This is a genomic window from Streptomyces sp. 130, assembly GCF_007096885.1.
Classification (GTDB): Bacteria; Actinomycetota; Actinomycetes; order Streptomycetales; family Streptomycetaceae; genus Streptomyces.
In genome coordinates this window covers 114529-170140 of sequence record NZ_VJNO01000013.1, presented here as the reverse complement: position 1 = coordinate 170140, position 55612 = coordinate 114529, and the positions used below count along the sequence as shown (strand labels likewise).

Here is a 55612-nt window from a genome sequence, read left to right as displayed (position 1 = left end):
TTCGGACACCGGTGCGGCGGCCCGGCCCCCGAGATGCGTACGCGCGGATGCGCTGGTTCGCTGGAATGGACGGCTCTCCACCGAGAACCTGGAGTGATCATGAGCGTTGCGGACGAGACCGGCGGCCGGGCCGAACGCATCCGGGCGAAGGCCGAGGAGATGCGGGAGACCGCCGAACGCACATCGGACCCCCGGGAGCGGCAGCGCCTCCAGGACAAGGCCCGCCGGCTCCAGGAGCGGAGCGACCAGGTGAGCACCAAGGGCGACCACGGGACCAACGCGCTCTGACCTCCCGGCGCCGCGGGCCTCGCGTGCTACTGGGTGAAGCGGGGCAGCCACTTCACCAGGTAGTCGGGGTGGCCCGCGTGCTCGGCGGCCAGCTGCCGGACCACGAAGCCCAGGCCGAAGGCGCGGCCGGACGCGAAGTCGCGCTGCGGGCGGTCGACGTCGAGCGCGGCGACCTCGGCGTACTCGTCCAGGAGGACCCGGCTGGTCTCGATGCGCTGAAGCGTCCGGGCCGGGTCCTGCCGGACGATGTGCCGGTCGTAGGCGTGGCCGTGCGTCCGCAGGGTGAAGGCGATCGCGCCGCCCCGGTCGTGGATCTCGCCGGGCGTCCCGGCCGGGCACCGCCACGCCTCGCCGCCGGCCGCCCGCGCCAGGTCCTCTTCCTCATCGAGGCGCGCCCTGACGAAGGCGACGAGGTCGGAGTTGTCTGTCGTCATCGGGTTTCGCATCCTTCCGCTCGGCCCCACCCCCTGGGGGCCGAGCTGGACACTATCCCGAGACGCCTCAGTGGTTCCCGTCCACCGGCTCCAGTACGAACACGGGGATCTGCCGGTCCGTCTTCTTCTGGTAGTCCGCGTAGTCGGGGAACGCCTCCACCGCGCGCTCCCACCACTGCTCCTTCTCCGCGCCGGTGACCTCACGTGCCGTCATGTCGCGGCGCTCGGGGCCGTCCTGGAGCTCGGCGCGCGGGTCGGCCTTGAGGTTGTGGTACCAGACGGGGTGGGAGGGGGCGCCGCCCTGGGAGGCGACCACCGCGTACCGGCCACCGTGCTCGACGCGCATCAGGGGCGTCTTGCGGATCTTGCCCGTCTTGGCGCCCACGGTCGTCAGGACGATGACGGGCATGCCGCGCATCGTCGTCCCTTCCGTGCCGCCCGAGCTCTCGTACTGCTCGACCTGGTCGCGAACCCACTGGGAGGGGCTCGGCTCGTACTCGCCCTGGAGAGGCATGCGTTCTTTCCCGTCGTCGGTCTGTCCGGCCGCGGCGCCTCGCCGGCCGCGGCATCTCATCATGGCTTCAACGACTTCCGCCGCCGGGCTAATCCGCCCCGGCCGTCGTGTCGCGGTCAGGAGGGGCCGGCGGCCCGGGTGCCGTAGCGGACCGTCACCTTCTCGAAGCCCAGGGACCCGAGCAGGCCCTTGAGCATCGCGGTGGTGTTCCTCTCGGCGCGCCGCGCCAGACCGCTCTCCTCGGCCGCGTCACCGATGTGGCGCGCGGCCAGCTTGTTGACGGCCTGTTCGCTGCCGGGGTTGTCGGAGAAGAAGTCGCCGAGCCGGTCGAGGAGGCCGCGCTGCTTGGAGACCGCGTAGGAGCGGTCGGGATCGAGCGCCGGCTTGCCGAGGACCGCGTGCGGGAGCCGGAGTTCGGCGGTGGTGCGGTCGTCGTCGACGACCACTCCCCCGCTCGTCACCCGTCCGAGGTCGACGTACGCGGAGACGGTGCCGGCGCCGACGTACAGCGTGCGGCTGCCCCGGATCACGTCGGGGACGTACTTGGTGTCCTTCTCCAGGTCGACCACGACCTGGAAGTCGCCGGCCGCGGCCTCGTACCTGCTCATGTCCTGGATCGACTTGAGCACCGCGGGGCCCGAGCGGTCGTGGGTCTCCTCGCCGAAGACGTCTCCCAGGCCGGGCAGCAGGCTGATGCGGGTGCCGAGGAGCAGCAGGGCGAGCGCGACCGCGCACAGGGCGGCGGCGCGTCCCCAGCGGCGGCGGTGACGGCGGCGCCGGCCGTCGTCGGCCGGGCCGGGCTTCGTGGACGGTTCTGTCGCCGGGTCGGTGGAGGTCATACGGTCCGTATGACCCCGCCCGCCGGGTTCACGCGGCCCAGACCGCCCCGGGGCCGGCCGCACACGCCCCTCAGTCCCCGGTGACCCCGTCCAGTCGCTCGCGCACCAGATCGGCGTGGCCGATGTGGCGCGCGTACTCCCCGATCATGTGGACGTGGACCAGGCGCAGTGAGTACACCTCCCCGTTGTGGGTGAAGGTGTCGTCCAGCGAGGCGCCGGCGACGATCTCGTCCGCGAGCCGGCACTCCTCGACCAGCCGGGCGTGGTCCTCGGCCGCCGTGGCGGGGTCCAGGTCCTCGAAGTCGGCGTCCTTGCCCTTGCCCGGGTCGTACATCGGCTCCAGGTCCTGCCCGGCGAACCGCTGCCGGAACCAGGTGCGTTCGACCTTGGCCATGTGGCGTACGAGCCCCAGCAGGGACAGGTTCGAGGGCGGCACCGTCCGTTCGGCGAGCTGTTCACCGGTGAGTCCGGCGCACTTCTGGAGGAGCGTCGAGCGGAACCAGCCGAGATAGCCGGTCAGCATCTCCCGTTCGGCGGCGACGAGCGAGCCGGGCGTACGGGCAACTGCGGGTGCGGTCCAGGTCATCGGGCGATCATGCACCCGAACAGCCCTTCCCGCGAGCCGTTTTACGCCCGCGTGCCGGCGGCGTCGCCGTCCGGGAGGGAGCGGGCCACGGGGGTCGTGGCACCGCCGACGAGCCCGAGGACCAGGAAGAGGACCACCAGCGCCTTGCCCGCACCGCTCATGACCAGCGGCCGGGTGGCGGAGCGCGGCTGCCCCCGCGTCACGGAGAGGCCGTCGTCGCCGAAGAGCCCCTTGGGGTAGGCCGGGCTGAGCAGGGAGAAGTAGGCGGAGACCCGCATCTCGTAGCGCAGGGTGGCCGCCGTCGCCTCGAACAGCGGACCGGGCACGCGTCCCAGGACCAGCGTGATGAGCCACCACAGCACGGCCAGGACGGACCAGCCCGATGTGGCCAGGCCCTGCACGATGGCGGCGGGGATGACCAGGATCAGACGGAAGAAGACGGCGAGCCGGTTCAGCCGCGTCGGGCGGACCTCGATGCGGACCGGGTAGTCCGGCGGCTGGGACAGGCTGAAGGGCGGGTAGCGGTCCACGAGGAGCATGGCGCTCGCGCCGACCCGTGTCCGGTAGGCCAGGACGTGGGCGAGGTAGCGGTAGACGGGACCGGGCAGCCGGCCGAGCGCCAGGGCGGCGAACCAGCCGAACACGACGGTGAAGAAGGCCCCGATCTCCAGGAAGAACAGCACGACGAAGTGCGGGATGAGCAGGAGCAGCCGGAGGAACACGGTGAGCCGCCGCCGGCGGACGGGTGCCACGACGTCCAGCACGGGCCGGAACTCGTCCCCGGCGCGCGGCCCCGGGCTCCACTGGGCGTCGGTCATGTCGCTCCTCTTCGGCGGTGACCGCGCGCCGGGCCCGCGATCCTGGACCCCGGGAGCCGGTGCGCGGCACTCCCGGTGGCCTTCCACCGTCGGCCGCCCGGATACCGCCCGCAATCGGCCACGGGCCGATCGGGTAGCCGTACCGCCGCAGGTCAGCGCTTGCGGAGCCGGCCGCGCGCGGCCTTCGTGCGGGGCTGCGGGTCCGTGCCTGGCGCGGCCGGCGGCTTCTCGGCGAGCACGTGGTAACGGTGGCTCAGGCGCCGCCCCACCAGCAGGTAGGCCAGGAGGGCTCCCGCCGTGTTGAGGATGACGTCGTCCACGTCGAAGGCGCGGCCCTGTACGACCGCTCCCTGCACCAGTTCCACGAGGACGATGACCGCCACGGTCAGCAGGAACATGCGGAGCATCCGGAGCCGTCGCGGGACGAGGACGGGCAGCAGCACGCCGAAGGGCATGCCGAGCACCAGATTGCCCCCGGCCTGCTTGCACGCCGCGAGGAACGTGTAGTCCTCGGCGTACTGCCGCAGCGAGCGGCCCGGATGCAGGTTCGACTTCACGAGTTCCGCGGAGGCGGGCGACGGGGTGAGCGTCACCTTCGCCAGCACCACCGAGAATCCGACCATGGCCACGAAGGCCAGTACCAGGATGGAGACGCGCAGCAGGAGCCGCCCCCATCCCTTCCGCCGGGACGGGTCGCGCTGGGGTCCTGCCGCCGCTGCGTCCATGGGCGACGGATGCCCCGCGAGCGCCGGACCACACCCCCTGCCTGCCGTGCGGGGCATGCGCCCCGGCGTCAGACTGGTCGCGACGGGCCGATCGTGCGCGGTCCGGTGCGTTCGGACCGATGCGGAGGTCTCATGACGAACGGCCACCCCGGGGCACCCCTGAACTGCCTGGTCACCGGTGCCAGCGGCTACATCGGCGGCCGCCTGGTCCCGGAGCTGCTGGCGGCCGGGCACCGGGTGCGGTGCCTGGCCCGCACCCCGGAGAAGCTGCGCGACCACCCATGGGCCGGCGAGGTGGAGACCGTACGGGGCGATGTCACGGACGCGGCTTCGCTCGCCCCGGCGATGGACGGCATCGACGTGGCGTACTACCTGGTGCACGCGCTGACGACCGGGGCCGGTTTCGAGGAGACCGACCGGCGGGCCGCCGCGGCCTTCGCCGAGCGGGCGCGGGCCGCCGGTGTCGGCCGCATCGTCTATCTCGGCGGCCTCACCCCCGAAGACGTACCCGAGCGGGAGCTGTCGCCGCATCTGCGCTCCCGGGCCGAGGTGGGGCGCATCCTGCTGGAGTCCGGCGTGCCGACGACCGCGCTGCGGGCGGCCGTCATCATCGGATCGGGCTCCGCGTCGTTCGAGATGCTGCGCTATCTCACGGAGCGGCTGCCGGTGATGGTGACGCCGAGCTGGGTGTCGACGCGCATCCAGCCGATCGCCGTCCGCGACGTGCTGCGCTATCTGGTGGGCAGTGCCCGCATGCCCCGGGACGTGAACCGCGCGTTCGACATCGGCGGGCCCGACGTCCTCACGTACCGGGACATGATGCAGCGCTACGCGGAGGTGGCGGAGCTGCCGCACCGGCTGATCCTGCCCGTGCCGATGCTGTCCCCGGGCCTCTCCAGCCACTGGGTCGGTCTCATCACGCCCGTGCCCGCGGCGATCGCCCGGCCGCTCGCCGAGTCCCTGCGGTACGAGGTGGTGTGCCGGGAGCACGACATCGCGGGGTACGTCCCCGACGGCGCGGGGCAGCCGTTCGCCTTCGACACGGCGCTGCGCCTGGCCCTGCAACGCGTCCGGGAGGCCCGGGTCACCACCCGCTGGTCGTCCGCCTCGGTGCCGGGCGTGCCCAGCGACCCGCTGCCCACGGACCCGGACTGGGCGGGCGGCAGCCTGTACACGGACGAGCGGGAGCGCGAGGTGAACGCGTCGCCCGAGGCCCTGTGGCGGGTGGTGGAGGGCATCGGCGGGGAGCACGGCTGGTACTCGTTCCCGCTGGCCTGGGCGGTGCGCGGCTGGCTGGACCGGCTGGTGGGCGGGGTCGGCCTGCGGCGCGGACGGCGTGACACGGACCGGCTGCGGGTGGGCGACTCGCTGGACTTCTGGCGGGTCGAGGAGATCGAACCGGGACACCTGCTGCGGCTGCGTGCGGAGATGCGGCTGCCGGGCCCGGCCTGGCTGGAGATGTACGTCGAGCGGGACGGGGAGGGCCGGTCGCGCTACCGGCAGCGGGCGCTGTTCCATCCGCGCGGGCTGCTCGGGCACGCGTACTGGTGGAGTGTCTCGCCGTTCCACGCCGTGGTGTTCGGCGGGATGGCGCGCAACATCGCGCGGGCGGCGGAGCACCGGACGTCACCCGGACGGGCGGTACCGGCGGTGTCGCCCTGAGCGGTGCGTCCCGGGGCGGCGGGGTGACGGCAGCATGGCTGTCCCCGCCCCTTCTGGAGTTGCGCCATGACCGTTGCGGTCGTCCTGTTCACCGCCGACCTCCGGCTGCACGACCATCCGCCGCTGCGCGCGGCGCTCGCGTCGGCCGACGAGATCGTGCCTCTGTTCGTCCGGGACAGCGCGATCGGGGCGGCGGGTTTCGACGCCCCGAACCGGCGCGCGTTCCTCGCGGACTGTCTGCGCGATCTGGACGCCGGACTGCGTGACCGGGGCGGCCGGCTGGTCATCCGGTCCGGGGACGTGGCCGAGGAGGTGGGCGCGGTCGCCTCGGAGACCGGCGCCGGCGAGGTGCACGTGGCCGCGGGCGTCAGCGCGTACGCCCGCAGCCGTGAGGAACGGCTGCGGGAGGCGCTGGAGGCGGACGGACGCCGGCTGCGGGTCCACGACGGGGTGGTCACCGCGGTGGCGCCCGGCGCGGTGACGCCCGCCTCGTCGGACCACTTCGCCGTGTTCACCCCATATTTCAGGCGCTGGTCGCAGGAGCGGCTGCGCGATGTGTTCGGTGCGCCGCGGACGGTCCGGGTGCCCGGGGGGCCGCGCTCCGAGAAGGTGCCGGCCCGCGGCGACGTCGAGGGCGTGTCGGAAGGGCTCGCGGAGGGCGGCGAGCAGGCGGGGCGCAGGGCGTTCGCGGCCTGGCGGCGGCGCGGGCTCGCCGCGTACGAGGACCGGCACGACGACCTGGCGGCCGACGGCACCTCGCGGCTCTCGCCGCATCTGCACTTCGGCACCCTGTCCCCCGTCGAGCTGGTGCGCCGGTGCCGGGACGCGGGCGGCGCGGGGGCCGAGGCGTTCGTACGGCAGCTGTGCTGGCGGGAGTTCCACCACCAGGTCCTCGCGGCCCGGCCCGCCTCGTCGCACCGGAACTACCGTGACAAGCACGACCGCTGGCGGTCCGAGGCGGACGCCGCCGACGAGGTCGAGGCGTGGCGGCGGGGGCGCACCGGCTATCCGATGGTCGACGCCGCGATGCGCCAGCTCCGCCACGAGGGCTGGATGCACAACCGGGGCCGGCTGCTCACCGCCTCCTTCCTGACCAAGACGCTGTACGTGGACTGGCGCGTCGGGGCCCGCCACTTCCTGGATCTGCTGGTGGACGGCGACATCCCCAACAACCAGATGAACTGGCAGTGGATGGCCGGCACCGGCACCGACAGCCGCCCCAACCGGGTGCTCAACCCCGTCGTACAGGGCAAGCGGCTCGACCCGGACGGGGAGTACGTCCGGCGCTGGGTGCCGGAGCTGTCGGCGCTGTCCGGGGCGGCCGTGCACGAGCCGTGGAAGCTGCCGGACGAGGAGCGGGAGCGGCTGGACTATCCGGAGCCCGTGGTGGAACTGGCCGAGGGCCTGGCCCGGTTCCGGCAGGCGCGCGGGCTGGAGTGAGGGCGCCGGCGCGCGGTGCGGCGGCGGGCGGCGGCCGGTCCGGGAAGGGGAACGCCCCGGCCGGATCGGGGGAATCCAGCCGGGGCGGCTCGAATGTGGGCGCTCAGGGCGTCGTCCACATATAGGTGAACGATAAACCATCGCCGCCTGTTCCCGGCAATCCCCGCCCCGGACTGTGATCCAGGGCACGGACACCGGAAGACGGGCCGGACAGGCGGCTCCACGAGGCGCCCCACACCGCAACTTGCACCAACCACCGCCAACAGCAAGGCTGTTCGAAAGAGAATGGGCTACAGTCAGCCGCTGGCATATGCCGCGTGCAAGAACGCATCGAGTGTTGCCAAACCACTTACGGGCCTCTTCCGGCTGTGCGAAAGTCGTATGCGGTCCACCCTTCGTCACTGGTTGTGCCGCCCTGTATCGGAGTACGACATGCCGTCCCCCCTCTCCGCGGACCGCTCCGCCCCGCAGCCGCCCGAGCGCGGTGCCGTCGACGCGTTGATCCACCGCACGCGCCGGCTGCGCGGCGATGTGGACGCGGTGCGGCGCGACGCCGTGCGCGTGGACGAGGACGATCCGCGGACGCGCTGGCAGCGGGCGCTGTGCGAGCTGGCGGTGCACCACCTGGACGACCTGGGCGCACATCTGGGACAGCTCCGGGACGGCCTGCCCGCCGAGCCCTCCGCACAGCCCGCGGACGGGGCCGGCGAGCCCGCCGGCTCCCTGATCGGCCGGGTCGGCAGCGCCGAATGGAATCTGCTCACCGACGAGGTCAGCTGGTCCGACGAACTGTTCCGGATCTTCGGCCTGGACCCGGCGGCGGGCGGGCTCTCGCTCGACGCCCTGCCCTCCCGGCTGCTCCCCGAGGACCAGCCGTTACTCACCGCGCTCGTCACGGACTGCCTGGTGGACGGCAAGCCGATAGACGGCGAGTTCCGCATCCGGCACACCGACGGACGCGTCCGGACCCTGCACATGCTGGGCGAGCCCGTGCTCGACACGGACGGCTGCACCGCCTCCATGTGGGCCGTGCTGCGCGACGTCAGCGCGCTGCGGCGCAGCCAGCAGGTGGTGCGCCGCAGCCATGACTCCCTGCGCCGCGCACGGCCCGGCGCCGGCGCCCTGCGCCGGACGGCGGCGGAGCCGGAGGCGGCCGTCCTCCCGCCGTGGCAGACCTCCCTCCGGCTTCCCGGCGACGACGGGCCCGGCGCCCTGGACATCGCCGCGCACTACCTGCCGTCCGAGACGAGCGCCCTGATCGGCGGCGGCTGGTACGACGCCATGGAGCTGCCGGACGGCAGGACGATGCTCACCGTCGGCGATCTCACCGGCCACGGCGTCCAGGCCACCTCCGCCATGGCGGTGGTGATGGGCGCGGTGCGCGGCATGGCGATGGCCGGCATCGAGCCCGGCGCCCTCCTCGGGCACCTCAACCAGTTGCTGGAGACCTCCATTCAGCCGGCGCTGGGCAGCGCCGTGTGCGGCAGGTTCGACCCGGCCACGCACACCCTGGACTGGGCGCAGGCCGGCCACCCCGCGCCGCTGCTCTTCCGCGACGGCACCGGACGCCCGCTGCCCCTGCCGGACGGGATGCTGCTCGGAGCGTCCTCCGGGACCGCCTACGAGCAGGTCGAGGCGCACCTGCTGCCCGGCGACGTGCTGGTGCTGCACACCGACGGGCTGGCCCGCGACGACGCCGCCGGGAACGGTGGTGCGCGCCCGGGCACGGAGGCGCTGCTGGGGCTGGCCCCGCGCTTCGCCGAGGCCCGTTCGGCTCAGGAGTGCGTACGGATCGTCGTCGAGGCGTTCGGCGCGACCGAGCGGCTGGACGACGCGTGCGTGCTGATCGCCCGCGTCGGGGCGTAGGGAAGCGGCAGCCGCCCTCGGCGGGGCCCGCTGCTCATCGCGTCCCGGGACTCCTCAGATCTCGGCGCTCCTCGACTTCTTGCGCTGGTTCGGCGGCACGGCGACCTGGATCTCCTCGCGCAGGTCCTCGATCTTCGCGTAGCCGGAGAACTGCCCGGTCAGCCGGTACATCTCGCGCAGCCGGTCCCAGGTCCGGTGGGAGGACGTCTCCCCCATCGTGACCAGCGCGAGCCGGGCGTAGCGGTCGGCCTGTTCCGGGTCGTCGGCGATGAAGCACGCCGAGGCGAGCGAGATGTAGTCGAAGATCTTGGACCTCTCGCGGCCGTTGTCCCGCAGCTCCAGGGCCTGCTTCGCGTGCCGTTGAGCGATGACCGCCGCCGAGGGGTCGTGTTCGGCGAGCGTGCGGAAGGCCAGGGCCTGCATACCGTGCATGTCGGCCTCGTCGAACATCTGCATCCAGCTGGGCGCGGGCACGTCGGCCTTGTCCGAGACGAAGAGCTCCTCGGCCCGGCCCAGCGTGCGCCGCATGGCCTGGCCCCGGCCCAGGGACGCCTGCGCCCACGCCTCGATGGTGCAGAGCATCGCCTGGGTGCGCGGCAGGACGCTGTCGCCCGAGCCCGACTTCGCGAGCTTCATCAGGTCCAGCGCGTCGTCGGGGCGGCCCAGGTGGATCATCTGGCGGGCCGCCCGGGACAGCGCCTCGCCGGCGCGCGGGCGGTCGCCGCCCTCGCGGGCCGCGTGCGCGGCGATGACGAAGTACTTCTGCGCGGTGGGTTCGAGGCCCACGTCGTGCGACATCCACCCCGCCAGGACGGCGAGGTTGGCGGCGACGCCCCACAACCGCTTCTGGAGGTGGGCGGGGTGGTGGTACGAGAGCATCCCGCCCACCTCGTTGAGCTGGCCCACCACGGCCTTGCGCTGGAGGCCGCCGCCGCGGGAGGCGTCCCAGGCGCGGAAGACCTCGACGGACCGCTCCAGGGCCTCGATCTCCTCGGAGCCGATGGGGGCGGCCTCGTACAGGTCGAAGCCTGCCGGATCCGCGTGTACCGGGCCGCCGGTACTCGGGGCGTCGGCCGCCAGTACGGGGTCGGTGTGCAGCCAGTCGTGCATGGGGCCGGCGATGGCGGAGCCGGCGGCGAGCGCGGCGCCCGCGCTCATCAAGCCGCGTCGGTTGAGCATGAGGTCCATTCCCGTGAATTCGGTGAGGACCGCTGCCGTCCGTTCGGGCGCCCACGGGAGTTGCTCGGGATTGTCCTGCGTCCCGGCCTCTCGCCGCTTCCCACCACGCCCGCGCCGGCCGAACCCGAGGTCCTCGATGGTCACGACACGACCGAGCCGCTCGGTGAACAGAGCCGCCAGCACCTTCGGCACGGGGTCGCGGGGGGATTCCCCCATGTCGATCCAGCGCCTCACCCGCGAGGTGTCGGTGGCCAGTTGGGGGTGGCCCATGGCCGCCGCCTTCCGGTTCACCAGTCTCGCGAGTTCGCCCTTGGACCAGCCGGCCAGGCCGAACAGGTCCGACAGGCGGGTGTTGGGTTCTCCGGTCACGTCAAGCCCCCAGGTTCTCGGCTGTGTTGACACTAACCCCGTGTCAGATGCCTCGCGACTATTCGCCAGGGTTCGCCAGGGTGCGCTATGTCGAGAGACACCCGCGAACCGGTGTCAGGTAGGAAAGCGCCACCCCGCCCGGCAGCCCTAGGTACTCCCCAGGGTGCCGAACGGCCGCCGGCCGGGGCGGCGCACGCAACTTGTCGGCGCACGAAGGGATCTGTATCGCCCATGTACACAGCATCGTCCTCCGTGTCCGCCCCGCCCCGGCCGCTGCGTCCTCTCCAGACGGGCGGCGGACCGTATCTCGATCCCCGCGCCACCGTCCCGGCCCCCGGCATCGGACGGCCCCGGCGGCCGGGAGGGCCCGGTGCCCCCTCGCTCGGCGGCCGGCTCGACCTGTCGGGCCCCCAGGGCGCCCAGCTGAGGATGGTGATCGCGTCCGTGCACCGGATCTGCCCGGAGTTCAATCCGGTGCAGGTGCTCCGGCGCAGCGGACGTTCGGTGCTGCTGGTCGGCTCCACGGGGCGCGCGACGGCGGTGGCGAAGTGTTTACTGGACCACTCCCCCGCGTGGGCGGAGCGGTTCCGGCACGAGATAGCGGCATACCGGGCGTTCGTCCGGCACCGCCCGCCGGTACGGGTGCCCCGGCTCATCGCCGCCGACCCGGAGAACTGCACGCTGGTCATCGAGCGGATGCCGGGCCGGGTGGCCGCCCTGACGCGCCACCCGGCCGAGGCGCCGCCGCGCGCGGACCTGCGGGCCGTGCTCGGGGCGGTGGCCCGGGTGAACGCCTGGCGTCCGCCGGCGGGTCTGTTCGAGGCGCCGCTGGACTACGCGGCACGGATCAGCCGCTACCACGAGCTGGGGCTCTTCACCGACCGGGACCTGGGCGACCTGCAGAAGCTGCTGCACGGGATCGCCCACTCCGGCGGGCGCCAGGGGATGGGGCAGTTCTGCCACGGGGACGCGCTGCTCTCCAACATCCTGCTCTCGCCCACCGGGCCGGTGCTGGTGGACTGGGAGCACGCGGGCTGGTATCTGCCCGGGTACGACCTGGCGACGCTGTGGACCGTGCTGGGCGACGCCCCGGTGGCCCGGCGCGAGATCAGCAAGCTGGCGCAGGTCGCGGGCCCCGCGGCACGCGACGCGTTCCTGGTCAACCTGATGCTCGTACTGACGCGTGAGATCCGCCGGTACGAGACGGCCGTCCAGCGGGCCATGCGGGAGGCCGGGCCCGCCCGGGCAGTGCCGGAGCGGCCGGGCACGCTCGCGCCGGGCGAGGAGCAGCGGCTGCTGCTGCGCCGGCTGCACGACGACTGTGCGATGGCCCGGAACGCCGTGCGGGCGGCGGTCGGCACACGCTGACCGGTCGGCCCCATGGGGCGCGCCGCGGGTCCGGTGCCGACACACCGGGCCCGCGGCGCGCTGTTGCGTGCGTGCCGGTACGGGGCTTCAGCGGGCGCGCACGACGTCCACGTCGGACGCCTTGACGAAGGCGACCCGGTGGCCGATCTGGACCGTCAGGTACTTCTCCCCGCCCTTGAAGTACGCGTGGTCCAGCGGGTAGGAGGCGTCGATCGTCGGTGCGTAGAAGAAGCCGGTGGGCGCTTCGCCGCCGCCGGGGTAGGACTGGCCCGCCTTGATCGTGTACGGGAGGGGCGTGCCGACCCGCTGGTCCGCGAAGCCGGCCGGGTACTCCGACTTGTCCGGGTAGGCGACCCCGTAGACCGGCACCTCGGTCCTGCCGGCCTTCGGGCGGACGATGGAGCCGGAGGTGGGGACGGTGGTGCGGGTGTGGGCGGGTGTGCGGAACCACGCCTTCTCGCCGTACCACCAGATGGCAGTCCAGCCCGGGGCGTGACCGGCGACGACGGCCTGCTGGGTGGCGCTGATCTTGCTGCCCCAGTCGGCCGCGCAGTTGGTGCCGGGCGAGCCGTCGGTGTGGATGCCGGGGTCGGAGAAGAGGGGCGCGTCGTCGGAGGGCGCGGTGTGCAGCGGGACGGCGCTGGAGCCCTGGACGGGCAGGTCCACGTTCTTCTCGCAGTCGCGGAACGCCTGCTTGTTGTCCTTGAACCGGGGGCTGACGGTGACCAGTTGGCTGCCCGGGCGGGCGGTGGGCACGGTGGGCTCGCCGAGCAGCGTCATGAAGTGGTTCCAGTCCCAGTAGGTGCCCGGGTCCCAGTGCATGTTCTTGGTGCCGGCGGCGCTGGTGGGCGGGACGCCGTCGTGCCCGATGATGTGCTGGCGGTCGAGGGGGATGTCGTACTTGGCGGCGAGGTAGCGCACCAGGGCGGCGGTCGAGCGGTACATCTCGGGGGTGTACCACCGGGCGCCGTCTGCGGCGAAACCTTCCTGCTCGATGCCGATGGAGTGGCTGTTGACGTACCAGTTGCCGGCCTGCCAGGCCACGTCCTTGTTCTTGACCATCTGGGTGACGTGGCCGTCCGCGGAGCGTACGACGTAGTGGGCCGAGGTCTGCTTCAGCGGGTTCTGGAAGATCTTCAGCGTGGTGTCGAAGTCCTCCTCGGTGTCGTGCAGCACGATGAATTTGATCTTGTTGGTGTGCGGCCGGTCGGCGGTGTCGTAATTGCCGTACGTCTCCTTGTCGGCCGGGTCGCCGGTCTGCTGGTAGGCGGCCGGGACCCAGTCACAGGCGAGGCCACGCGGGCACTCGGGCCGGACCCCGTCGGCGCCGGCCCGGGCGGCCGGGCTGAGCAGCGCGAGGCTCAGTGCCCCGGCGGTGGTGAAGGCGAGTGCGAGCCTGGTCCTCTGCTTGGACGTCATGACAACCCTTCGTAGAGCCGGGTGGAGCCGTTGCGGACGTGCGCGCACACTCTGTGACCCGAGGTGAGGGGGCGTCAAGAGCGCTGGGAGCACCGCGCGTTGAGCCACTGGACCAGACCACTGACAGGGCCCGCGACCTGCGAAGGGCGGAGAACGGCGGGGGTGTGGCGATGGCGCGTTACCAGGGTTTTACGAGCCCGGACCGGCACGGGTGTCCCTCGAACGGGCGCTCTCCGGTGTGACTAATCGCCGCTGTGCGTGCCCCGAACGGACCAAGGGTAGTGCTGGCGCCGACAGGACCGATGCGCGTGGCAGTCACGCGATGGCTCTCGGAAAGGCCGGACGCACATGGCTCAGCCGTTCACCCTGCCGGATTTCTATGTTCCGTATCCGGCGCGTCTCAACCCCCACGTGGAGGAGGCCCGGCGGCACACGAAGACGTGGGCGCGGGCCATGGGGATGCTGGAGGGGTCCGGGATCTGGGAGGAGAAGGACCTCGACGCGCACGACTACGCGCTGCTGTGCGCGTACACCCATCCCGACTGCTCGGCGGAGGCGCTGTCGCTCGTCACCGACTGGTACGTGTGGGTCTTCTTCTTCGACGACCACTTCCTGGAGCTGTTCAAACGGACCCCGGACCGCGAGGGCGGCAAACGGTATCTGGACCGGCTGCCGGCGTTCATGCCGATGGAGCGCGGCGCGCCGGTGCCCGAGCCGGAGAACCCGGTGGAGGCGGGGCTGGCGGATCTGTGGGCGCGTACGGTGCCCGCGATGTCCGACGCGTGGCGGGTGCGGTTCGCGGAGTCGACGCGCAACCTGCTCAACGAGTCGCTGTGGGAGCTCGCCAACATCAACGAGGGCCGCATCGCGAACCCGGTCGAGTACATCGAGATGCGCCGCAAGGTGGGCGGGGCCCCCTGGTCGGCCGGTCTGGTGGAGTACGCGGCCGGGGCCGAGGTGCCGGAGGCGGTCGCCGGTGAGCGGGCGCTGCGGGTGCTGCGCGACGCGTTCTCGGACGGGGTGCATCTGCGCAACGACCTCTTCTCCTACCAGCGGGAGGTGGAGGACGAGGGCGAGAACAGCAACGGGGTGCTGGTCCTCGAACGCTTCCTCGGCTGCTCGACGCAGGAGGCGGCCGAGGCGGTGAACGACCTGCTGACGTCCAGGCTCCAGCAGTTCGAGAACACCGCGCTGACCGAGGTGGGGCCGCTCTGCGCGGCCAAGGGGCTGGACGCGGCGCAGACGGCCGCGGTCGGCGCGTATGTGAAGGGGCTGCAGGACTGGCAGTCCGGCGGCCACGAGTGGCACATGCGCTCCAGCCGCTACATGAACGACGGCGGGGCCGGCGAGGCCGAACCGGGCTTCGGGATGTCCGCCGCTTCGATCCGGTTCACCCGGCGCTCCGAGTCGGCCCGGCTGCGCAGCCACAGCCATGTGCTCTTCCAGCACGTGGGCCCGTCGTTGCTGCCCGACTTCGACCTGCCGTTCGACACCACACTGAGCCCGCACTTGGAGGGCGCCCGCGAGCGGATGGTGGAGTGGGCCGACCGGATGGGCATCCTGGGGCCGCAGCCCGGGGTGCCGGGTTCGCACATCTGGGACGAGGAGCGGTTGCGGGCGATCGACCTGCCGCTGTGCGCGGCCGGCATCCATCCGGACGCGACACCGGACGGGCTCGACCTGTCCTCGGGATGGCTGGCGTGGGGGACGTACGGCGACGACTGGTTCCCGGTGGTGCACGGCCGGTCGCGCGATCTGGCGGGCGCCCGGCTGGCCAACGAGCGCCTGTCGCTGTTCATGCCGCTGGACGGGAGCCCCGCGCCGGAGCCGGTCAACGCGCTGGAACGGGGGCTCGGCGACCTCTGGGAGCGTACGGCGGGGCCGATGGACGACGCCGGGCGGCGCGCGTTCCGCAAGGCCGTCGAGGACATGACGGCGAGCTGGCTGTGGGAGCTGGCGAACCAGGCGCAGCACCGGATTCCCGATCCGGTGGACTACGTCGAGATGCGGCGCATGACGTTCGGCTCGGACCTGACGATGAGCCTGTGCCGGATCGGGCACGGCCGGAAGGTGCCGCGCGAGATCTACGAGAGCGGCCCGCTGCGCTCCCTGGAGAACGCGGCCGCCGACTACGCGGCGCTGCTCAACGACCTGTTCTCGTACCAGAAGGAGATCGAGTACGAGGGTGAGGTGCACAACGGGGTCCTGGTCGTGCAGAACTTCTTCGGGGTGGACTACCCGACGGGGATGGCGATCCTCCACGACCTGATGAAGTCGCGGCTGCGGCAGTTCCTCCATGTCGCCGAGAACGAACTGCCCGTGCTGTACGACGACTTCGGCCTGGACGCCGAGGCGCGGGAGACCCTCGCGGGCTACGTGCAGGAGCTGAAGCACTGGCTCGCGGGCATCCTGATCTGGCACCGGGGCTGCCGGCGCTACCGGGAGGAGGACCTGCGGCGCGGCACCGGCGCCCCGTGGCACCTCAACGGGCCGACGGGACTGGGCACTTCGGCGGCGAAGGTGGCGGCCCTGTTCGGCCGGCCGACGGCGGCGGCGGCGGTGAACGGGTAGCGCCGGCGGGTAGGGCCCGCCGGGTGGCGGGCCCTACCCGGCCACGGGTCAGCCCTGCTGGAAGAGCTCGGCGGGAAGCGGCTTGAGGAGGGCGTACAGATCGTCGGTGATGGGCCGGTCCCAGCTGGCGATGGTGACGAGCACACCGTCGCTGCGGTCGAACTGCACGCACGAGATGCGGCTCTCGGAGAGCTTCACCCGGCGCACGATCATGAGGTTGTCGCCCTGCATGACCGGCATGTCCTCGGTGCCGGTGACCTCGACCGGCTCGTCGTTCTCCAGCGCCAGCAGCAACTGGGCCACCTCGAAGGGGACCTGCCCCTCCTCGGTCTCACGCGCGGGCGACCCCTCCGGCAGGTTGCCGATGATCATCGCGGGGCCGCGCCCGCCGAACAGGTCGTACCGGAGGAACACACCCTGGCAGCTGCCGTCGGGGGCGGGGAGCAGACCGGCGCCGAGGTTGCCGGGCCAGTCACCGGGGTCCATGGCCAGGACATCGAAGTCGGGGCCCGCGGGTGTGGCGGCGCTGCGGCGGCGGAGGAAGGACATGCACACATGTTACGTGTCCTGGCTCACCTCGCCGAGCCGGGCCCGGACCGGCATATGCGCAGGCCCCGAGGCACACCTCGCGCCCACTCCCGTGCGCACACCTGTCAACCGGTGCGCGACTCGGCGGCCAGCCGTTCCAGCACGGCTACGGCGTCGTCCACCCGCCCGTGCGGCACGAAGAGGTGGTCGTGGTGGAACCCCGCCACCACGTTGCAGCTGATCCCCGCGTCGGTCAGGGCGAGCGACACCGCGGCGGTCAGCCCCACCGCCTCCAGCGCCGAGTGCACCCGCAGGGTGATCCAGCCGGCGACATAGGTGTACGTCAGCCCGGCCGCCGCGGCCTCGGCCTCGGGGAGCACCAGGGTGAGCCCTTCGCTCTCGCGGACCGTGACGACGGGGGCGACGGCGGCGGGCAGGGCGCCGTCGGGCACGGTGACGTACACGTACCGGCCGGGGTGCGGCTCGGGACTCAGTTCGCTCAGCAGGACGCGCAGATCGCTCTCGGCTGTCACGGGCACCACGCTACCGAGAGGGCGCGGGCATGAGCCATTCGGGCACGTCCCGCGTCCAACCGGTCACCGTGCGTGGCACCGGGCCGGGATCGCCCATAGCTTCGGCTCATGAGGAAACGACACATCACACGTCTTGTGGGCATCGCAGCCGCATCCGCCGCCGGACTGGCCGCGGCGGTGCCGTCCGTACCCGCCGCCGCGGCCGGCGCGCGCGTGGTGTCACCGGGGCAGTCCATCCAGGCGGCGGTGGACGCCGCACGGCCCGGGGACACCGTCGTCGTCCGGCCCGGGACCTACCGCGAGAGCGTCCGGATCAGCACGCCGGGACTGACCCTGCGCGGCTCCGGGGACGACACGGTCATCATGCCCGCGGCCGGCCGGGCCGCCGCCGGCGACGACTGCGCCGGTGCGGGCAACGGGATCTGCGTCCTGGGGACCAGGGACGATACCGTGGACGGGGTGACCGTCAGGTCCCTGCGCGTCACCGGGTTCGCCCGCAGCGGCCTGTGGGCGTCCTGGACGGACCGGCTCTCCGTCCGCTCGGTGACCGCCGAGGCCAACGGTGTCTGGGGCATCGCGCAGCAGCGGTCCACCCGCTCCGACATCCGGGACAGCGTCGCCCGCTCCAACGGGGACGCGGGCGTGTTCGTCGCCAACAGCGTCGACGAGGAGGGCGGCGCCACCGACACCGGCGGCACCCGGGTCCGGGGCAACACGCTGACCGGCAACCGGATCGGCTTCACCGCGCGGCGGGTGCGCAACCTGTCGGTGCGCGACAACACCTTCACCGCCAACTGCAGCGGGGTGTTCGTCGTGGGCGACGAGGGCACGCCGCGGGCCGGTGCCCTGTCGGTCCGCGCCAACCGGATCACCGGCAACAACAAATTCTGCGCGGCCACCGACCGGCTGCCCGCGATCCAGGGTTCCGGGATCGTGCTGACCGGCACCGAGTCCACCGAGGTGCGCGACAACGTGATCCGCGACAACGTGGGCGCGACCCCGCTGTCGGGCGGCGTCGTGCTGTTCAAGAGCTTCGTGGGCGCGAAGAACACCGACAACACCGTCAGCGGCAACATCGTCCTCGGCAATCAGCCCGCGGACCTGGCGAACCGGGACACCGGCACGGGCAACCGGTTCGCCGGCAATGTCTGCACGACCTCCGCACCGGCCGGGATGTGCTGACCGGTGACCCCCCGCACGAGGAGAAGCGAGACGGCATGACCACCGTGAGCACCACCCCCGGCACCACTCCCGTCCAGCCCCTTCCCACCCCGCAGCCGGCGATGCGGCTGCGCGAGCTGGTGTTCGGCGCGGCCCGTTCCGCCGCCGTGCGCGCCGTCGCCCGGCTGGGGGTCGCCGACGCGCTCGGCGACACCCCCGAGACCCCGGAGCGGCTCGCGGCTGCGGTGGGGACCGAGCCCGGGCCGCTGCGGCGGCTGCTGCGGGCGCTGGCCTGCTACGGCGTCTTCACGGAGAACGCCGACGGCACCTTCGCGCACACCGACATGTCCCGGCTGCTGAGGGAGGACGCCCCGGACAGCCTGCGGGCGATCTCGCTGTGGTGCACGGAGCCGTGGACCTGGCAGGTGTGGCCCCGCCTGGAGGACGCGGTGCGCTCCGGCGGCAACGTCTTCGAGGACGTCTTCGGCAAGGAGTTCTTCGACTACCTCCACCAGGACGCCCACGAGTCGGCGCAGGTGTTCAACGCGGCCATGACCACCTCCAGCGTGCAGTCGGCGCTGGACGTGGCCGCCCTGCTCGACCTCGGCGGTGTCGCGTCGGTGGCGGACATCGGCGGCGGCCAGGGGCACGTGCTGGCGAGCCTGCTGGAGAAGCACCCGTCGGTGAGCGGCACCCTGATGGACCTGCCCGGGGTCGTCGCCCGGGCCGACGAGCGGCTGCGGGACGGCGGCGCGCTGGCCGGGCGGGCGTCCATCGTGGCCGGGGACTGCCGGGAGGGCATTCCGGTCGCCGCCGACCTCTACATCATCAAGAACATCCTGGAGTGGGACGACGAGTCGACCCGCCGGGCGCTCGCCGCGGTCGTCCGGGCGGCGCGCCCCGGTGCCCGGGTCGTCGTCATCGAGAACCTGGTGGACGACACCCCGTCCATGCGGTTCACGACCGCCATGGACCTGCTGCTGCTCCTGAACGTGGGCGGCGCCAAGCACACCCGGCAGAGCCTGGTGGACCGGCTCTCCGGGGCGGGGCTGCGGATCGACGGGGTCCGGCAGGTCAACGCGTATCTGCACGCCTTCGAGTGCGTGGTGCCGGACTGATTTCGGGGCGTACGCGAAACCGCCCCGGTCCGGGCCTTGGTGGCCCGGACCGGGGCGGTGGTCGTCGCTCACGCGGGAGCGCCGCGCTCCCAGCGGTAGAACTCCTGGGCCATCGCGTCCTTGGGCCCGCGCCAGGTCTCGGGGTCGTACGGGCTGACGAAGGCGGTGAGCCGTTCGCTGATGGCCCGGAACTCCGGGTGCTCGGTCACCTTGGCGATCTCCGGGCCGGGCGGGCGCTCGGACTCGATCATGTGCAGGTAGACGTCGCCGAACTGGAAGAGCTTGCGGCGCGTGACGCCGACCAGGTGCGGCAGTTCGCTGTTGTCGGACGCGGCGAACAGCTTCGCGATGTCCGGGGCGGAACCCGGCGCCATCCGGGCGACGATCAGTGCGTGGTGCATGGGTGGTGCCCTTCTGCCGGTCAGTTGGCCGGGACGGTGGCGGAGCGGCGCTCGCGGTCGCGCTGCTCGATCCTGTCCCGGATCAGCGCCATCTGGACCTTGGAGTTCCGGTTGATGTTGTCGGTCATCCAGGCGTCGTCCACCGGTGCGTCGGGGCGCATCGCGAAGTCCTGCTGCCAGCGCATCCGGGTACCGCCGGGGGTCTCGGAGTACTCCCACCGGATGTCCATGTGCTGGAACGGTCCGGGCTCGACGCGGCGGGCCCGCACGGTGCGGCCGGGGCGGTCGGTGGTGCGCTCGGAGACCCAGCTCCACACCTTGCCGTTCTCGTCGGGGTGCATGGTCAGGCGGAAGGTGGTGCGCTCGCCGTCCCGTTCCAGGATCTCGACGGCCGCGTACTCGCTGAAGAGCTGGGGCCAGTTCTCCAGGTCGTTCGTCATGTCCCAGACGAGGTCCAGGGGGGCGGCGATGACGATCTCGTTCTCGGTGTGTCCGGACACGTCAGGCTCCTGTCATGAGGCTGTTGTTGACGAGGTCGAGGAACTCGCGGGGCGTCTTGCACCGGTCCGCGTCGGCCGGCAGCGGCTGCCCGTGCCGGTTCTCGAGTACGCCGACGATGCCGAGCAGGCCGAGGGAGTCGAGGCCGTACTCCTCGAAGGCGGCGTCGGAGCGGTTCTCCATCTCCTTGGGGTCGACGGAGAGGCCGGCGCCCTTCTTCATGAGGGCGGCGAGTTCTTCGTACGTCAGTCGTTCGGTCATGAGGGACTGCTCCTTCTCACGTGGGGTGGACGGGCTCACGCGGGGCGCCGGAGCACCAGGGCCGCGTTCGAGCCCATGAGGCCGCGGCTGAGCACGAGCGCGGTGCGCAGTTCGGCGGGGCGGGCCCGCTCGGTGACGACGTCGAGGTCGTGGCAGACGTCGAACACGTTGGGCGTGGGCGGGACCAGGCCGTTCTCCATGGCCAGGACGGCCGCCGCCGCGTCCAGGACCGGTCCCCCGCAGTAGGCCCGGCCGGTGCCGGTCTTGGGGGCGGTCACCGGGACGCGCCGGCTGTGCGGGCCGAGCGCGTCGGCCAGGGCCAGCGCCTCGGCCCGGTCGGCGGCCGGCGAGCCGAGCGCGTCCGCGAAGACGACGTCGATCTCGTCGGGGGCGCAGCCGGCTTCCCGCAGCGCGCCCTCGATGGCGTGGGCGAGGCCCTCGCGGGATTCCTCCCAGTGGGCGGCCGTGGTGAAGGTGGCGGCGTGGCCCGCGATCTCCGCCCGGGCCCGGGCGCCGCGCTCGCGGGCCGACTCCTCCTCCTCGACCACGAACATCGCGCCGCCCTCGGCGGGCACGAAGCCGCAGGCGTCCGAGGTGAAGGGGCGGTAGGCGCGCGTCGGGTCCTCGGCTGTGCTCAGGTCGCGGTAGCCGAGCTGGCAGACCACGGAGTACGGCGCGAGCGGGGCCTCCGCGGCGCCGACCACGACCGCGTCGGTGCCGCGCCGCACGGAGCGGTCGGCGTGCGCGAGCGCGTCCAGGCCGCCCGCCTCGTCACTGGCCACCACCGCGCAGGGGCCCTTGAAGCCGCCGCGGATGGAGATCTGGCCGGTGCTCGCAGCGTAGAACCAGGCGATCGACTGGTAGGGGCCGACATACGTGGAGCCCTGGCCCCAGAGCCGTTGCAGTTCGCGCTGGCCGAACTCGCCGCCGCCGGAGCCGGCCGCGGTGACCACGCCGACGCCGAACGGCCGGTCCTCGTAGTCGGCGCGGCCGAGCCGGGCGTCGTCCAGCGCCATGTCGGCGGCGGCCATCGCGAAGTGCGTGAACCGGTCGGTCTGGACCAGGTAGCGCTCCTCGATGAGCGCGACCGGGTCGAAGCCGCGGACCTCGCCGGCGACGCGCAGCGGCAGGTCCTCGCACCCTTCGCGGGTGACCCGGTCCAGGACGCTCATGCCCTCCTGGGTGCGCTTCCAGAAGGCTTCGGTGCTGGTGCCGTTGGGGGCGACGACGCCGATGCCGGTGACAACGGTGCGCCGGGCCTTTCGGGTGCTCATCATGTCCTCCCTCGGGTCAGGGCCACCGCGGACTGGAAGCCGCCGAAGCCGCTGCCGACCGAGAGGACGCTGCGCAGCTTCAGGGGGCGGGCGGTGCGCGGCACGTAGTCGAGGTCGCACTCCGGGTCCGGGGACTCGTAGTTGGCCGTCGGCGGGACCGTCTGGTTGACCAGGGCCAGGACGCAGGCGGCGATCTCTATCGCCCCGATCGCGCCGAGGGAGTGGCCCACCATCGACTTGATGGAGCTCATCGGCACCTTGTGGGCGTGCGCGCCGAGGGCCCGTTTGACGGCGGCGGTCTCGTGCCGGTCGTTCTGCTTGGTGCCCGAGCCGTGCGCGTTGACGTAGTCGATGTCCTGCGGGGAGATCCGGGCGTGGCCGAGCGCCCGCTCGATGGCCTCGGCCATCTCCAGCCCCTCGGGGGTGAGCCCGGTCATGTGGTACGCGTTGCCGAAGGTGGCGTAGCCGGCGATCTCGCAGTACACCGTCGCCCCGCGGGCCCGGGCGTGCTCCAGTTCCTCCAGGACGAGTACGGCTCCGCCCTCGCCCATGACGAAGCCGTCGCGGCGGGCGTCGAAGGGGCGGGAGGCGTGTTCCGCGTCGTCGTTGTTGGGGGAGGTCGCCTTGATCGCGTCGAAGCAGGCCACGGTGATCGGGGTGATCGGCGAGTCCGACGCACCGGCTACGCAGACGTCGACCCGGCCCTCCTCGATGGAGTGGAAGGCGTAGCCGATGGCGTCCAGGCCCGAGGTGCAGCCGGTCGAGACGGTCTGCACGGGGCCGTGGGCGCCGACCTGCTCGGCGACGGCGGAGGCCAGTGAGCTGGGCGAGAAGGCGCGTTCCAGGTGGTGCCCGGCCCTGCGGTGGTCGACGTCCCAGCGCGTGCCCTTCTCGCTGACGGCGACGTAGTCGTGTTCGAGGCGGGTGGTTCCGCCGACCGCGGTGCCGAGGGAGACGCCCATCCGCCAGGGGTCGGTGTGCTCCGGGTCCAGACCGGCGTCGGCCAGCGCCTCGCGGGCGGCGACCATCGCGAACTGCACATAGCGGTCCGCGCGTGCGGTGTCCTCGTCGTCGAGGCCGTGGGCGGCCGGGTCGAAGTCGCACTCGGCGGCGATCCGGGAGCGGAAGCCCGCCGGGTCGAAGAGGGTGATGCCCCGGGTCGCGGTGCGGCCGTTGGAGAGCAGGTCCCAGAAGGCCGGGGCCCCGATGCCGCCCGGGGCGACGACGCCGACTCCGGTGACCGCCACGCGCCGGGTCATGAGGCGGCCTCGGTTCGTTCTGGCGGGGCGCTCCGCTCGGCGGTCTCGGTCACCTCGGTGTCGACGTGGCCGAGTTCGGGGCGGGGGGCGAGCGGGCCGAGGTGGAAGACCATGCGGGCCTCGGTGTCGCCGACGTTGCGGAAGCGGTGGCGCACGTGCGGGGGGATCAGCAGGCCCTGGTCGGGGCGCATGGTGTGCGTCTCCCCGTCCAGGTCGACCTCCAGGTGACCCTGCACGACGTACACGAACTCCTCGGAGTACGGGTGGTAGTGCTCGCCGATGCGGTCACCGGGGTCGATGAGGGCGAGGCCCATGAAGCCGCTGGTGGCGCCCACCGCGGTGGGGGTGAGCATGGCGCGCAGGTCGCCTCCGCGCCTGGTGTTGGGCTGGGTCTCACTGAGGTCCACGATGCGTGGCCGGTGGGTGGTCATGTCTGCTTCTCCTCCTGGGCGCGGGGCGCGTGGGGTGTCGGGTCGGGCGAGGGCCCGGGTGCCGGAGCGCGGTTCAGGAATCCGTGGCGCGCCGGTCGGTGATCAGCCGCATCTCGGACCGGGCCAGGAAACGCGCGGCGTCCTGGTCGGTGGCGGGGACGGCGTTCGCCTCGCCGGCGAGGAGCCGGGCCAGGCGGGCCGCCTTGCCGGGGCCGTGGATGCCGAGGGCGTGGGCGGGCTGCGCGTCGAGCGGGCCGTCCGCTTCCAGGAGGCGTACGACGACGTCGTCGCGCTGGAAGATGGTGCTGCTGTCGATGGGGCTGCCGGGGTCGTCGGCGGCCTCCTCGTCGTGGCCGGCCAGCAGGCGGGCCAGGGCCATGCCGCAGCCCTCCTTGGCCTGGTAGAACACGGCGTGCCGGTGCAGGCTCCCGGGGGCGTGGCGGCCGGCCGAGACGTGGTGCACGGTGGGCAGGGCCGCGCGGGTGAAGAACATCCGGGCGGAGTCGGGGTCGGCGAGGTCCCGGTCCTGTTCGAGGTAGGGGTTGATGGCCTCCTCGACGGCACGGATCTCGGGCTGGCGGGAGACGTGGCGCAGCGCGGCCATCAGGTCGCCCTCGACCTCGACGGCCCGCACCACGCGGTTGCCGTGCATGAACAGCGAGGTGCGGCGCAGCCGGGTGTGGTCGTCCACGCGGGAGCGGGGCGACTCGTAGTCGGCGAGGAGCCCCGCGACGATGTCCTCGGTGCCGGGCTTCACGGTGAAGGTGAGCGCGTGGCGCACGATGCCGTCGCCGAGGCGGGGGGAGGTCTGGAGGCTTCCCCTGAGCGGGTCGGGGACGGCCTCGAAGCCCTTGCCGGTCTCGCGCAGCACGCTGAACCGGAGCGACCTGGTGTCGCGTACGCAGCTGTGCAGGGGCTGCACGGTGGCGACGTGCTCCTCGCTGTTCACCCAGGCGAGGAAGGGCGGGGCGCTCTCCCACTCGCTGGTGATCAGCCACTGCGAGGGGTTCTCGATGGACTGGCACAGCTGGTCGCTGATGTGGCCGGGGATGGACGCGACCTGGTTGCGCATGTGCTCGTACGCCTCCAGGAACTGCTTCTGGGCGCCGTCGTGCAGGTCCAGCAGCAGCACGACGCGCAGCCGGGATCCGTCGAAGGCGGACTGTGAGATCCGTTCCGAGAGGGTGGTGGTCATCTGGCGAACTCCTTCGACGGTGGGGGGCACGAATGCGGGGAGACCCGGCCGTCTCCGTGACCGATCGTGAAACGCTGGTCCGCCCGACGCGAGATTTATGAACCGTTCAGGTGAGCAGGGGTGCGGAGGGCTCCGACCCGGCTCCGGCACGGGCATGGACGAAGCATCTGTACGGCGTCCGAGCTGGAGCAACTGATGAACGAGAACGTCGACCTCCACGTACCGGTCCTCATCGTGGGCGGCTCGCTGGTGGGTCTGTCCGCGTCCCTTTTCCTCGGCCGGCTCGGCGTCGAGCATCTGCTGGTCGAGAAGCACGCCGCCACCTCGACCCATCCGCGTGGCCGCGGCAACAACGTGCGCACGATGGAGCTGTTCCGCCGTGCGGGTGTGGAGCGGGAGATCCGGGCGGCCGCTTCGGTGCTGGCGGACAACCACGGCATCCTCCAGGCCGGCTCGCTGACCGGCGAGGACCAGGAGTGGCTGTTCAGGGAGATCGACCCGGGCGGGGCGCTCGCCCGGTTCAGCCCGACGGGCTGGTGCCTGTGCAGCCAGAACGACCTGGAGCCGGTCCTGCTGGAGCGGGCCCGTGAGCAGGGCGGTGATCTGCGCTTCGCCACCGAGATGATGTCGTTCGAGCCGGACGCCTCGGGGGTCACGGCGGCCCTGAAGAACCGGGAGACCGGTGAGCACACGACGGTGCGCGCGGACTACCTGATCGCGGCGGACGGGCCGCGCAGCCCGGTCCGTGAGCAGTTGGGCATCGGCCGTGCGGGGGCGGGCGACCTGTTCCACAACGTGAGCGTCACCTTCCGCTCGCGCGGGCTGGCCCGGGTCCTGGGCGAGCGGCGCTTCATCGTGTGCTACTTGACGAACCCCGCGGCGGAGGGCGCGCTGCTGCCGGTGGACAACGAGCGCGAGTGGGTGTTCCACGCCCCGTGGCAGCCGGAGCGCGGCGAGACGCTGGAGGACTTCACGGACGAGCGGTGCGCCCGCCACATCCGTACCGCCGTCGGCGCTCCGGACATCGACGTGGAGATCACCGGCAAGGCGCCGTGGCACGCGGCGGAGCGGGTGGCCGAGCGGTACTCGCGGGGACGGGTGTTCCTGGCCGGTGACTCGGCGCACGAGATGTCGCCGACCGGGGCGTTCGGCTCGAACACCGGCATCCAGGACGCGCACAACCTGGCGTGGAAGCTGGCCGCGGTGCTGCGGGGCGAGGCGGGCCGGGGGCTGCTGGAGACGTACGGGCAGGAGCGGCTGCCGGTGGCCCGGGCGACCGGTGAGCGGGCTTCGGCGCGGTCCGAGGAGCACAGCCACCCCGGCTACGCACCGCCGCCCTCGGTGGGCGGGGGCAAGCGGGGCGGAATGCTGAACGTGGCGCTGGGCTACCGCTACACGGCCGGCGCGGTGCTGGGCGTGGCGCCGGACGCGCCGGTGGTCCCGGAGGGGATGCGGCTGGCGGGTGAGCCGGGCAGCCGGGCGCCCCACCTCTGGGTGCGCCGGGGCGGGGAGCGGATCTCGACCCTGGATCTGTACGAGCGCTCGTTCGTGCTGCTGGCGGACGGTGCGGACACGGTGTGGCGGCGGGCCGCGGACCGGGTCGCGGACCGGCTGGGGGTGCGGCTGGACGCGTTCGGCGTCGGTGCGGGCGCCGATCTGGAGCCGGAGGACGGCGCGGACTGGGCCGGGGCGCACGGGATTGGCCCGGACGGCGCGGTCCTGGTGCGCCCCGACGGCTTCGTCGCCTGGCGTACGGAGTCGGGCTCCGCGGACGCCGAGGCGACGCTGCACGATGTCCTGGTGACGCTCCTGCACCGGGACTGACGCTCCGTCAGTCCACTGACTGGATGCCGAACGACCGGAGGGCGGCGAGGAATTCCTCCGGTCGTTCCGTGTGTACGAGATGGCCCGCGTCGATGGTGACGAGCTCCGCGCCGGGAATGGCGCGGGCCATCGCGGCCAGGTCCTCCTGGGCGATCCGGCTGCTCGGGCCGCCGCCGATGACGAGGGTGGGGACGTCGATCTCGCCCAGGAGCTCCCGGCCGGCCGGGTCCGGGGCGTTGAGCTGGGCGTCGATGGCGGGCACCACGGGCCAGTCGAAGTCCAGCCTCTCGTCGGGCCGTCGGGGCACGGGCCGGGGCGGGTCGAGCGGGATGAGCGGCGGGGCCTCCTCGATGACCAGGCGGCCGATCAGCCCGGGGTGCCGTTCGGCGAGCAGATAGGCGGCGGCCCCGCCCATGGAGTGTCCGATGACGGTGGCTCCGGCGAGATTGCGGGCCTCCAGGAAGCCGTGCAGGTCGTCCCGGAACAGTTCGAAGCTGTAGCGGCCGGGCCAGTCGCTGAGGCCGTGGCCCCGGAAGTCGAAGGCGTACACCCGGTGTGCGGCGGCCAGCCGGGGGGCGATGTGGGCCCAGTCGGTGCTGTTGCCGCACCGCCCGTGGGCCAGGACGAGCGGCGGCGCGGCCGGGTCGCCCCACACCCGGTACGCGAGCCGCGTCCCGCCGGCCCGGACGCTGTGCACCTCCGGGTCGAGGAACGCCTCGACGACGCGGGTGAACGCGCCCGGGTCGTCGATCCACGGGAAGTGCGCGGCGCCGCGCTGCACGGCGAACTCCGCGTGCGGGAAGAGCGCGGCCAGTCCGGCGGCCCGGTCGGGCGTCAGGATGGTGTCGTACTCCCCGGCCAGCACGAGGACCGGCGCCGCCAGCGTGCGCAGGGCGGGCACCGTCGCGGCCGGGTCGAAGGCGCCTTCGCCGGCGTACCGGGCGGCGGCCTCGGCGTTGATCTGCGCGGGCGAGGCCGCGCCGTGCTCCTGGGCTTCGGCGTCCCAGCGGGCGTACATGAACGGCCTTGTCCGGGTGCGCAGTCCGTCGTCCATCCGGCCCGCCCAGATCTCCTCCAGGGCGGCGAGCGCGTCCTCGTACCACGGTTCCGCGGAGCGCAGGGCCGCCGCCTCGCGGGACTCGCGCACCGGGGCGGGGAGGCCGGCGGCCCGGGTGGTGGGGGCGACGAGGACCAGGTTGCGCAGCCGGTGCGGATAGCGGGCGGCGTAGAGCGCGGCGAGTTCGCCGGCCGCGGAGTGGGCGAGGAGGTCGACGTGTTCGAGGCCGAGGTGGGCGCGCAGGGCCTCGACGTCGGCGGTCTGCCGGTCGCAGCGGTAGGTGGCGGGGTCGTCGGGGGCGGCGGAGTCGCCGGTGCCCCTGAGATCGATGAGGACCAGCTGCCGGTGCTCCGCGAGACCGCCGAGGGTGCCGAGGTAGGCGCTCGCCCGCATGGCACCGCCGGGCAGGCAGATCAGCGGTGTCCCCTCCCCCACGAGGTGATAGGCGAGCTCGGTTCCGTCGTACGTGTGGAAGGTCGGCATGCCCCCATCCAAACAGGGCCGTGCGGGTGACGCAGCCGTGTTCGGTACGGGCGTATTCGCGGTCCGGCCAGGATGCGTCAGCCCTCTTGCCAGGGGATGGGTGATCCTGAATTACTGCTCCCGGGAGAGGCGACCGAATGATCGGTCGCCCGCACGCGCACGGACGGGGGGAGCCCGGGATGACGGCTTCGCTGGACTCGGCGGAACGGATGAGCCGCACCGAGCTGGAGGCGCTTCAGCTCGGACGGCTGCGGACCACCCTGCGCCATGCCTACGAGAGCGTGGCGCACTACCGGGCCGCGTTCGACCGGGCGGGGCTGAAGCCGGAGGACTGCCGCTCGCTCGCCGATCTGGCCCGCTTCCCGTTCACCACCAAGGCGGATCTGCGGGACAACTACCCCTTCGGGATGTTCGCGGTCCCCGAGGACCGGGTGCGCCGGATCCACGCCTCCAGCGGAACGACGGGCCGGCCCACCGTCGTGGGCTACACCGGGAAGGACCTGGAGACATGGGCCGACGTGGTCGCCCGCTCCATCCGGGCGGCGGGCGGACGGCCGGGGCACAGGATCCATGTGGCGTACGGGTACGGGCTGTTCACCGGCGGCCTCGGGGCGCATTACGGGGCGGAGCGGCTGGGCTGCACGGTGATTCCGGCGTCCGGCGGCATGACGGCCCGTCAGGTCCAGCTGATCCGGGACTTCCGGCCCGACATCATCATGGTGACGCCCTCGTACATGCTGACCCTCCTCGACGAGTTCGAGCGGCAGGGCGTCGATCCGCGTGCCACCTCGCTGAAAGCGGGGATCTTCGGGGCGGAGCCGTGGACGGAGGAGATGCGGCGGGAGATCGAGGAGCGGTTCGGGATCGACGCGGTCGACATCTACGGCCTGTCCGAGGTGATGGGTCCCGGGGTGGCCCAGGAGTGCGTCGAGACGAAGGACGGGCCGCACATCTGGGAGGACCACTTCTACCCGGAGGTGGTCGACCCGTTCACCGGCGAGGTGCTGCCCGACGGGGAGCGGGGCGAGCTGGTGTTCACCTCGCTGACCAAGGAGGCCATGCCGGTGATCCGGTACCGGACGCGGGACCTGACCCGGCTGCTGCCCGGCACGGCCAGGGTGTTCCGGCGGATGGAGAAGGTCACCGGGCGCAGCGACGACCTGGTGATCCTGCGCGGAGTGAACCTCTTTCCGACGCAGATCGAGGAGATCGCGCTCCGCACCCCGGGGGTGTCGCCGCACTTCCAGCTGCGGCTGACCCGGGAGGGCCGGCTCGATGTGCTGACGGTGCGGGCGGAGGCCCGGCCGGGGGCGACGCCGGAGCAGCGGGCGGCTGCCGCGGCGTCGGTCGCGGCGGCGGTCAAGGACGGGATCGGGGTCTCGGTGGGCGTCGAGATCCTGGATCCGGAGACGCTGGAGCGGTCGGCCGGCAAGTTCCGGCGGATCGTGGACGAGCGCGACTGACCGCCCAACTCCTATGCGGGCGCGCGGTGTTGCTGTGGCAGGATGGGCCGGAGTGACCGTTGTCCGCCGGGAGGGCTGGTGTTCTCCCTCCGACGAATGGGGAGCACCATGACGGCAGGCCCGGCCGGTACACCAATCGACACCAGCAGGCCGCACCCGGCCCGGGTCTACGACTACCTCCTCGGCGGCAAGGACCACTACCCGGTCGACCAGGAACTGGGCGAGCAGATGCCGGAGCTGGCGAAGGTGGGCGTCGCGCAGAACCGGGCCTTCATGCACCGGGCGGCCCGCTGGGCGGCGCGGGCGGGCATCGGCCAGTTCCTGGACATCGGGACCGGCATCCCGACCCGGCCGAACCTCCACCAGATCGTCCAGGAGGTCGACCCGGCGGCCCGGGTCGTGTACGCCGACAACGACCCGATCGTCCTGCGGCACGCGGAGGCGCTGCTCGTCAGCTCCCCGGAGGGCGCCACCGACTATCTGGAAGCCGATGTGCGCGAGCCGGAGAAGATCCTCGCCCACGCCCGTACGGTGCTGGACTTCGGCCGGCCGGTGGCGCTGTCGATGATCGCGCTGATGCACTTCCTGGCCGACGAGGACGATCCGTACGGCATCACGCGCACGCTCGTGGACGCGCTGCCGGCGGGCAGCTGCCTGGTGCTGTCCCACTTCACCGTGGATTTCCTCGTCGTCGACCAGGCGGCGCTCGACCGCTACCGGTCGAGCGGCATCACACTGCAGCCCCGCAGCGGTGCGGAGGTGGCCCGGTTCTTCGACGGGCTCGACCTGGTCGAGCCGGGCCTGGTGGCCGCCCCGCGGTGGCACCCCGGCCCGCCCGCACCGGAGCACCGGGGGGCGACCGACACCATCTACGCGGGGGTCGGCCGGGTCCGGTGAGAGGAGGCCGGGCGGCCGTCAGGCGAGGCGGTCGCGCAGTTCCCGCTTGAGGATCTTGCCGCTGGCGTTGCGCGGGAGGGCGTCCGTGAACACCACCCGCTTGGGCGCCTTGAAGTGCGCGAGCCGTTCGCGGGCGTGCGCGATCAGCTCCTCCTCGGCGGCCTCGCCCTTCAGGACGACGACGGCGGTGACGGCCTCGATCCAGCGCTCGTCGGGCAGCCCGACGACGGCGGTCTCGGCGACGGCGGGGTGGGTGTAGAGGGCGTCCTCGACCTGCCGGGAGGCGACGAGGACCCCGCCGGAGTTGATGACGTCCTTCACCCGGTCGACCACGGTGAAGTAGCCCTCCGCGTCCCGGACCGCGAGGTCGCCGGAGTGGAACCAGCCGTCGCGGAACGCCTCCGCGCTCTCCTCGGGCTTGTCCCAGTAGCCGGTGCACAGCTGGGGCGAGCGGTAGACCACCTCGCCCGCGGTGCCGTCGGCGACGTCCTCGCCGTTCTCGTCGACCACCTTCGCCTCCACGAAGAGGACGGGCCTGCCGCACGAGTCCATCCGGCCCTCGTGCTCGTCCGGTCCGAGCACGAGGGCCAGCGGGCCGATCTCGCTCTGTCCGAAGCAGTTGTGGAAGGCGAGGCCGGGCAGCCGGTCGCGGAGGCGCTCCAGCACGGGTACGGGCATGATCGACGCCCCGTAGTACGCCTTGCGCAGGCCGCCGAGGTCGCGGGAGGCGAAGTCGGGGTGGTTGGCGAGGCCGATCCAGACGGTGGGCGGGGCGAAGCGGCTGTCGGCCCGCCCCGACTCGACCAGGTCGAAGATCCGGTCCGCGTCCGGTGCGTCCAGAACCGTGTTCTCGGCGCCCACCGCGAGGTAGGGCAGCAGGAACACGTGCATCTGCGCCGAGTGGTAGAGCGGCAGCGCGTGGACGGGCCGGTCCCCGGCGCTCAGGCCGAGCGCGGTGATCGCGCTGACGTACTCGTGGACGAGGGCGCGGTGGGTCATCATGGCGCCCTTGGGAAGCGCGGTCGTCCCGGAGGTGTACAGCAGCTGGACCAGGTCGTCGCCGTCCGGTTCGCGCGCCGGGGCGAAGGAGCGCGGGGTGCCCAGCGCGGCCAGCAGTGAGGTGTCGTCGTCGCGCAGCGCCCGTACGGCGGGGCCCTCGGGGAGGCGGTCCGCGAGGCCCGGGTCGGTGAGGACCAGGGAGCTGGTGGACTGGCGCAGGATGTACGCCAGGTCGTCGCCGGTGAGGTTCTGGTTGACGGGCACATGGACGAGCCCGGCCCGGGCGCAGGCGAGGAAGGCGATCAGGTACGCGTCCGAGTTGTGGGCGTAGGCGGCGACCCGGTCCCCCGGGCGCAGCCCGTGGTCCTCGGTGAGGACGGCGGCCGCGGTGCCGACGGCCTCGTCCAGTTCGCGGTAGGTCCAGGCCCGGTCGGCGTACCGCAGGGCGGTCCGTCCGGGGGTGCGCCGTGCGCTGCGGGTCAGGACGCCGTCGACTGTGCTGCTGCGTACACCGGTCATGGCGTGATCCTGTGCGGCGGGGACGCCGCGGTCAAGGGCCTGACGTGACATCAGATTCTTTACCGTTCCCACCCCTACGGCACGGCGGAACCTGACAGTACTCTCTGCTCGGCAGGAAGTTTCACGCTCGGAAGAGATTTCGAAAGTTACTTTCAGGCATCGGGAAGGGGTTGTGCATGACGCAGGACACGGCGGCCGGGGGCATCAGCCGGCGGGGGCTCGGCGGTGGGATGCTGGCCCTGGGCGGGGCACTCGCCCTGGCGCCGATCCCGTTCGCGGGCACGGCGTCCGCCACGGAGCCGGGGGCGGGGTCGTCGCAGATGCACGCGGACAGGGGCGCGAAGCCGACGCTGCGGCGCGGGTCGGCCGAACGGGCCGGGCTGCTGCCGGAACCGCTCGACCAGCTCGTCACCGAGGCGGAGCGCTATCTGGCCGCTTCGCCGAAGCACCCCTGGTACGCGGGCGCGGTGCTGCTCGCGGGCCGGGGCGGGACGGTGGCACTGCACCACCCGATCGGCAAGGCGGTGCGTTATTCGGCGTACGACGAGACGACCGACACCGGGGTGGAGTTCCCCGAGGACCAGCAGATCGCGATGGCCGAGGACACGGTCTTCGACCTGGCGTCGGTCTCCAAGCTGTTCACCTCGATCCTGGCCGTGCAGCAGATCGAGCGCGGCACGCTGGAGCTGGAGGCGACGGTCGCCTCCTATCTGCCCAAGTTCGCCGGCGGCGGCAAGCAGGACATCACGATCCGTCAGCTGCTCACCCACACCTCGGGGTTCACCGCCTGGATTCCGCTCTACAGCGCGCCGACCAGGGAAGGGAAGCTGGAGCTGCTGTGGAAGGAGGTTCCGGCCAACCCGCCGGGCACGGTCTACCTCTACTCCGACCTCAACCTGATCTCGCTCCAGCTGGTCCTGGAGAAGCTGACCGGGCAGACCCTGGACGTGCTGCTGCGCGACCGGATCACCGGTCCGCTCGGGATGCGGCGCACCCGTTACAACCCGCCCGCCTCCTGGAAGCCGAAGATCGCCGCGACCGAGGACGCCCGGCTCCCCTGGTCCGGGCTCGACCGCGGCCTGGTCTGGGGCGAGGTGCACGACGAGAACGCGTTCAGCCTGGACGGGGTCGCCGGGCACGCCGGGGTGTTCTCCTGCGCCTGGGACCTGGCGATCCTCGCGCGCACCCTGCTGAACGGCGGGGTCTACGGGCGGGCCCGCATCCTCTCGGCGGACTCCGTCGGCCTGCTGTTCACCGACTTCAACACGGCGTTCCCCGGTGACGCGCACGGCCTGGGCTTCGAGCTCTACCAGCACTGGTACATGGGGGCCATGGCGACGCCCCGGACGGCCGGGCACACCGGCTTCACCGGGACCAGCCTGGTGCTGGACCCGACCACGGACTCGTTCCTGATCGTGCTGGGCAACTCGGTGCACCCCGTGCGCAGCTGGCGGTCCGGCAGCGCGCCCCGGGTGGCCACCGCCAACCAGATGGCCCGGGCGGTCGCGGTCCGGCCGGCCCGGGGGCGTACCGCCTGGTTCTCCGGGATGGCGAGCGCGTCCACGGCCACCCTGGCGCTGCCCGCCCTGCCGCTCTCCTCCTCGCGGGCCCGGCTGAGCTGCGCGGTGTGGTGGGACACCGAACCGGCGTCGGACTTCCTGTATCTCGAGGCTTCGACGGACGCCGGCGCCACCTGGCGGCCGGTCCCGTTCACCACCACCGCCACGGGGCAGGCCGGGCGCCCCCGCCCCGAGCGGCACCCGGAAGGTTCGCTCTCCGGCTGGTCGGGCCGGGTCTGGCACCGCCTCGACGCGGACCTCGCCGCGGTGCGCGGCGCCGGGGTGCTGCTCAGGTGGCGCTACACCACGGACAAGCTGTACGTGGGCCGGGGCGTGTACGTGGACGCCATCAAGGTCGAGGACGGCGGCCGTACGGTCTTCGACGAGGGCCGGCCGTCGGACGCCCGGCGCATCGAGGCCACGGGCTGGACCGCCTCGGCCGGCTGACCGCCCCCCGGAACGCGGGGCGGGCGGGCCCGGCCGCCCGCCCCGCTCCGGCGCTCCCGGCCCGTGTCAGGGCGGGGCGTGACCGCGCTGCCGGAGCGCCGCCACCTCGCGGTAGAGGTCGGCGGCCTCGCGGGCGCGGCCCAGCTGTTCGAGGCAGTGCGCCTCGTCGTCGCGGCCGGAGAGGGTGTCGGGGTGGGCGGGGCCCAGCAGCCGGGTCCGGGCGTCGGCGACCTGGCGGTAGAGGGTGAGCGCGTCGGTCCAGCGCCCCAGCCAGCCGAGGGCGACGGCGACCTCGCGGCGGCTGACCAGGGTGTCGGGGTGATCGGGGCCCAGGACGCCCTCCCGGGCGGCGCACACCGCCCGCGCCTCGGCCAGCGCCTCGTCCCAGCGGGCCAGCCGGCCGAGGTTGACGCCCAGTCCGTGGCGGGCCCGCAGGGTCTCCGGGTCGGTGGGGCCGTTGACCCGGGTGCGGTCGGCGACGAGCGCCCGGTACAGCTCCAGGGCGTCGGCGCTGCGGCCGAGGCGGCCCAGGCTGATGCCGACCTCGTAGCGGGTGGCGAGGGTGTCCGCGTGCTCGGCACCGAGCAGCCGGGTCCGCGCCTCGGCGACCCGGCGGTACGTGTGCAGGGCTTCCGTCCACCGGCCGAGCCGGCCCAGCGTGTAGCCGACCTCGTAGAGCGTGACCAGGGTGTCCGGGTGGTCGGGCCCCAGCACCCGGGCGCGGGCGGCGGCCACGTCGCGGGCCGTGCGGTACGCGTCCTCCAGGCGCCCCAGTCTGCTGAGGCTGAAGGACAGGTTGTGCCGGCAGCGCAGGGTGTCGGGGTGGTCGGGGCCCAGCGCGCGCTCCCGTGACGCGAGGACGGAGGCGTGCAGTTCGTGGGCCTCGGTGTGCCGGCCGAGGCGGCCCAGCGCGTAGGCCATCTGCTGCCGGGCGGCGAGCGTTTCGCCGTGTTCGGCGCCGAGGGCGCGGGCGCGGTCCTCGGCGATGCGGCCGAACTCGCGCAGCGCGTGCTCGGCCCGGTCCCCGCGGGCCGGGCCGGGGCTCGGGGCCCCGCGGCCGGCCCGGGTGCCGGGCCCGGCGGTCGCGGTGGTCCAGATGAGGGTGAGGCCCGCCGCGTGGTCGGGCGGCGCCAGGGGGCCGGCGGTGCCCGTCGCCTTGTGGCCGCCGGTCATCGTGTGCGCCCAGGCGGGCAGCGCCGAGGCGGGGGCGGGCGTCCGGCCGGCGAGGGTGGCGTGGGCGGGCGGCGCCTTGCCGGCCGGGCCGGGGAAGGGCTGCTCGCCGGTGCGGCCGACGGCGATGCGGCGGCGCAGGTCGTGGGCGTCGGCCGGGCGCTCCTCGGGGGTCTTGGCGAGCAGGTCGAGGACGACGCGGTCGAAGAACCCGGGGAGTTCGGCGCGGCGGGAGCGCAGCGGTTCGGGCTGTGTGTCGCGGTGGCCGACGAGGATGCCCCAGGAGTCCTCCAGGTCGAAGGGCGGGGCTCCGGTCGCGATCTCGTACAGCACGCAGCCCAGCGAGTAGAGGTCGCTGCGGTGGTCGACCTGGCCGCCGCTGATCTGCTCCGGCGACATGTAGTGCGGGGTGCCCATGGCGATGCCGACGCCGGTGAGCCGGGAGGTGACCGGGATGCCGTGGCCCGGCCGGGCGATGCCGAAGTCGCAGATCTTCACCGTCCCGTCGGACAGCCGCATGATGTTGGCGGGCTTGAGGTCCCGGTGGACGATGCCCTGCTGGTGGGTGTAGCCGAGCGCGTCGGCGACCTGCTCGGCGATGTCCACGATGTCGTCCACGGGCAGCGGGTGCTGCTCGTTGTCCGCCAGGAGCTGGCTGAGGTTGCGGCCGTCCAGCAGCTCCATCACGAGGTAGAGCACGCCCTCGTACTCGCCGAAGTCGTGGACGACGGTGACGCCCCGGTGCTGGAGGGCGGCGGCGACCCGGGCCTCGCGGCGGAAGCGTTCGCGGACGACGCGGGTGTAGTCCTCGTCGTGCTGGGCACTCATCGGCTTGAGGCATTTGACGGCGACCTGGCGGCCCAGCGCTTCGTCGCGGGCGCGCCAGACCTCGCCCATGCCGCCGCGACCGATCAGGTCGAGCAGCCGGTAGCGGCTCTGGATCAGCCTGGTTTCCGCCATCCTTGTCGCCGCCCCCGTCGTTCAGCCCGCTGTCGCCGCACCCTCCCGGGTCCGTCCAGTATGGCCGCCTGCCTCTTCAGTGTGTACGGGGTGGGGCGGCTGCCGGGGCCGAGTCGCGCCATCGCGTTCATGATGTGACCGGGCGGAAGCCGCCACCGCAGCCGGGCGGGGACCGCCCGCAGCAGCGCCCCGGCGGCGCGCAGCCGGCGGTCCACGGCGGCGGGCGGCGGCGCGGGCCTGCCGTACAGCTCATGGGCGAACGGCGGCAGCGACTGGTACGCGAGGGTGGCGACCCGTCGCCACAACAGGGCGCGTACGGGGACGAGGAGCGGGGGCACGGGCGGGCGGCGCAGGAAGCCGTCGACGTCCAGCGCCTCCGGGGTGCGGGCGAGCCGGGGCCGCGTGCGGGCGAAGTAGCCGGCCATCTCCGCGGTCGTCGCGGGTACGTCGTCGGGGTCGAGGCCGACGAGCCGGGCGCTGTGCCGGTGCTCGGCGATGTACTGGTCGGCCTGCCGGGCGGTGAGGGGGTAGCCGGAGCGGCGCAGGACCTGGAGGTAGGAGTCGGCTTCGGCGCAGTGCACCCACAGCAGCAGCTCGGGCTCGTCCACGCCGTGGGTGCGGCCGGTCGCCGGGTCGGTGACCTTCAGGCGGGCGTGGATCTTGCGGACCCGGGCGCCCGCCTTCTCGGCGGCCTCGGTGGTGCCGTAGGTGATGGTGCCGACGAAGCCCGCCGTGCGCATGAGCCGACCCCAGGCGTCCTCGCGGAAGTCGGAGTTCTGCATCACGCCGCGCACGGCGAGGGGGTGCAGCGCCTGGAGGTAGAGGGCCCGCACCCCGGCGATCCACATCATCGGGTCGCCGTGCAGCTGCCAGGTGACCGACGCTGGTCCGAAGAGCCCGGGGTCGGCTTCCGTCATGTGTGGGTCCCTCCCGCTCGGGCGCGGTCCGGCGCCGCTCGCCGGACTCCCCCAGTGTGGCCGGGGACGCGCCCGGTGGGCACCCCCGCCGCCGGGGCGGGCGGCGCTCAGCGCCTGACCGCGCGCAGCACCACGAACTTCGGGTCGCCGGCCACCGTCTCGCAGTTGCCGAAGACGCGGCGCAGGGTGGTGTGGTGGCCCAGGTGGCGGTTGGCGACCACCCAGAGCTCGCCGCCCGGGCGCAGGGCGCGCCGGGCCCCGCGGAACATGCCGCGGGCGGTCGCGTCCGTGGTGGCCTGGTGGGAGTGGAACGGCGGGTTGTTGAGGACCAGGTCCGCGCTCCCGGGCTCCGCCCCGGCCAGGGCGTCCCCGACGACGAAGCGCGCCCGGGCGTCCGGCCCCGTGTTGTCGCGGAAGGTCGCCTCGGCCGACGCCACGGCCTGGTGGGACTCGTCGACGAAGGTGAGGATGGCGTCGGGGTTGGCGAGGGCGGCGGCGAGACCGAGGACACCGTTGCCGCAGCCCAGGTCCACGACGCGGTCGGGGCCGCTGCGGTCCGGCAGGTGCTTGAGGAAGAAGCGGGTGCCGATGTCGAGCCGGTCGGCGCAGAAGATCCCGGCGTGGTTGGTGACGGTGCGCCCGGCCGCAGCGCCGGCGTCCGGGGGCAGCTCGTAGCGCAGCGGCCAGGGGCTGGGGGTGCGGGGCAGGGCGGGGTCCGGGGTGCAGTGGATGAGCCGGGCCTTGCGGACCGCGAGAGAGGTGCGGGTCGGGCCGATGACGCGCTCAAACAGGCTGAGCGTGGAGGTGTGGATCTCCTTGACCATGCCGGTGCCGACGATGACCGTGCCGGCGTGCACGGCGGGCGCGATCCGGTGGAGCTGGTCCTCCAGGAACGCGAGGCTCTTCGGTACGCGTACGAGGAGCACGTCCACGCGGTCCGGCGGGGTGTCGCGCGGGGACAGCAGGCGCACCGCTCCGGCGGGCAGTCCGTTCCGTTCCAGGTTCGCGGCGGTCGCCCGCTGCCCCAGGTAGGAGTCGCTGATCTGTACGGGGCGGTGCTCGGCCAGGACCGTGCTCAGGGCGCCCCAGCGGTCGCCGATCACGACGACGTTCCCCGACATGTCCACCGCCTCGTCGTGGAGGTGCTGGAGGAGATAGGCGTCGGCCGCGTCCCAGGCGCGGAACGGGTCGCGGGGGTCCTCGGGGAAGCGGGCGAGGTCGTAGTCGGCCTCTGACGTCGTCAAACGGTTCATTGTGCGTTCAGGCTAACCGAGCGGCGCCGGGCGCCCGTACCCGCCGAGGGCGCGACGGCCGTGGCCGCCGCGCCGTACCGCTGTCTACGGCAGTCGCTTGTCGATGGCCGCCCGGCCCTCCCTGGCCAGGGTGCGCTCCGCCCACTCGAGGTTCTCCGGGGTCAGGTCACGCCCGGACGCGAGCACCAGGTCCTCGGCGGACGGGTTGTCGCTGGCGCCGGTGTGCAAGAGGTCGTCCGGAGTCAGGCCCCGGGTGCTGGATACGGAATCGGACTCGTCGCTCATGCCGCCCTCCTTGTCCTTCCCGTCATTCTCGCCCGCCTCCGGTGCTCCCGCATCCGAGAGCGGGGCGGGGTCCCGGAACGGGCGCCGGGCCCTCACTTGACCTGCACATGATAGTTACGCCGGGTTCACACATCGTGACGGTCCGCATGGGACGCTCCCGCGTACACATAGCGGACACGGCCACCGCGGAGCCGTCCCCCACTCTCGACGGCGCCGCGGTGTGCGTATTCCCGGAGAGGACACCCCACATGTCCCGTCGTCACCTTCCCGCGCGCCGCGCGCTGCCCGCCGCGCTCGCCGCCCTCGCGGTGCTCACCGGCACGGCAGCCGCCGCACCCGCCCCGACGCCACCGCCCGCCGCCGCATCCGCGCTCGGCGCGCTGGACGACACCTACTACGAGGACGCGGCCGGCAAGACCGGCGCCGCACTGAAGAGCGCCCTGCACACGATCATCAGCGACCAGAGCAAGCTCACCTACAGCCAGGTCTGGGACGCCCTGAAGGACACCGACGAGGACCCGGCCAACCCCTCGAACGTCATCGAGCTGTACACCGGGCGCTCCGAGCCCAAGAGCGACAACGGCGGCAACCCCGGCCAGTGGAACCGCGAGCACGTCTGGGCCAAGTCCCACGGCGACTTCGGCACGGCCACCGGCCCCGGCACCGACATCCACCACCTGCGCCCGTCCGACGTCCAGGTCAACTCCACGCGCGGCAACAAGGACTTCGACAACGGCGGTACGGAGCTGAGCGCCGCCCCGGGCAACTACACGGACTCCGACTCCTTCGAACCGCGCGACGCCGTCAAGGGCGACGTGGCCCGGATGATCCTCTACATGGCCGTGCGCTACGAGGGCGACGACGCCTTCCCCGACCTGGAACCCAACGACAGCGTGTCCAACGGCTCCGCACCGCGCATCGGCCGGCTCTCCGTGCTCAAGACGTGGAGCGAGCAGGACCCGCCGGACTCCTTCGAGAAGCGGCGCAACGACGTCATATACGAGGACTACCAGCACAACCGGAACCCGTTCGTGGACCACCCCGAGTGGGTGGAGGCCATCTGGTGACGACCTGACGGGGCGGACCGCACCCGGGATGACCAACTCGCCCACATGAGGATCAAAAGGTATGAATTGACTCGTTGATCCACCCGCTCCGCACGCAGTGCGCGCAATTCCCCGGGAGGGAACTGATGGACACGGACGCCCTGACCGCCGGCCTGCTGCAGGAGCTGCGTCGCACCAGGCCCTATCCGGCCCTGTCCCTGACCATGCCGACCCACCGGCGCGCCCCGGACAACGCCCAGGACGCGGTACGCCTGCGCAACCTGCTCTCCGAGGCGCACAACCGGCTGGAAGCCGATCCGGAGGTCGGCCGGGACGCGTGCGCCGCGATCAAGCAGCAGCTCGACCGCGCGGCCGGCGAACTCGACCAGCGCCGGGCCCTGGACGCGCTCGTGCTCCTCGCCACGGCCGACGAGTACCAGATCTGGCGGCTGCCGCGTACCACGCCCGAACGGGTGGTGCTGAGCGACAGCTACCTCACCCGGAACCTGGTCGCCGCGAAGGCGCAGGCGCGCCCCTTCTGGGCGCTCACCGTGGCCGCCGACCACGCCGCCCTCTTCAGCGGCACCACGGAGTCCGCCCAGGAGGCCCACGCCGGCGGCTTCCCGCTGACCGCCCCGCGCGAGGAGTTCAACCCGCAGCGCATGGAGCGGACCGGCGACACGCCGTCCAACTTCGCCAGCGAGGACACCCGCAACTTCCTGCGCACGGTGGACGAGAAGCTGCGTGCCGTCCTGGCCACCGACCCCCGTCCGCTGTACCTGGTGGGCATCGCGCCGGCGCTCGCGCTGTTCGACGAGGTCAGCGAGTGCGCGAAGGACGCGGTCGGCCGGGTCACCAAGGGCGCGCCGGCCGACAACGCGCCCCGCGACCTGCTCACCGAGCTGCGCCCGGCCCTGGACGCCCGGCGCGAGCACTTCGCGAAGGAGATCGACGGGCGGCTGGACGCGGCGCGCGGCCGCAAGGCGTTCGCCGGCGGGCTCGACGAGGTGTGGGCCGCGGTGCGCGAGGGCCGCGCCGGCCTGGTGGCCGTGGAGGAGCACTACCAGCAGACGGTGCGGGTCGACCAGGAACACCTGAAGCCGGTGACGGACGACGTGGTCGACCCGTCCGACGTAAGCGTGCGCGAGGACATCGTGGACGAGCTGGTGGAGGCGGCGCTGGACAGCGGCGCGGAGGTGTTCTTCGTGGCGGACGACTCGCTCAAGGGGCACGGCAGGATCGCTGCCGAACTGCGCTTCTGAGCGAGCCGGTTGCGTGGTGAGGGCCCGGACGGAGAATCCGTCCGGGCCCTCACCGTGCACCGGGGCTCAGCCCTCCCAGGACCAGTTGGCCACCTCGGGCAGGTCGGTGCCGTGTTCGCGGATCCAGGCGTGGTGGCGGGTGCGGGTGTCCGCCATCTCCTGACGCACCGCCACGGCGCGCACGCCCAGGCCGGGGACCCGGTCGATGACGTCCATGACGAGCCGGTAGCGGTCGAGGTCGTTGCGGACCACCATGTCGAAGGGCGTGGTGGTCGTGCCCTCCTCCTTGTAGCCCCGCACATGCAGGTCGCCGTGGCCGGCGCGGCGGTAGGCCAGCCGGTGGATCAGCCACGGGTAGCCGTGGTACGCGAAGATGACCGGCTTGCCCCGGGTGAACAGCGCGTCGTACTCGGAGTCCGGCATGCCGTGCGGGTGCTCGGAGTGCGGCATGAGCCGGGCCATGTCGACGACGTTGACCACCCGCACCGCCAGCTCCGGCAGATGGCGCCGCAGCAGCTGGGCGGCGGCCAGGGTCTCCAGCGTGGGTACGTCACCGGCGCAGGCGAGCACCACGTCGGGCTCGCGGCTGCCGTCCTCCGTGCCCGCCCACTCCCAGAGGCCGGCGCCGCGCGCGCAGTGCGTCCGCGCCTGGTCGAGGGTGAGCCAGTCGTAGCCGGGCTGCTTGCCGGCCACGATCACGTTGACGTAGTCCCGGCTGCGCAGGGCGTGGTCGGCGACGGAGAGCAGGGTGTTGGTGTCCGGCGGGAGGTAGACGCGTACGACTTCGGGGCTCTTGTTGAGGATGTGGTCCACGAACCCCGGGTCCTGGTGCGAGAAGCCGTTGTGGTCCTGGCGCCAGACGTGTGAGGTGAGCAGGTAGTTCAGCGAGGCGATGGGGCGGCGCCAGGCGAGGCGGCGGGAGGTGCGCAGCCACTTGATGTGCTGGTTGACCATCGAGTCCACGATGTGCGCGAACGCCTCGTAGCAGGAGAACAGCCCGTGCCGGCCGGTCAGCAGATAGCCCTCCAGCCAGCCCTGGCACAGATGCTCCGACAGGACCTCCATGACCCGGCCGTCCCGGGCGAGGTGCTCGTCGGTCGGGAGGGTGCGGGCCTGCCATGCCTTGCCGCTGGCCTCGTAGACGGCGTCGAGCCGGTTGGAGGCCGTCTCGTCGGGGCCGACGAGGCGGAAGTCCCTGCGGTCGGCCGTCGCGGCCATGACCGCTTCGAGAAGACCGCCCAGCACGCGGGTGGGCTCACGCAGCGTGGTGCCGGGCCGGTCCACCGGGACGGCGAACGCGTCGAGGTCCGGGACGGGCAGGTCGCGCAGGAGCAGGCCGCCGTTGGCGTACGGGGTGGCGCCGAGGCGGGCGGCGCCCTCGGGGACGCAGGCGAGGACCTGCTGCGTGGGGCGGCCCTCGGCGTCGAAGAGTTCGTCCGGCCGGTAGGACCGCAGCCACGCCTCCAGCTGGCGCAGGTGGCCGGCGTCGTCGCGGACGCCGGGCAGCGGGACCTGGTGGGCGCGCCAGGTGCCTTCGACGGGCAGCCCGTCGACCTCGGCGGGCCCGGTCCAGCCCTTCGGGGTCCGCAGCACGATCATCGGCCAGCGCGGGCGGTCGGTGTCGCCGCCGGTGCGGGCGGCGGCCTGGATCTCCGCGATGCGGTCGGCGGCGCGGTCCATGGCGAGGGCCATCGCCCGGTGCACGGCGCGGGGTTCGTCGCCCTCCACGTAGAGCGGGTCGTGGCCGTAGCCGCGCAGCAGGGCGTCGAGCTCGGTCTGCGGGAGGCGAGCCAGGACCGTCGGGTTGGCGATCTTGTAGCCGTTGAGGTGGAGGACCGGCAGAACGGCCCCGTCGTGCACCGGATCGAGGAACTTGTTGGCGTGCCAGGACCCGGCGAGCGGTCCGGTCTCCGCCTCGCCGTCGCCGATGACGCAGGCGACCAGCAGCTCGGGGTGGTCGAGGGCGGCACCGTAGGCGTGGGCGAGGGAGTAGCCGAGTTCGCCGCCCTCGTGGATGGAGCCCGGCGTCTCGGGGGCGACGTGGCTGGGGACGCCTCCGGGGAACGAGAACTGCTTGAACAGCCGCCCCATGCCCTCCGCGTCCCGGCTGACGTCCGGGTACGCCTCCGAGTAGCTGCCCTCCAGCCAGGAGCCGGCGAGGACGGCGGGCCCGCCGTGGCCGGGGCCCCAGATGCACAGCGCCGGTGTGCCGCGCGCGCTGATGAGGCGGTTGAGGTGGGTGTACACGAGGTTGAGCCCGGGCGAGGTGCCCCAGTGGCCGAGCAGCCGGGGTTTGATGTGCTCGGGGGCGAGCGGCCGGGTCAGCAGGGGGTTGTCCATCAGGTAGATCTGCCCGACGGCCAGGTAGTTGGCTGCCCGCCAGTGCGCGTCCAGCGCGTCGAGTTCCTGGTCGGACGGGCCGGACGGCGGTGGGGCGTCGCTCATGGTGACCTCTCAGCGGGGCTGGTGCGGGACGTCGCGCGTACGGTCACCGGGGCTCGGAGCCGTACCAGACGGTGGTGGCGTTGCAGAACTCCCGGATGCCGTGCCCGGCGAGCTCACGCCCGTAGCCCGAGCGCTTCACCCCGCCGAAGGGCAGCGCGGGGTGGGAGGCGGTCATGCCGTTGAAGAAGACGCCGCCCGCCTGGAGGTCCCGGACGCAGCGCTCGGCCTCGCCGGCGTCGCGGGTCCACACGTTGGAGCTGAGCCCGAAGGAGGTGTCGTTGGCCACGTCCACGGCCTCGTCGAGGCTGTCCACGCGGTAGAGGGTGGCGACCGGGCCGAAGGTCTCCTCTCGGTGGACGCGCATCCCGGGCGTGACGCCGGCGAGGACGGTGGGCGCGTAGAACCAGCCGTTCTCCAGCCCGCCGCCCAGGCCCTCGGGGCGTTTGCCGCCGCACAGCGCCTCGGCGCCCCGGTTCACCGCGTCGTCCACCAGCTCCTCCAGGTCCGCGCGCCCCTGTTCCATGGCGATCGGCCCGACGTCGGTGGTCTCCTCCAGCGGGTCGCCCACGGTCAGCTCCCGCATGCCGACGGTGAAGCGCTCGGCGAACTCCTCGTAGACCTCGGTGTGCACGATGAACCGCTTGGCGGCGATGCACGACTGGCCGTTGTTCTGGACGCGGGCGGTGACGGCGGTGCGGGCGGCCTTGGCGACGTCCGCCGAGGGCAGGACCAGGTAGGGGTCGCTGCCGCCGAGTTCCAGGACGGTGTGCTTGACCTCGTCACCGGCGATGGCGGCCACGGAACGGCCGGCCGGTTCGCTGCCGGTGAGCGTCGCGGCGGCCACCCGGCGGTCGCGGAGGATGCCCTCGACGGCCTTGGAGCCGACGAGCAGGGTCTGGAAGCAGCCGGCCGGGAAGCCGGCGCGGTGGAAGAGGTCGCCGAGGTACAGCGCGGTCTGCGGCACGTTCGACGCGTGCTTCAGCAGGCACGTGTTGCCGGCCATCAGGGCGGGGGCGGCGAAGCGCACGACCTGCCACAGCGGGAAGTTCCACGGCATCACGGCGAGGACCGGGCCGAGCGGCCGGTAGCGGACGTAGGCGCGCACCGCGCCGGAGTCCTCCACATCGGCGGCTGCCGGGTGTTCGTCGGCGAGCAGTTCCTCGGCGTGTGCGGCGTACCAGCGCATCGCCTTGGCGCACTTCGCGGCCTCGGCGCGGGCCGCCGTGATGGGCTTGCCCATCTCCAGGGTCATCGTGCGCGCGATGTCCTCCCGGTCCTCGTCCAGGAGGCCGGCGGCCCGGTCGAGCAGCCGGGCGCGTTCGGCGAACGTGGTGGTGCGGTGGTCGCGGAAGGCGGCGTCGGCCGCGGCGATCCGCTTCTCGATCTCGTCGTCCTCCAGCGCGTCGAACGTCCTGAGCGTCTCGCCGTTCGCGGGATTGACCGTCGCGATGGGCATGCCTGTGGCCTCCTTGCCTCGGTACTCCGACCGTGCCGCGCGGCGGGCCCGCCCGCAACGCGGGCCGTGCGCGGCACCGCCCCCGCCACCGCATACCCGGCCGGCGCGGATCATGCGTGCTCGGGGCATGCGATCCGCGCCGGCCGGGGGCCCGCGGTGGGGCGGGGGCGTGTGTCTCAGACGAGCGCGGGGGCGGCGTCGGGGACGGGGACGGTCTCGTCGGCGGCGGCCGGGACCGGTTCGGGGATCTCCGCGACCGCGGCCGGCGGGCGGCGGGACTCGCGGACGCCGGGCAGCGGCGGCAGCGGCACCAGCTCGATGTGCTGGGGCTCCTGGGCGTACCGGGTGAACCAGACGACCTTGCCGTCGGCGGTCCGGCAGGTGCCCCAGCTGTCGCTGAGGGCCATGACCCGGCTCAGGCCGCCGCCCTCGTGGAGCAGCCGCGGCATCTCGGAGCCGTTGTCGGCGACGGAGACCGTGAGGTGCCGTCCGGACCAGCGGAGTTCGACGACGCAGCGGTTGTCGTCACCGACGTGCCGGTGGACATTGGTCAGCAGCTCCTCCACGGCACGGCACACGGGCCGTACGTGGAGTTCGAGACTCCAGTGCCGCAGGTGGGCCGCGATTATGCGTCGCAGCTGGTCCACGCGGTCTGCGGAAACCTGGAGTTCGACCAGATAGTGCCGGTCGAGTGGAACGGTCATCGTCGAGGCTCCTCACATCGAGGCCCACGACTTCGCCTCGTTGAACCAACGACCCCCGAATACGAAGAGTGAGCAGATGTCTCTTCTGGGTCACTCCACAGGGTGACCCGGCTGGGCCGGTCGCGCAACATTTCGGTCAGGCCAGGTGGGTGAGCACCCGGTCGGGTGTGAGGGGCAGGGTGCGCAGGCGGACGCCGGTCGCGTGCCGGAAGGCGTTCCCGACGGCCGCGGCGGCGCCGACGATGCCGATCTCGCCGATGCCCTTGCTGCCCATGGGGTTGAGGTGGGGGTCGTCCTCCTCGATCCAGTACGCGTCGACGGCGGCCACGTCGGCGCAGACGGGGACGTGGTAGGAGGCGAGGTCGCACTCGGTGAAGTCGCCGTGGACCGGGTCCAGGGTGGAGCCCTCGGTCAGGGCCATGCCGATGCCCATGGTCATGCCGCCGATGAACTGGGACCGTGCGGTACGGGGGTTGAGGATGCGGCCGGCCGCGAAGACGCCGAGCATCCGGCGCACCCGGACCTCGCCGGTGCGGGTGTCGACGGCGACCTCGGCGAAGTGCGCCCCGAAGGCGTGGCGGGCGTACGGGGATTCCTCGGCGGTCTCCTCGGCGGTGTCGGCGGTGACGGTCACCCCTTCGGCGGGCAGCGGCCCGGTGCGCGCCGCGAGCTCCGCCGCGAGCCCGGAGGCGGCCTTGTGCACGGCCCAGCCCCAGGAGGCGGTGCCGGACGAGCCGCCGGCCAGCGGGGCGTCGGGCAGGTCGCTGTCGCCGATGTCGATGGCCACGTCGTCCAGCGGTGCGCCCAGCGCCTCGGCGGCGATCTGGGCGAGGACGGTGCGGGCGCCGGTGCCGATGTCGGTGGCGTTGACGGCGATGCGGTAGGTGCCGTCCGGGCGGGCGTGCGCCGAGGCGTGGCTGGGGCTCGCGTAGACGGGGTAGGTGGCGGAGGCGACGCCCGTGCCGAGCAGCAGGGCGCCCTCGCGGCGGACGCCTGGGGCCGGATCGCGGCCCTGCCAGCCGAAGCGTTCGGCGCCCTCCCGCAGACAGGCCGCCAGGCCCCGGCTGCTGAAGGGCTTGCCGGAGTCGGGCTCGTCGGCCGGGTCGTTGCGCAGCCGCAGTTCGACGGGGTCGGCGCCGAGTTCCGCCGCGAGTTCGTCCATGGCGGATTCGAGGGCGTACATGCCGGGGCACTCGCCCGGGGCGCGCATCCACGACGGGGTGGGCACGTCGAGGGCGGTGACCCGGTGCGCGGTGCGGCTGTGCGGTGAGCCGTACATGACGCGGGCGGGGACGGCCGCCTGCTCCACGAACTCCTTGACCCTGGAGGTGTGGGTGATGATCTCCTGGGCGACCGAGGTGAGCGTGCCGTCGGTGCCGGCGCCGAGCCTGACGCGCTGCACGGTGGGCGCCCGGTGGCCGACGAGCGCGGGCATCTGCCGCCTGGGCAGGGCGAGTTCGACGGGGTGGCCGGTGTGCAGGGCGGCCATCGCGGCGAGCACCGCCTGCGGGCGCGGGGTGCCCTTGGAGCCGAAGCCGCCGCCGACGTGCTCGGAGACGGCGGTGACCCGGTCGGTCCCGATCCCGAAGGCGGCGGCGAGGCTGTCGCGGACCTTGGTGGCGCCCTGGCTGGAGTCGTACACGGTGAGGTGGCCGGCGGGCGACCAGTGCGCGGTCGTGGCGTGCGGCTCCATGGGGTGGTTGTGCAGCGGCTCCAGGGTGTACGTGACGTCGACGCGTACCGGTGACGCCTCGAAGGCCCGGTCGAAGTCACCGCGTTCCCGGACGGCGGGGTAGCCGCCATTGGCCTGTTCCGGGGTGTAGAGGCCGGGGTGGTCCTCGGTGAGCAGGACGTCGTGCGGGGTGGTCTCGTACGTGATGTGGAGGGCGGCGGCTCCGGCCCGGGCGCTCGCGAGGCTGTCGGCGACGACGAGCGCGACGGGCCAGCCGCGGTGGGGCACCCGGTCGTCCTGGAGGACGGCGAGGATCGGGTCGTCCGGCTCGGCCAGGCGCGGGGCGTTGTCGTGGGTGAGCACGGAGTGGACGCCGGGGTGGGCGAGGGCGTCGACGGTGCGGACGGCGGTGACCCGGCCGGTGGGCACGGAGGCGGGGACCGGCCAGGCGTACAGGCAGCCGGGCAGGCCGCGTTCGGCGGCGTAGCGCGCGGCGCCGGTCACCTTGGCGCGGCCCTCGCGGCGGACGGCGGGCGCGCCGAGCGGCTGGGGGGCTTGGCTCATGGCTGGATCCTCGGCTCTTCAGGTGCGGGCGGTGAGTTCGGCGAGGGCGTCGACGGCCAGGTGCCGGGCGAGGCGGACCTTGAACGCGTTGTCGCGCAGGGGGCGGGCGCCGGCCAGCTCGGCGTCGGCGGCCCGGAGGAAGGTCGCGTCGGTGGCGGGTGCGCCGCGCAGGATCTCCTCGGCGGCGCGGGCCCGCCAGGGGCGGTGGGCGAGTCCGCCGAACGCCAGGGCCGCGTGCTCGACGCGCCCGTCGCGTACGCGCAGGACGGCGGCGACGGAGGCCAGGGCGAAGGCGTAGGACGCGCGGTCGCGGGCCTTGCGGTAGAGGCAGACCGTGCCGTCGGCCAGGGGCGGCAGCAGCACCTCGGTGACCAGCTCGCCGGGCCGGACGACCGTGTCGGCGTCGGGGTTGTCGCCGGGCAGCCGGTGGAAGCCGGTCACCGCGACGGTCCGTTCGCCCTCCGGCCCGTGCAGCACCACGTCCGCGTCGAGCGCGGCGAGGGCCACGGCCATGTCGGAGGGGTGGGTGGCGACGCACTCCTCGGAGTGCCCGATGACGGCGAGGTCGCGGTGGTTGCCCTCGATGGCGGGGCAGCCGGTGCCGGGTTCGCGTTTGTTGCAGGGCTTGGAGGTGTCCTGGAAGTAGGGGCAGCGGGTGCGCTGGAGGAGGTTGCCGCCGGTGGTCGCGATGTTGCGCAGCTGCCCGGACGCGCCGGCCAGCAGCGCCTGCGACAGGGCCGGGTAGCGGGTCCGTACGGCGGGGTGGGCGGCCAGGTCGCTGTTGCGCACGGTGGCGCCGATGCGCAGGCCCCCGTCGGCGGTGTCCGTGACCTGGTCGAGCGGCAGCCGGCTGACGTCGACCAGCATGCCGGGGGTCTCCACCCCGAGCTTCATCAGGTCGACCAGGTTGGTGCCGCCGCCGAGGAACTTGGCGCCCGGGTGGGCGGCGCAGGCGCGTACCGCGTCGGTGACGGTCTCGGCGCGCAGGTAGGCGAAGGGTTTCACGACGCCACGTCCTCGATGGCCTCGACGATGCGCGGGTAGGCGCCGCACCGGCAGAGGTTGCCGCTCATCCGTTCCCGGATCTCCTGCGGGTCGAGCCGGGTTGGTGCGGCGACGGGCGCGTCGTGCGGGGTGACGTGCGAGGGGTGGCCCTGGCCGGCCTCGGCGAGTACGCCGGCGGCGGAGCAGAGCTGGCCCGGTGTGCAGTAGCCGCACTGGAACGCGTCCCGCTCCAGGAACGCCTCCTGGAGCGGGTGCAGCCGGTCGCCGTCCGCCAGGCCCTCGACCGTGGTGACGCGCGCCCCGTCGTGGGCGACGGCCAGCAGCAGGCAGCTGTTGGCGCGGCGGCCGTCCACGAGGACGGTGCAGGCGCCGCACTGGCCGTGGTCGCAGCCCTTCTTCGCCCCGGTGAGGTCCAGGTGGTGGCGCAGGGCGTCCAGGAGGGTGGTGCGGTGGTCGAGGGTGAGGGTGCGCTCGGTGCCGTTGATGTGCAGGGTCAGGGTGGCGGAGGGGAGGTCGCCGGGCGCCGGCGGTTCGGCGGCGCCGCCCTCCCACGAACTGGTCGGGTCCACGCGCGACACCTTTCGACGAAGTCACTTTTGTCCGATTTCTACCAGATGCGAGGGCCGCCTCGGACCCTCGCGGCGGCCCCGCATGGGGCAGTCGGCCTACTTGTTCTCCAGGCGCAGCCGCACCTCTTCCTCCTGGTCGCCCGAGACCGTGCCCACCACCCGGACGGCGAAGGCGTCGGCCAGCCCGCCCCGGAGCCGGTCGACGGCGTGATAGCCGCCCTGCGCGTCGAGCGTGACGGGGGCGCCGAGCGTCACGGCCCCCGAGACCACCCGGGCCTCGGACACGTCGACGGTCGCGGACCACGCCGTGGGCCGCTTGCCCGCGGTCTCATGGGGTACGTCGGCCGAGGAGCGGTCGGTGGTGAAGGCGGCCCTCAGCACGTCGAAGACGGTGCGCGCGTCGTCCTCGGGGCACTCGCTGAGGACGACCGACACCTCCTGGTCGTGGTGGTCCTGCGTGGCCTGTCGCTTGTCCTGTGCGCTGTTCACCGCGGCTCCTTCCGAAGGGGCATTGCCGTCCTCTCCAGGCTCACCCCGCGCACGGTCGGCTGCGACAGGAGCGGCCCGGAATCCCCCGCGTGCCCGGCGCGGCCGGTGCTCACACCGCCCGAAACGTTTTCGGCGCCCTTATCCACTTAAAACATGAATTCGATCGCTGCCCCGAGTGACGCCTGTGTCCTGGGGTATCCGGCAAGCATGGATGTTTCGGATGGAGCCCTGAATTCCCTGGCGGTCACCCTCGCGGACGGACGCGGCGCGACGGGCGTCGTGCTGGGCGTGATCGGCGTGCTCCTGGTGCTCATGCTGATCGGCGCTTTCCTGCTGGGCAAGCGACGGCACGACCAGGAGCTGCCCCCGCCCCGGCCGGACGAGCAGCCGGTCGGCCCCGGCCACCGCACCCACGAGGAGAAGCCGGACGTCCACGGCGACGACCGCTTCCCGGCGGACGGGCGCGGCCTGTCGCCGTACGAGCTCGGTGAGCACGGCAACGAGCCGATCCGCCACGAGGACGACGACAAGCGCGACTGACCGGCCCCGCCCGGGGGTGCTGGGCGGTGCCGCGTTTGCGGGAGCGGCCGCTCCCGGCAAGGCTTGGTGACGGTCCCGAAGCCCGTCGGCACATCTGCCGCACCCTCCACGAAGGCAGTGGCACCATGACCCCAAGCACCCCCGGCACGCCGCCCGCGCGGGCGGCCCTGACCGGGTCCGCCGCTCCCTGCTGGGTCAATCTGATGACCCGCGATCTGGAGTCCGCCCAGCGGTTCTACGGCCCGGTGATGGGCTGGAGCTTCCGTCCGGGCAGGCTCGGTGACGACTTCTCGGTGGCCCGCCGGGGCGACGTCCCGGTCGCCGGCATCGGGGCCGTGGCCACCGCCTTCCGCGTCGCGGTGGCCTGGACGCCCTACTTCGCCGTCCGTGACGCCGATGTGGCCGCCTCCCGCATCCGCGAGCGCAGCGGCACGATGGCGGTGGGACCGCTGACGCTCGGCAAGGGCCGCGGCGCGCTCGCCGCCGACCGGGACGGCGCCGGATTCGGCATCTGGGAGCGGACCGCGCCGGCGACGTCGCCGCCCGCACCGGACGACCACGCGCACGCCTGGCTGCGGCTGCGCACCCGGAGCGCCTTCGACGCCGCGATCTTCTACGGCGAGGTGCTGGACTGGGCGAGCGGGCAGCCGGGGGCCTGCGAGGTGTCGTACGCGAAGGACGAGGTGATCGTCCAGTGCGGGGGCCGCCAGCTGGCCCGGATCAGCTCCGGCGCGGTCGAGGCGGCTCCCGATCCGCTGATCCGCCCGCACTGGCAGGTCAACTTCCCGGTGGACGACGTGACGCTCGCCGTGGAGCGGGCCCGCGAGCACGGGGGCTCCCTGGTGGAGGAGCTGTCGCAGCCGGAGGGCCGGGAGGCGACGCTCCTGGACCCGGACGGCGGGCTCTTCACCGTCACGGACGTCCACCGCGCGTCGGACGGCTGAGGGGCGCGCCTCAGGCGACCGGCAGCAGGAGTTCGGGCCTGTCCCACATCACCGCCGGGGGCGCGGCCCGTACGGTGCCGGTGCGCTCGGCGCCCATGCTCAGGTAGAAGCCCTCCGCCGGGGGATGCGAGACGACGCGGACGCCGGGCAGCCCCCGCGCGTCCGCCTCCGCCCGCAGGTGGCCGATCAGCAGCCGCCCGGTGCCGGAGCCCTGGGCGTCGTCCGCGACGAAGAGCAGGTCCAGCTCCGGCGGGTCCAGGACGAGCGCGTAGAAGCCGAGCACGCGGTCCGTCGCCTCCCGGACGGCCACGAAGACCTCATGGGCCTCGATGTAGTCGGGACCCACCCGGTACCCGGCGACCATCGGCGCGTAGGGGCCCTCGTAGGCGCGCGAGGCCCGGACGAGCCGGGTGAGGCGCTTGGCGTCGCGCGCGGTCGCCCGCCTGACGCGGACCGGGCCGCCGGGCAGCCGACGGCCCGGCGGCGTAACGCTTGATCTCATGCGGCGAGTATTACGCATCCCCTCCGGGAAGCGGCCCCGGCCCCTTGCGGCCCCGGCCCTTCAGGAGGCGGCGCGCCCGGTGCGCCACTGCGCCACCAGGGCGTCCACGTCGAACGGGCGCAGGTTGAGCAGCGGGCCCGGCGGGGGCCTGCGGACGGCCTCGCGGATCTTGTCGTTCACCTCGGTCAGCACCCGGCGCACCTCGGCCTCGGTCCGGATCTCCGGCAGTCCGGCGACGACGTCCTCGGCCTCCTTGCGCAGCGCCAGCGCCGGCGGGAGCACCGACACCCCTTCGCGCCGCATCTTCGACTTGATCCACCAGGCCTCGTCGTACGGGGCGCTCAGCGCTTCGATCGGCTTGCCGAACCCGGGCAGCCGGGAGACGTCGCCCCGGAGTTCGGACTCCCGGATCTGCTGGTCCACCCATGATTCGAAGCTGACACCCGCGGGTTTGCGCTCGGTCACCGTGATCCCCTCTCGGAGTACGCCTGCTGCGGCGCCTTCCACCCTACCGAGGCGCCCGGGGGCGCCTGTTGAGCGGCAGACCGTGCAATCACCGCGTCTCGAACGCGTTCGCGGGGGTACACGAGCGTCACGCCCGGCCGGAACGGAGCCGGGCAACGGACCCGAAGGGGTGGTGGGAGTGGAACACAGCGACCTGCGGACCGACTACCGCCGGGGGTGGTGACGATGACGACCCTCGTGATCATCCTCGCGGTCGTCGTGGTGGTGGCCGCCGGAGCGTTCCTCGTCTTCGGCCGGAAGAACGGCGGCCACGGACTGCGGCGGCGTTTCGGACCCGAGTACGACCGTGCCGTGGCCCGGCACGACGGCGACACGAAGGCCGCCGAACACGAACTGAACGAACGGCTGAAGCGGCACGGCTCGCTGGACGAGCGTGCGCTGACGCCCGAGGAGCGGGAGCGGTACCTCGCCCGCTGGGCGCGGGTCCAGGACCGGTTCGTCGACGCGCCGCGGCAGGCGGTGGCCGAGGCCGACACGCTCCTCGCGGAGCTGGCCCGGGATCTCGGCTTCCCCGACGGCGAGGACTTCGACGAGCAGAGCGACGCGCTCTCCGTCCACCACGCCCACCACGTCCACGGCTACCGGCGCGTGCACGCCGCGAAGAGCGGCGAGGGCGACACGGAGCGGCTGCGGACGGCGCTGGTCGAGGCCCGGGGCCTCTTCGACGTCCTCGTATCGAACGGCACGGACCGCCCGGCCCGCCGGGACAAGCAGCACGCGGAAGGAAGTGGCACGGCATGACCAAGGACACGGACCCGACCCCGCGGCCCACGGCCGCGCCCACGAGCCGCCCCGACACCGGCGACCGGGCCGCCGGCGGCGCGTCCCCGTACTTCTCCGACGACGGCTCGGCCCGCCCGCCCCGGACCGCGCCCCCCGCTCCCCCGGCCGTCTCGCCGGTCCCGCTGGCCGAGAAGGACCTCGGGCACAAGCACACGGACGATACGACGCGACAGCTCGTCCCCGGCCGCGACGGCCGGGCGCACACCTCGCGGGACGGCGCCGGCCTCCTCCCGGCCGGCGACCAGGACAGGCTGGCCCACCGGCTGCACCAGGCGGTCACCGACTTCGTGGAGAGCCCGCACCGGGCGGTGGAGGAGGCCGAGTCCACGTTCGACGCCGTGGTCGCCGGCCTCACGGACGCGCTCAAGGAGCGTCGCAGCGCCCTCCACGTCGGCGAGCGGGACGGCGGCGACCCCGGGGCGCGGACGGAGGAGCTGCGGATCACCCTCCAGCACTACCGCGACCTGACCGAACGCCTCCTGAAGGTCTGACACGAAGCTCCGGACAGCCGGCTGCCCCGGCACCGCGGACGCGGGCCGGGGCAGCAGGCTGTCCGGGGAGGGCGCGGCGGGCCTACGAGTCGGTGTAGACCACCAGTTCGCTGCGCAGCCGCCGCAGCGTGGGGCCGGGAACGCGCAGGCAGTCGCGTACGTAACCGTCCAGACCGCCCCAGCGCTCGTCCATGGCGGCCAGGGCCGTGTCGAGGTAGCGGGGCCGGACCTCGGTGATCGCCGAGGCGATCTCGGGGTCGCCGCCGGCGTCGAGGAAGCCCTGCACGTACGGGCGTCCGACGACCCGCAGGACCGGGTTGACCGCCAGGAACTCCTGCCGCACCACATCGCGCGAGGCGCCGAGGATCAGGAGCAGCAGGGCGGCCCCCCAGCCGGCCCGGTCCTTGCCGGTGGCGCAGTGGAAGAGCACCGGCCGCGCGGCGGGGTCGGCGGCCGTGTCGACGAAGGCCCGGTACGCCGCCGCGGCTCCCGGCGAGAGCACCAGCTGCCGGTACGACTGGGCGACCGCTTCCTCGGCCTTGCCGTTGCCCAGCAGCCGTTCGGCCTCGACCGGGTCGGCGAGCAGCGCGCGGAACCGGGCGGGCGTCACCCCCGGATTGTCGCCCAGCACGTCGGCGACGAAGAGCCGGGCACCGGGCGGCAGGGAGTCGGGGGCCGAGCCCCGCTCGTCGGCGGTCCGCAGGTCGACGACCGTACGGACGCCCAGGGCGGCCACGGCCGCGGCGTCCACCGGGTCGAGACCGCCGAGCCGGCCGGAGCGCAGCACCACGCCCGGCCGGACCTGCCGGCCCGGGCCCAGCGTGATGCCGCCGAGATCGCGCAGATTGAGGGCGGAAACGGTCGGGACGGCCCTGACGGTTTGCACGATGGATCTCCTCTTTTCCCGGCGCGCATCCGAAATGGTTTCGGCCTGGCCGGATCAGAAGTCGCGTGGTGTCGTCACATCGAGGGAGCAGAACTCCGGGAAACTCCGGGGACCACCGGCCGCGCCGCGCGGGCAGCCGGAAGCCGCGGAGCGGGTCCGTGCGTGCCGTCGCGGCGGTCTCCGGCCGCCTTCCGCCGTCATGCGGGCAGGCGGGAGGAGGGCCACGGGGCGGGCGCCCCGCGACCCCGTGCTCACCCGGCCAGCAGCCGGGCCTTCTGCGCCTCGAACTCGGCGTCGGTCAGGATGCCCTGCTGCTTCAGCGCGGCCAGCCGCTCCAGCTGCCCGACCACGTCCCCGCCGGGCGCCGGCGGCGGTGCGACGGGCTGCGGGGCGGGCGCCACCGGCTGCTGGGCGGCGTACTGCTCCGCCTCCTGCTGGGCGAACCTGGTCTGCTGGTGCTGCTGGACCCGCCCGGTGACGGCGGACGCGGTGCCGGCGATGACGGCCGTACGGGCGGCGGCCCCGATGAGGCCGGGTCCGCGGCGGTTCATTCCGGGTCCTCGGAAGATCGGCATGGCGTGTTCCCCTTCCGGTGCGGGCGTCAGCTGCCGTGGCCGGCGGCGGAGGCGGCGGCCTCCGCGACCTCGGCGGGAATCCGTTCGTGGGCGATGACCTGGCCGCCCGAGGCGCGAACGGCCTCGGCCAGCGGAACCGCCCAGAGGTCCTCCCACACGATGAGCGCGGCGGAGCTGCCCGGCGGCACGCGCTCGCCGAGCATCCGGATGTCCTCGCTGTTCAGCATGCCGCTGACCTCGCCCTCGACCGGCTCGAACGAGACCAGGTCGTCGGGGTCCAGATCGTCCAGCTCGACGGCCTGGATGGTGCCGTCCTCGGCCCTCTGAACGAAGGTCAGGTCCAGGATGCGCACGGCCTTCGACGCGACCGCGTCGGCCAGCGCGGGCGCGATGGCGCCGGTGAACCGGCTGCCGGGGAAGGCGACGACGAGGTATTCCACAGGTCCCACGGTCACGGCGCGTCCTCTCCGCATGAATGGATTGGCAGCAGCATAACTTCGGGCATTCCCCGCCGCACCAGGACAAAAGCCCGCGTAGCGGACTTTCGGTTACGCGACAGTGCGTAAAGGATCAAGTGCGCTGGG

General features: G+C 73.2%; 53 protein-coding genes. 18 read left to right on the top strand and 35 right to left on the bottom strand.

The genetic code is table 11. The features are described 5' to 3' along the window. The first annotated feature begins 99 nt into the window (after nt 1-99). Nucleotides 100-288: a DUF6381 family protein gene (locus FKN01_RS14375; protein WP_143620321.1), complete on the top strand. Its 189-nt coding sequence runs from the start codon at nt 100-102 to the stop codon at nt 286-288. A 26-nt stretch (nt 289-314) separates the two neighbouring features. On the opposite strand, the gene FKN01_RS14370 is transcribed toward FKN01_RS14375, so the two are convergent. The 6 genes from FKN01_RS14370 to FKN01_RS14345 form a co-directional block, all read right to left on the bottom strand. Beyond that, nucleotides 315-722 carry a DUF6221 family protein gene (locus FKN01_RS14370; protein WP_143620319.1) on the bottom strand — a complete coding sequence of 136 codons (408 nt, stop codon included), beginning with the start codon at nt 720-722 and terminating at the stop codon, nt 315-317. A gap of 67 nt (nt 723-789) precedes the next feature. Then, the gene (locus FKN01_RS14365; RefSeq protein WP_143620317.1) at nt 790-1236 is read right to left on the bottom strand and encodes a nitroreductase family deazaflavin-dependent oxidoreductase; all 447 of its coding nucleotides are present in this window, start codon (nt 1234-1236) and stop codon (nt 790-792) included. A 116-nt stretch (nt 1237-1352) separates the two neighbouring features. Beyond that, nucleotides 1353-2075, bottom strand: a complete 723-nt coding sequence (locus tag FKN01_RS14360) for a DUF4230 domain-containing protein (RefSeq protein ID WP_143620315.1) — start codon at nt 2073-2075, stop codon at nt 1353-1355. 70 nt (nt 2076-2145) lie between these two features. Next, a complete protein-coding gene (locus FKN01_RS14355; RefSeq protein WP_143620313.1) occupies nt 2146-2661 on the bottom strand; it encodes a DinB family protein in 516 nt (171 codons plus the stop codon). 41 nt (nt 2662-2702) lie between these two features. Beyond that, entirely contained in the window at nt 2703-3479 is a 777-nt protein-coding gene (locus tag FKN01_RS14350; protein ID WP_143620311.1) for a DUF4389 domain-containing protein, read from the bottom strand. 152 nt (nt 3480-3631) lie between these two features. Beyond that, nucleotides 3632-4204: a VanZ family protein gene (locus FKN01_RS14345; protein WP_398932318.1), complete on the bottom strand. Its 573-nt coding sequence runs from the start codon at nt 4202-4204 to the stop codon at nt 3632-3634. 132 nt (nt 4205-4336) lie between these two features. Here FKN01_RS14345 and FKN01_RS14340 point away from each other — a divergent pair, with 132 nt between their 5' ends. From FKN01_RS14340 to FKN01_RS14330, 3 genes are all read left to right on the top strand, one after another. Beyond that, a complete protein-coding gene (locus tag FKN01_RS14340) occupies nt 4337-5866 on the top strand; it encodes an SDR family oxidoreductase (protein WP_143620309.1) in 1530 nt (509 codons plus the stop codon). A 66-nt stretch (nt 5867-5932) separates the two neighbouring features. After that, entirely contained in the window at nt 5933-7306 is a 1374-nt protein-coding gene (locus FKN01_RS14335; protein ID WP_143620307.1) for a deoxyribodipyrimidine photo-lyase, read from the top strand. 432 nt (nt 7307-7738) lie between these two features. Continuing rightward, nucleotides 7739-9172, top strand: a complete 1434-nt coding sequence (locus FKN01_RS14330) for a PP2C family protein-serine/threonine phosphatase (RefSeq protein WP_143620305.1) — start codon at nt 7739-7741, stop codon at nt 9170-9172. A gap of 54 nt (nt 9173-9226) precedes the next feature. On the opposite strand, the gene FKN01_RS14325 is transcribed toward FKN01_RS14330, so the two are convergent. Beyond that, nucleotides 9227-10720 (bottom strand): hypothetical protein, encoded by a 1494-nt coding sequence (locus tag FKN01_RS14325; protein ID WP_143620303.1) that lies wholly within the window; start codon nt 10718-10720, stop codon nt 9227-9229. A 231-nt stretch (nt 10721-10951) separates the two neighbouring features. Here FKN01_RS14325 and FKN01_RS14320 point away from each other — a divergent pair, with 231 nt between their 5' ends. After that, nucleotides 10952-12088: an aminoglycoside phosphotransferase family protein gene (locus FKN01_RS14320; protein WP_143620301.1), complete on the top strand. Its 1137-nt coding sequence runs from the start codon at nt 10952-10954 to the stop codon at nt 12086-12088. 87 nt (nt 12089-12175) lie between these two features. Here FKN01_RS14320 and FKN01_RS33560 read toward each other — a convergent pair whose 3' ends face one another. Further along, nucleotides 12176-13507 (bottom strand): N-acetylmuramoyl-L-alanine amidase, encoded by a 1332-nt coding sequence (locus tag FKN01_RS33560; RefSeq protein WP_143620299.1) that lies wholly within the window; start codon nt 13505-13507, stop codon nt 12176-12178. A gap of 348 nt (nt 13508-13855) precedes the next feature. On the opposite strand from FKN01_RS33560, the gene FKN01_RS14310 reads away from it, so the two are divergent. Next, nucleotides 13856-16078, top strand: coding sequence for a terpene synthase family protein (locus tag FKN01_RS14310; protein ID WP_143620297.1), 2223 nt, complete (start codon nt 13856-13858; stop codon nt 16076-16078). Nucleotides 16079-16126: 48 nt separating this feature from the next. Here the strand turns inward: FKN01_RS14310 and FKN01_RS14305 are convergent, their stop codons facing one another. Both FKN01_RS14305 and FKN01_RS14300 read right to left on the bottom strand, forming a co-directional pair. Then, nucleotides 16127-16627: a hypothetical protein gene (locus FKN01_RS14305; protein ID WP_026171499.1), complete on the bottom strand. Its 501-nt coding sequence runs from the start codon at nt 16625-16627 to the stop codon at nt 16127-16129. 104 nt (nt 16628-16731) lie between these two features. Beyond that, nucleotides 16732-17139 (bottom strand): ACT domain-containing protein, encoded by a 408-nt coding sequence (locus FKN01_RS14300; protein ID WP_143620295.1) that lies wholly within the window; start codon nt 17137-17139, stop codon nt 16732-16734. Between the two features lie 108 nt (nt 17140-17247). Here FKN01_RS14300 and FKN01_RS14295 point away from each other — a divergent pair, with 108 nt between their 5' ends. Then, complete coding sequence (locus tag FKN01_RS14295; RefSeq protein ID WP_143620293.1) at nt 17248-18321, top strand: nitrous oxide reductase family maturation protein NosD; 1074 nt, start codon at nt 17248-17250, stop codon at nt 18319-18321. Nucleotides 18322-18356: 35 nt separating this feature from the next. Continuing rightward, entirely contained in the window at nt 18357-19418 is a 1062-nt protein-coding gene (locus FKN01_RS14290) for a methyltransferase (RefSeq protein ID WP_143620291.1), read from the top strand. 68 nt (nt 19419-19486) lie between these two features. On the opposite strand, the gene FKN01_RS14285 is transcribed toward FKN01_RS14290, so the two are convergent. From FKN01_RS14285 to FKN01_RS14255, 7 genes are all read right to left on the bottom strand, one after another. Further along, the gene (locus tag FKN01_RS14285) at nt 19487-19819 is read right to left on the bottom strand and encodes a TcmI family type II polyketide cyclase (RefSeq protein ID WP_143620289.1); all 333 of its coding nucleotides are present in this window, start codon (nt 19817-19819) and stop codon (nt 19487-19489) included. A gap of 20 nt (nt 19820-19839) precedes the next feature. Continuing rightward, nucleotides 19840-20319 carry an SRPBCC family protein gene (locus FKN01_RS14280; RefSeq protein ID WP_143620287.1) on the bottom strand — a complete coding sequence of 160 codons (480 nt, stop codon included), beginning with the start codon at nt 20317-20319 and terminating at the stop codon, nt 19840-19842. A 1-nt stretch (nt 20320) separates the two neighbouring features. Then, a complete protein-coding gene (locus FKN01_RS14275) occupies nt 20321-20578 on the bottom strand; it encodes an acyl carrier protein (protein ID WP_143620285.1) in 258 nt (85 codons plus the stop codon). A 35-nt stretch (nt 20579-20613) separates the two neighbouring features. Next, a complete protein-coding gene (locus tag FKN01_RS14270; RefSeq protein WP_143620283.1) occupies nt 20614-21852 on the bottom strand; it encodes a beta-ketoacyl synthase N-terminal-like domain-containing protein in 1239 nt (412 codons plus the stop codon). Beyond that, nucleotides 21852-23111, bottom strand: coding sequence for a beta-ketoacyl synthase (locus tag FKN01_RS14265; protein ID WP_143620281.1), 1260 nt, complete (start codon nt 23109-23111; stop codon nt 21852-21854). The genes FKN01_RS14270 and FKN01_RS14265 overlap by 1 nt, the downstream gene beginning before the upstream one ends. After that, nucleotides 23108-23542 carry a cupin domain-containing protein gene (locus FKN01_RS14260; protein ID WP_143620279.1) on the bottom strand — a complete coding sequence of 145 codons (435 nt, stop codon included), beginning with the start codon at nt 23540-23542 and terminating at the stop codon, nt 23108-23110. The genes FKN01_RS14265 and FKN01_RS14260 overlap by 4 nt, the downstream gene beginning before the upstream one ends. A gap of 73 nt (nt 23543-23615) precedes the next feature. Beyond that, complete coding sequence (locus tag FKN01_RS14255; RefSeq protein ID WP_143620277.1) at nt 23616-24737, bottom strand: SchA/CurD-like domain-containing protein; 1122 nt, start codon at nt 24735-24737, stop codon at nt 23616-23618. A gap of 195 nt (nt 24738-24932) precedes the next feature. On the opposite strand from FKN01_RS14255, the gene FKN01_RS14250 reads away from it, so the two are divergent. Further along, nucleotides 24933-26561: an FAD-dependent monooxygenase gene (locus tag FKN01_RS14250; RefSeq protein WP_143620275.1), complete on the top strand. Its 1629-nt coding sequence runs from the start codon at nt 24933-24935 to the stop codon at nt 26559-26561. Between the two features lie 7 nt (nt 26562-26568). Here FKN01_RS14250 and FKN01_RS14245 read toward each other — a convergent pair whose 3' ends face one another. Then, nucleotides 26569-28101 carry an alpha/beta fold hydrolase gene (locus FKN01_RS14245; protein ID WP_143620273.1) on the bottom strand — a complete coding sequence of 511 codons (1533 nt, stop codon included), beginning with the start codon at nt 28099-28101 and terminating at the stop codon, nt 26569-26571. A gap of 179 nt (nt 28102-28280) precedes the next feature. Between FKN01_RS14245 and paaK the strand changes: the two genes are divergently transcribed. Continuing rightward, entirely contained in the window at nt 28281-29564 is a 1284-nt protein-coding gene (gene paaK, locus FKN01_RS14240) for a phenylacetate--CoA ligase PaaK (RefSeq protein ID WP_143620271.1), read from the top strand. Between the two features lie 108 nt (nt 29565-29672). Then, nucleotides 29673-30461 (top strand): SAM-dependent methyltransferase, encoded by a 789-nt coding sequence (locus tag FKN01_RS14235; protein ID WP_143620269.1) that lies wholly within the window; start codon nt 29673-29675, stop codon nt 30459-30461. 18 nt (nt 30462-30479) lie between these two features. Here FKN01_RS14235 and FKN01_RS14230 read toward each other — a convergent pair whose 3' ends face one another. Continuing rightward, nucleotides 30480-31979, bottom strand: coding sequence for an acyl-CoA synthetase (locus tag FKN01_RS14230; protein WP_143620267.1), 1500 nt, complete (start codon nt 31977-31979; stop codon nt 30480-30482). A gap of 176 nt (nt 31980-32155) precedes the next feature. On the opposite strand from FKN01_RS14230, the gene FKN01_RS14225 reads away from it, so the two are divergent. Continuing rightward, nucleotides 32156-33985 (top strand): serine hydrolase domain-containing protein, encoded by a 1830-nt coding sequence (locus FKN01_RS14225; protein WP_143620265.1) that lies wholly within the window; start codon nt 32156-32158, stop codon nt 33983-33985. A gap of 66 nt (nt 33986-34051) precedes the next feature. Here the strand turns inward: FKN01_RS14225 and FKN01_RS14220 are convergent, their stop codons facing one another. The 4 genes from FKN01_RS14220 to FKN01_RS14205 all read right to left on the bottom strand — a co-directional run bounded on the left by FKN01_RS14220 (nt 34052) and on the right by FKN01_RS14205 (nt 38570). Further along, a complete protein-coding gene (locus tag FKN01_RS14220; protein ID WP_143620263.1) occupies nt 34052-36115 on the bottom strand; it encodes a serine/threonine-protein kinase in 2064 nt (687 codons plus the stop codon). Continuing rightward, nucleotides 36097-37032, bottom strand: coding sequence for an oxygenase MpaB family protein (locus FKN01_RS14215; protein ID WP_143620261.1), 936 nt, complete (start codon nt 37030-37032; stop codon nt 36097-36099). The genes FKN01_RS14220 and FKN01_RS14215 overlap by 19 nt, the downstream gene beginning before the upstream one ends. 107 nt (nt 37033-37139) lie before the next feature. Beyond that, on the bottom strand, nt 37140-38285 hold the full coding sequence (locus tag FKN01_RS14210) for a methyltransferase (protein WP_143620259.1): 1146 nt from the start codon (nt 38283-38285) through the stop codon (nt 37140-37142). A gap of 84 nt (nt 38286-38369) precedes the next feature. Next, entirely contained in the window at nt 38370-38570 is a 201-nt protein-coding gene (locus FKN01_RS14205) for a hypothetical protein (protein WP_143620257.1), read from the bottom strand. A gap of 248 nt (nt 38571-38818) precedes the next feature. Here FKN01_RS14205 and FKN01_RS14200 point away from each other — a divergent pair, with 248 nt between their 5' ends. Then, the gene (locus FKN01_RS14200; RefSeq protein WP_143620255.1) at nt 38819-39637 is read left to right on the top strand and encodes an endonuclease I family protein; all 819 of its coding nucleotides are present in this window, start codon (nt 38819-38821) and stop codon (nt 39635-39637) included. Nucleotides 39638-39762: 125 nt separating this feature from the next. Next, the gene (locus FKN01_RS14195) at nt 39763-40878 is read left to right on the top strand and encodes a chemotaxis protein (RefSeq protein WP_143620253.1); all 1116 of its coding nucleotides are present in this window, start codon (nt 39763-39765) and stop codon (nt 40876-40878) included. A gap of 66 nt (nt 40879-40944) precedes the next feature. On the opposite strand, the gene FKN01_RS14190 is transcribed toward FKN01_RS14195, so the two are convergent. The 7 genes from FKN01_RS14190 to FKN01_RS14160 form a co-directional block, all read right to left on the bottom strand. After that, nucleotides 40945-43323 (bottom strand): phosphoketolase, encoded by a 2379-nt coding sequence (locus tag FKN01_RS14190; protein ID WP_143620251.1) that lies wholly within the window; start codon nt 43321-43323, stop codon nt 40945-40947. Nucleotides 43324-43366: 43 nt separating this feature from the next. Further along, on the bottom strand, nt 43367-44779 hold the full coding sequence (locus FKN01_RS14185) for an NADP-dependent succinic semialdehyde dehydrogenase (RefSeq protein WP_143620249.1): 1413 nt from the start codon (nt 44777-44779) through the stop codon (nt 43367-43369). Nucleotides 44780-44955: 176 nt separating this feature from the next. Further along, entirely contained in the window at nt 44956-45483 is a 528-nt protein-coding gene (locus tag FKN01_RS14180) for an ATP-binding protein (protein ID WP_143620247.1), read from the bottom strand. 136 nt (nt 45484-45619) lie between these two features. After that, the gene (locus FKN01_RS14175; RefSeq protein WP_143620245.1) at nt 45620-47719 is read right to left on the bottom strand and encodes a xanthine dehydrogenase family protein molybdopterin-binding subunit; all 2100 of its coding nucleotides are present in this window, start codon (nt 47717-47719) and stop codon (nt 45620-45622) included. A gap of 18 nt (nt 47720-47737) precedes the next feature. Further along, complete coding sequence (locus tag FKN01_RS14170) at nt 47738-48724, bottom strand: xanthine dehydrogenase family protein subunit M (protein WP_143620243.1); 987 nt, start codon at nt 48722-48724, stop codon at nt 47738-47740. Beyond that, nucleotides 48721-49293, bottom strand: a complete 573-nt coding sequence (locus tag FKN01_RS14165; protein ID WP_143620241.1) for a 2Fe-2S iron-sulfur cluster-binding protein — start codon at nt 49291-49293, stop codon at nt 48721-48723. The genes FKN01_RS14170 and FKN01_RS14165 overlap by 4 nt, the downstream gene beginning before the upstream one ends. 96 nt (nt 49294-49389) lie before the next feature. Next, nucleotides 49390-49782 carry a hypothetical protein gene (locus FKN01_RS14160; protein WP_143620239.1) on the bottom strand — a complete coding sequence of 131 codons (393 nt, stop codon included), beginning with the start codon at nt 49780-49782 and terminating at the stop codon, nt 49390-49392. A gap of 207 nt (nt 49783-49989) precedes the next feature. Here FKN01_RS14160 and FKN01_RS14155 point away from each other — a divergent pair, with 207 nt between their 5' ends. Both FKN01_RS14155 and FKN01_RS14150 read left to right on the top strand, forming a co-directional pair. Further along, nucleotides 49990-50322: a DUF6479 family protein gene (locus FKN01_RS14155; protein ID WP_143620238.1), complete on the top strand. Its 333-nt coding sequence runs from the start codon at nt 49990-49992 to the stop codon at nt 50320-50322. 125 nt (nt 50323-50447) lie between these two features. Continuing rightward, nucleotides 50448-51266, top strand: coding sequence for a VOC family protein (locus FKN01_RS14150; RefSeq protein WP_143620236.1), 819 nt, complete (start codon nt 50448-50450; stop codon nt 51264-51266). Nucleotides 51267-51276: 10 nt separating this feature from the next. On the opposite strand, the gene FKN01_RS14145 is transcribed toward FKN01_RS14150, so the two are convergent. Together FKN01_RS14145 and FKN01_RS14140 are read right to left on the bottom strand one after the other, a co-directional pair. Further along, nucleotides 51277-51768, bottom strand: coding sequence for a GNAT family N-acetyltransferase (locus tag FKN01_RS14145; protein WP_260696874.1), 492 nt, complete (start codon nt 51766-51768; stop codon nt 51277-51279). Nucleotides 51769-51828: 60 nt separating this feature from the next. After that, complete coding sequence (locus tag FKN01_RS14140) at nt 51829-52233, bottom strand: DUF1992 domain-containing protein (protein ID WP_143620234.1); 405 nt, start codon at nt 52231-52233, stop codon at nt 51829-51831. A gap of 216 nt (nt 52234-52449) precedes the next feature. On the opposite strand from FKN01_RS14140, the gene FKN01_RS14135 reads away from it, so the two are divergent. After that, on the top strand, nt 52450-53034 hold the full coding sequence (locus FKN01_RS14135) for a hypothetical protein (RefSeq protein WP_143620232.1): 585 nt from the start codon (nt 52450-52452) through the stop codon (nt 53032-53034). Continuing rightward, nucleotides 53031-53567 (top strand): hypothetical protein, encoded by a 537-nt coding sequence (locus FKN01_RS14130; RefSeq protein WP_143620230.1) that lies wholly within the window; start codon nt 53031-53033, stop codon nt 53565-53567. The genes FKN01_RS14135 and FKN01_RS14130 overlap by 4 nt, the downstream gene beginning before the upstream one ends. Before the next feature lie 82 nt (nt 53568-53649). Here FKN01_RS14130 and FKN01_RS14125 read toward each other — a convergent pair whose 3' ends face one another. The 3 genes from FKN01_RS14125 to FKN01_RS14115 form a co-directional block, all read right to left on the bottom strand. Next, nucleotides 53650-54453, bottom strand: coding sequence for a tyrosine-protein phosphatase (locus tag FKN01_RS14125; protein ID WP_143620228.1), 804 nt, complete (start codon nt 54451-54453; stop codon nt 53650-53652). A 251-nt stretch (nt 54454-54704) separates the two neighbouring features. Beyond that, complete coding sequence (locus FKN01_RS14120) at nt 54705-55004, bottom strand: SHOCT domain-containing protein (protein ID WP_143620226.1); 300 nt, start codon at nt 55002-55004, stop codon at nt 54705-54707. 50 nt (nt 55005-55054) lie between these two features. Then, nucleotides 55055-55483 (bottom strand): DUF1269 domain-containing protein, encoded by a 429-nt coding sequence (locus FKN01_RS14115; RefSeq protein ID WP_260696873.1) that lies wholly within the window; start codon nt 55481-55483, stop codon nt 55055-55057. Between the last annotated feature and the right edge of the window lie 129 nt (nt 55484-55612).

Coding starts and splice junctions, on each gene's coding strand:
- FKN01_RS14335 (WP_143620307.1), top strand. CDS start 5,933: ATGACCGTTGCGGTCGTCCTGTTCACCGCCGACCTCCGGCTGCACGAC.
- FKN01_RS14185 (WP_143620249.1), bottom strand. CDS start 44,779: ATGCCCATCGCGACGGTCAATCCCGCGAACGGCGAGACGCTCAGGACG.
- FKN01_RS14220 (WP_143620263.1), bottom strand. CDS start 36,115: ATGGCGGAAACCAGGCTGATCCAGAGCCGCTACCGGCTGCTCGACCTG.
- FKN01_RS14130 (WP_143620230.1), top strand. CDS start 53,031: ATGACCAAGGACACGGACCCGACCCCGCGGCCCACGGCCGCGCCCACG.
- FKN01_RS14350 (WP_143620311.1), bottom strand. CDS start 3,479: ATGACCGACGCCCAGTGGAGCCCGGGGCCGCGCGCCGGGGACGAGTTC.
- FKN01_RS14195 (WP_143620253.1), top strand. CDS start 39,763: ATGGACACGGACGCCCTGACCGCCGGCCTGCTGCAGGAGCTGCGTCGC.
- FKN01_RS14310 (WP_143620297.1), top strand. CDS start 13,856: ATGGCTCAGCCGTTCACCCTGCCGGATTTCTATGTTCCGTATCCGGCG.
- FKN01_RS14290 (WP_143620291.1), top strand. CDS start 18,357: ATGACCACCGTGAGCACCACCCCCGGCACCACTCCCGTCCAGCCCCTT.
- FKN01_RS14145 (WP_260696874.1), bottom strand. CDS start 51,768: ATGAGATCAAGCGTTACGCCGCCGGGCCGTCGGCTGCCCGGCGGCCCG.
- FKN01_RS14235 (WP_143620269.1), top strand. CDS start 29,673: ATGACGGCAGGCCCGGCCGGTACACCAATCGACACCAGCAGGCCGCAC.
- FKN01_RS14270 (WP_143620283.1), bottom strand. CDS start 21,852: ATGAGCACCCGAAAGGCCCGGCGCACCGTTGTCACCGGCATCGGCGTC.
- FKN01_RS14225 (WP_143620265.1), top strand. CDS start 32,156: ATGACGCAGGACACGGCGGCCGGGGGCATCAGCCGGCGGGGGCTCGGC.
- FKN01_RS14210 (WP_143620259.1), bottom strand. CDS start 38,285: ATGAACCGTTTGACGACGTCAGAGGCCGACTACGACCTCGCCCGCTTC.
- FKN01_RS14305 (WP_026171499.1), bottom strand. CDS start 16,627: ATGTCCTTCCTCCGCCGCCGCAGCGCCGCCACACCCGCGGGCCCCGAC.
- FKN01_RS14215 (WP_143620261.1), bottom strand. CDS start 37,032: ATGACGGAAGCCGACCCCGGGCTCTTCGGACCAGCGTCGGTCACCTGG.
- paaK (WP_143620271.1), top strand. CDS start 28,281: ATGACGGCTTCGCTGGACTCGGCGGAACGGATGAGCCGCACCGAGCTG.
- FKN01_RS14295 (WP_143620293.1), top strand. CDS start 17,248: ATGAGGAAACGACACATCACACGTCTTGTGGGCATCGCAGCCGCATCC.
- FKN01_RS14120 (WP_143620226.1), bottom strand. CDS start 55,004: ATGAACCGCCGCGGACCCGGCCTCATCGGGGCCGCCGCCCGTACGGCC.
- FKN01_RS33560 (WP_143620299.1), bottom strand. CDS start 13,507: ATGACGTCCAAGCAGAGGACCAGGCTCGCACTCGCCTTCACCACCGCC.
- FKN01_RS14250 (WP_143620275.1), top strand. CDS start 24,933: ATGAACGAGAACGTCGACCTCCACGTACCGGTCCTCATCGTGGGCGGC.
- FKN01_RS14355 (WP_143620313.1), bottom strand. CDS start 2,661: ATGACCTGGACCGCACCCGCAGTTGCCCGTACGCCCGGCTCGCTCGTC.
- FKN01_RS14255 (WP_143620277.1), bottom strand. CDS start 24,737: ATGACCACCACCCTCTCGGAACGGATCTCACAGTCCGCCTTCGACGGA.
- FKN01_RS14360 (WP_143620315.1), bottom strand. CDS start 2,075: ATGACCTCCACCGACCCGGCGACAGAACCGTCCACGAAGCCCGGCCCG.
- FKN01_RS14365 (WP_143620317.1), bottom strand. CDS start 1,236: ATGCCTCTCCAGGGCGAGTACGAGCCGAGCCCCTCCCAGTGGGTTCGC.
- FKN01_RS14370 (WP_143620319.1), bottom strand. CDS start 722: ATGACGACAGACAACTCCGACCTCGTCGCCTTCGTCAGGGCGCGCCTC.
- FKN01_RS14230 (WP_143620267.1), bottom strand. CDS start 31,979: ATGACCGGTGTACGCAGCAGCACAGTCGACGGCGTCCTGACCCGCAGC.
- FKN01_RS14285 (WP_143620289.1), bottom strand. CDS start 19,819: ATGCACCACGCACTGATCGTCGCCCGGATGGCGCCGGGTTCCGCCCCG.
- FKN01_RS14260 (WP_143620279.1), bottom strand. CDS start 23,542: ATGACCACCCACCGGCCACGCATCGTGGACCTCAGTGAGACCCAGCCC.
- FKN01_RS14200 (WP_143620255.1), top strand. CDS start 38,819: ATGTCCCGTCGTCACCTTCCCGCGCGCCGCGCGCTGCCCGCCGCGCTC.
- FKN01_RS14175 (WP_143620245.1), bottom strand. CDS start 47,719: ATGAGCCAAGCCCCCCAGCCGCTCGGCGCGCCCGCCGTCCGCCGCGAG.
- FKN01_RS14345 (WP_398932318.1), bottom strand. CDS start 4,204: ATGGACGCAGCGGCGGCAGGACCCCAGCGCGACCCGTCCCGGCGGAAG.
- FKN01_RS14265 (WP_143620281.1), bottom strand. CDS start 23,111: ATGACCCGGCGCGTGGCGGTCACCGGAGTCGGCGTCGTCGCCCCGGGC.
- FKN01_RS14245 (WP_143620273.1), bottom strand. CDS start 28,101: ATGCCGACCTTCCACACGTACGACGGAACCGAGCTCGCCTATCACCTC.
- FKN01_RS14340 (WP_143620309.1), top strand. CDS start 4,337: ATGACGAACGGCCACCCCGGGGCACCCCTGAACTGCCTGGTCACCGGT.
- FKN01_RS14180 (WP_143620247.1), bottom strand. CDS start 45,483: ATGACCGTTCCACTCGACCGGCACTATCTGGTCGAACTCCAGGTTTCC.
- FKN01_RS14205 (WP_143620257.1), bottom strand. CDS start 38,570: ATGAGCGACGAGTCCGATTCCGTATCCAGCACCCGGGGCCTGACTCCG.
- FKN01_RS14155 (WP_143620238.1), top strand. CDS start 49,990: ATGGATGTTTCGGATGGAGCCCTGAATTCCCTGGCGGTCACCCTCGCG.
- FKN01_RS14375 (WP_143620321.1), top strand. CDS start 100: ATGAGCGTTGCGGACGAGACCGGCGGCCGGGCCGAACGCATCCGGGCG.
- FKN01_RS14275 (WP_143620285.1), bottom strand. CDS start 20,578: ATGACCGAACGACTGACGTACGAAGAACTCGCCGCCCTCATGAAGAAG.
- FKN01_RS14320 (WP_143620301.1), top strand. CDS start 10,952: ATGTACACAGCATCGTCCTCCGTGTCCGCCCCGCCCCGGCCGCTGCGT.
- FKN01_RS14190 (WP_143620251.1), bottom strand. CDS start 43,323: ATGAGCGACGCCCCACCGCCGTCCGGCCCGTCCGACCAGGAACTCGAC.
- FKN01_RS14150 (WP_143620236.1), top strand. CDS start 50,448: ATGACCCCAAGCACCCCCGGCACGCCGCCCGCGCGGGCGGCCCTGACC.
- FKN01_RS14330 (WP_143620305.1), top strand. CDS start 7,739: ATGCCGTCCCCCCTCTCCGCGGACCGCTCCGCCCCGCAGCCGCCCGAG.